The 54,547-nt window shown below is 72.1% G+C and carries 53 protein-coding genes (1 of these 53 cut by a window edge); 25 read left to right on the top strand and 28 right to left on the bottom strand.

Going from position 1 to position 54,547, the window contains the following annotated elements; all coding sequences use genetic code 11:
- Positions 1-495 carry the 5' portion of an AraC family transcriptional regulator gene (locus tag ACTIF1_RS11680; protein WP_439596590.1) on the bottom strand. It extends 294 nt beyond the left edge of the window, so 495 of the gene's 789 nt are visible here — the first part of the coding sequence; it begins with the start codon at positions 493-495; its stop codon lies beyond the left edge, outside the window.
- A gap of 60 nt (positions 496-555) precedes the next feature.
- Between ACTIF1_RS11680 and ACTIF1_RS11675 the strand changes: the two genes are divergently transcribed.
- Positions 556-1,791 carry an MFS transporter gene (locus tag ACTIF1_RS11675; protein WP_439596589.1) on the top strand — a complete coding sequence of 412 codons (1,236 nt, stop codon included), beginning with the start codon at positions 556-558 and terminating at the stop codon, positions 1,789-1,791.
- 1 nt (position 1,792) lies between these two features.
- On the opposite strand, the gene ACTIF1_RS11670 is transcribed toward ACTIF1_RS11675, so the two are convergent.
- From ACTIF1_RS11670 to ACTIF1_RS11650, 5 genes are all read right to left on the bottom strand, one after another.
- A complete protein-coding gene (locus tag ACTIF1_RS11670; protein WP_439596588.1) occupies positions 1,793-2,377 on the bottom strand; it encodes an NADPH-dependent FMN reductase in 585 nt (194 codons plus the stop codon).
- Complete coding sequence (locus ACTIF1_RS11665; protein WP_439596587.1) at positions 2,378-3,556, bottom strand: cupin domain-containing protein; 1,179 nt, start codon at positions 3,554-3,556, stop codon at positions 2,378-2,380.
- Between the two features lie 61 nt (positions 3,557-3,617).
- Positions 3,618-4,157 (bottom strand): hypothetical protein, encoded by a 540-nt coding sequence (locus tag ACTIF1_RS11660; RefSeq protein ID WP_439596586.1) that lies wholly within the window; start codon positions 4,155-4,157, stop codon positions 3,618-3,620.
- Positions 4,158-4,364: 207 nt separating this feature from the next.
- On the bottom strand, positions 4,365-4,799 hold the full coding sequence (locus ACTIF1_RS11655; RefSeq protein ID WP_439596585.1) for an OmpA family protein: 435 nt from the start codon (positions 4,797-4,799) through the stop codon (positions 4,365-4,367).
- A complete protein-coding gene (locus tag ACTIF1_RS11650; protein WP_439596584.1) occupies positions 4,796-6,019 on the bottom strand; it encodes a cupin domain-containing protein in 1,224 nt (407 codons plus the stop codon). The genes ACTIF1_RS11655 and ACTIF1_RS11650 overlap by 4 nt, the downstream gene beginning before the upstream one ends.
- Before the next feature lie 123 nt (positions 6,020-6,142).
- Here ACTIF1_RS11650 and ACTIF1_RS11645 point away from each other — a divergent pair, with 123 nt between their 5' ends.
- The 4 genes from ACTIF1_RS11645 to ACTIF1_RS11630 are packed head-to-tail and all read left to right on the top strand — an operon-like array spanning position 6,143 to position 13,596.
- Positions 6,143-10,852 carry an NAD-glutamate dehydrogenase gene (locus tag ACTIF1_RS11645; RefSeq protein WP_439596583.1) on the top strand — a complete coding sequence of 1,570 codons (4,710 nt, stop codon included), beginning with the start codon at positions 6,143-6,145 and terminating at the stop codon, positions 10,850-10,852.
- On the top strand, positions 10,849-11,376 hold the full coding sequence (locus tag ACTIF1_RS11640; protein WP_439596582.1) for a mismatch-specific DNA-glycosylase: 528 nt from the start codon (positions 10,849-10,851) through the stop codon (positions 11,374-11,376). The genes ACTIF1_RS11645 and ACTIF1_RS11640 overlap by 4 nt, the downstream gene beginning before the upstream one ends.
- Before the next feature lie 10 nt (positions 11,377-11,386).
- On the top strand, positions 11,387-12,631 hold the full coding sequence (locus ACTIF1_RS11635; protein WP_439596581.1) for an MFS transporter: 1,245 nt from the start codon (positions 11,387-11,389) through the stop codon (positions 12,629-12,631).
- Positions 12,628-13,596 carry an MBL fold metallo-hydrolase gene (locus ACTIF1_RS11630; RefSeq protein ID WP_439596580.1) on the top strand — a complete coding sequence of 323 codons (969 nt, stop codon included), beginning with the start codon at positions 12,628-12,630 and terminating at the stop codon, positions 13,594-13,596. The genes ACTIF1_RS11635 and ACTIF1_RS11630 overlap by 4 nt, the downstream gene beginning before the upstream one ends.
- Here ACTIF1_RS11630 and ACTIF1_RS11625 read toward each other — a convergent pair.
- Positions 13,575-14,273 (bottom strand): CBS domain-containing protein, encoded by a 699-nt coding sequence (locus tag ACTIF1_RS11625; RefSeq protein WP_439596579.1) that lies wholly within the window; start codon positions 14,271-14,273, stop codon positions 13,575-13,577. The two genes, ACTIF1_RS11630 and ACTIF1_RS11625, sit on opposite strands and share 22 nt — an antisense overlap.
- A 158-nt stretch (positions 14,274-14,431) precedes the next feature.
- Here ACTIF1_RS11625 and ACTIF1_RS11620 point away from each other — a divergent pair, with 158 nt between their 5' ends.
- From ACTIF1_RS11620 to ACTIF1_RS11600, 5 genes are all read left to right on the top strand, one after another.
- Positions 14,432-15,412, top strand: a complete 981-nt coding sequence (locus ACTIF1_RS11620) for a TAXI family TRAP transporter solute-binding subunit (protein WP_439596578.1) — start codon at positions 14,432-14,434, stop codon at positions 15,410-15,412.
- An 89-nt stretch (positions 15,413-15,501) separates the two neighbouring features.
- Positions 15,502-17,508 (top strand): TRAP transporter permease, encoded by a 2,007-nt coding sequence (locus ACTIF1_RS11615; protein WP_439596577.1) that lies wholly within the window; start codon positions 15,502-15,504, stop codon positions 17,506-17,508.
- The gene (locus ACTIF1_RS11610; RefSeq protein WP_439596576.1) at positions 17,487-17,837 is read left to right on the top strand and encodes a hypothetical protein; all 351 of its coding nucleotides are present in this window, start codon (positions 17,487-17,489) and stop codon (positions 17,835-17,837) included. The genes ACTIF1_RS11615 and ACTIF1_RS11610 overlap by 22 nt, the downstream gene beginning before the upstream one ends.
- Before the next feature lie 83 nt (positions 17,838-17,920).
- Positions 17,921-18,514, top strand: a complete 594-nt coding sequence (locus ACTIF1_RS11605) for a PadR family transcriptional regulator (RefSeq protein WP_439596575.1) — start codon at positions 17,921-17,923, stop codon at positions 18,512-18,514.
- 4 nt (positions 18,515-18,518) lie between these two features.
- A complete protein-coding gene (locus ACTIF1_RS11600; protein ID WP_439596574.1) occupies positions 18,519-19,127 on the top strand; it encodes a LysE family translocator in 609 nt (202 codons plus the stop codon).
- 6 nt (positions 19,128-19,133) lie between these two features.
- On the opposite strand, the gene ACTIF1_RS11595 is transcribed toward ACTIF1_RS11600, so the two are convergent.
- Genes ACTIF1_RS11595 through ACTIF1_RS11580 form a run of 4 tightly spaced genes read right to left on the bottom strand, consistent with a single transcriptional unit; the run spans position 19,134 to position 22,476 of the window.
- The gene (locus tag ACTIF1_RS11595; protein ID WP_439596573.1) at positions 19,134-20,186 is read right to left on the bottom strand and encodes an undecaprenyl/decaprenyl-phosphate alpha-N-acetylglucosaminyl 1-phosphate transferase; all 1,053 of its coding nucleotides are present in this window, start codon (positions 20,184-20,186) and stop codon (positions 19,134-19,136) included.
- A 3-nt stretch (positions 20,187-20,189) separates the two neighbouring features.
- Positions 20,190-20,939 carry an FkbM family methyltransferase gene (locus ACTIF1_RS11590; protein WP_439596572.1) on the bottom strand — a complete coding sequence of 250 codons (750 nt, stop codon included), beginning with the start codon at positions 20,937-20,939 and terminating at the stop codon, positions 20,190-20,192.
- A complete protein-coding gene (locus ACTIF1_RS11585) occupies positions 20,936-21,820 on the bottom strand; it encodes a VOC family protein (RefSeq protein ID WP_439596571.1) in 885 nt (294 codons plus the stop codon). Before ACTIF1_RS11585 ends, ACTIF1_RS11590 begins: the two co-directional genes overlap by 4 nt.
- The gene (locus tag ACTIF1_RS11580) at positions 21,817-22,476 is read right to left on the bottom strand and encodes a glutathione S-transferase family protein (RefSeq protein WP_439596570.1); all 660 of its coding nucleotides are present in this window, start codon (positions 22,474-22,476) and stop codon (positions 21,817-21,819) included. Before ACTIF1_RS11580 ends, ACTIF1_RS11585 begins: the two co-directional genes overlap by 4 nt.
- 122 nt (positions 22,477-22,598) lie before the next feature.
- Here ACTIF1_RS11580 and ACTIF1_RS11575 point away from each other — a divergent pair, with 122 nt between their 5' ends.
- Positions 22,599-24,536, top strand: coding sequence for a polysaccharide biosynthesis protein (locus ACTIF1_RS11575; protein ID WP_439596569.1), 1,938 nt, complete (start codon positions 22,599-22,601; stop codon positions 24,534-24,536).
- A gap of 12 nt (positions 24,537-24,548) precedes the next feature.
- Here the strand turns inward: ACTIF1_RS11575 and ACTIF1_RS11570 are convergent, their stop codons facing one another.
- Both ACTIF1_RS11570 and ACTIF1_RS11565 read right to left on the bottom strand, forming a co-directional pair.
- On the bottom strand, positions 24,549-24,749 hold the full coding sequence (locus tag ACTIF1_RS11570) for a hypothetical protein (protein WP_439596568.1): 201 nt from the start codon (positions 24,747-24,749) through the stop codon (positions 24,549-24,551).
- On the bottom strand, positions 24,709-25,311 hold the full coding sequence (locus tag ACTIF1_RS11565) for a hypothetical protein (protein WP_439596567.1): 603 nt from the start codon (positions 25,309-25,311) through the stop codon (positions 24,709-24,711). Before ACTIF1_RS11565 ends, ACTIF1_RS11570 begins: the two co-directional genes overlap by 41 nt.
- Positions 25,312-25,448: 137 nt before the next feature.
- Between ACTIF1_RS11565 and rph the strand changes: the two genes are divergently transcribed.
- Genes rph through ACTIF1_RS11550 form a run of 3 tightly spaced genes read left to right on the top strand, consistent with a single transcriptional unit; the run spans position 25,449 to position 26,997 of the window.
- Positions 25,449-26,201, top strand: coding sequence for a ribonuclease PH (gene rph, locus ACTIF1_RS11560; protein ID WP_439596566.1), 753 nt, complete (start codon positions 25,449-25,451; stop codon positions 26,199-26,201).
- Positions 26,198-26,812, top strand: coding sequence for a non-canonical purine NTP pyrophosphatase (locus ACTIF1_RS11555; protein ID WP_439596565.1), 615 nt, complete (start codon positions 26,198-26,200; stop codon positions 26,810-26,812). Before rph ends, ACTIF1_RS11555 begins: the two co-directional genes overlap by 4 nt.
- Positions 26,809-26,997: a hypothetical protein gene (locus ACTIF1_RS11550; protein ID WP_439596564.1), complete on the top strand. Its 189-nt coding sequence runs from the start codon at positions 26,809-26,811 to the stop codon at positions 26,995-26,997. The genes ACTIF1_RS11555 and ACTIF1_RS11550 overlap by 4 nt, the downstream gene beginning before the upstream one ends.
- A 216-nt stretch (positions 26,998-27,213) precedes the next feature.
- Here ACTIF1_RS11550 and ACTIF1_RS11545 read toward each other — a convergent pair whose 3' ends face one another.
- The 9 genes from ACTIF1_RS11545 to ACTIF1_RS11505 all read right to left on the bottom strand — a co-directional run bounded on the left by ACTIF1_RS11545 (position 27,214) and on the right by ACTIF1_RS11505 (position 36,566).
- A complete protein-coding gene (locus tag ACTIF1_RS11545; protein WP_439596563.1) occupies positions 27,214-27,960 on the bottom strand; it encodes a GNAT family N-acetyltransferase in 747 nt (248 codons plus the stop codon).
- A gap of 2 nt (positions 27,961-27,962) precedes the next feature.
- Positions 27,963-28,529: an HD domain-containing protein gene (locus ACTIF1_RS11540; protein WP_439596562.1), complete on the bottom strand. Its 567-nt coding sequence runs from the start codon at positions 28,527-28,529 to the stop codon at positions 27,963-27,965.
- 54 nt (positions 28,530-28,583) lie between these two features.
- Positions 28,584-29,858, bottom strand: coding sequence for a transcription termination factor Rho (gene rho, locus ACTIF1_RS11535; RefSeq protein ID WP_304813108.1), 1,275 nt, complete (start codon positions 29,856-29,858; stop codon positions 28,584-28,586).
- A 374-nt stretch (positions 29,859-30,232) separates the two neighbouring features.
- On the bottom strand, positions 30,233-30,685 hold the full coding sequence (hemJ, locus tag ACTIF1_RS11530; RefSeq protein ID WP_439596561.1) for a protoporphyrinogen oxidase HemJ: 453 nt from the start codon (positions 30,683-30,685) through the stop codon (positions 30,233-30,235).
- Positions 30,682-31,365: an HAD family hydrolase gene (locus ACTIF1_RS11525; protein WP_439596560.1), complete on the bottom strand. Its 684-nt coding sequence runs from the start codon at positions 31,363-31,365 to the stop codon at positions 30,682-30,684. Before ACTIF1_RS11525 ends, hemJ begins: the two co-directional genes overlap by 4 nt.
- Positions 31,362-32,528 (bottom strand): ferrochelatase, encoded by a 1,167-nt coding sequence (hemH, locus tag ACTIF1_RS11520; protein WP_439596732.1) that lies wholly within the window; start codon positions 32,526-32,528, stop codon positions 31,362-31,364. The genes ACTIF1_RS11525 and hemH overlap by 4 nt, the downstream gene beginning before the upstream one ends.
- A gap of 98 nt (positions 32,529-32,626) precedes the next feature.
- Positions 32,627-33,778, bottom strand: a complete 1,152-nt coding sequence (locus tag ACTIF1_RS11515) for a hypothetical protein (RefSeq protein WP_439596559.1) — start codon at positions 33,776-33,778, stop codon at positions 32,627-32,629.
- 133 nt (positions 33,779-33,911) lie between these two features.
- Positions 33,912-35,327 carry an ATP-binding protein gene (locus ACTIF1_RS11510; protein ID WP_439596558.1) on the bottom strand — a complete coding sequence of 472 codons (1,416 nt, stop codon included), beginning with the start codon at positions 35,325-35,327 and terminating at the stop codon, positions 33,912-33,914.
- A gap of 45 nt (positions 35,328-35,372) precedes the next feature.
- Complete coding sequence (locus ACTIF1_RS11505; protein WP_439596557.1) at positions 35,373-36,566, bottom strand: penicillin-binding protein activator; 1,194 nt, start codon at positions 36,564-36,566, stop codon at positions 35,373-35,375.
- 47 nt (positions 36,567-36,613) lie between these two features.
- On the opposite strand from ACTIF1_RS11505, the gene rsmI reads away from it, so the two are divergent.
- The gene (gene rsmI, locus ACTIF1_RS11500) at positions 36,614-37,501 is read left to right on the top strand and encodes a 16S rRNA (cytidine(1402)-2'-O)-methyltransferase (RefSeq protein ID WP_439596556.1); all 888 of its coding nucleotides are present in this window, start codon (positions 36,614-36,616) and stop codon (positions 37,499-37,501) included.
- Here rsmI and ACTIF1_RS11495 read toward each other — a convergent pair.
- The 3 genes from ACTIF1_RS11495 to hemW are packed head-to-tail and all read right to left on the bottom strand — an operon-like array spanning position 37,465 to position 40,660.
- On the bottom strand, positions 37,465-38,430 hold the full coding sequence (locus ACTIF1_RS11495) for a hypothetical protein (RefSeq protein ID WP_439596555.1): 966 nt from the start codon (positions 38,428-38,430) through the stop codon (positions 37,465-37,467). The two genes, rsmI and ACTIF1_RS11495, sit on opposite strands and share 37 nt — an antisense overlap.
- Positions 38,430-39,494, bottom strand: a complete 1,065-nt coding sequence (locus tag ACTIF1_RS11490) for a polysaccharide pyruvyl transferase family protein (RefSeq protein ID WP_439596554.1) — start codon at positions 39,492-39,494, stop codon at positions 38,430-38,432. The genes ACTIF1_RS11495 and ACTIF1_RS11490 overlap by 1 nt, the downstream gene beginning before the upstream one ends.
- On the bottom strand, positions 39,494-40,660 hold the full coding sequence (hemW, locus tag ACTIF1_RS11485) for a radical SAM family heme chaperone HemW (RefSeq protein ID WP_439596731.1): 1,167 nt from the start codon (positions 40,658-40,660) through the stop codon (positions 39,494-39,496). The genes ACTIF1_RS11490 and hemW overlap by 1 nt, the downstream gene beginning before the upstream one ends.
- A 14-nt stretch (positions 40,661-40,674) precedes the next feature.
- Here hemW and ACTIF1_RS11480 point away from each other — a divergent pair, with 14 nt between their 5' ends.
- Together ACTIF1_RS11480 and ACTIF1_RS11475 are read left to right on the top strand one after the other, a co-directional pair.
- A complete protein-coding gene (locus tag ACTIF1_RS11480) occupies positions 40,675-41,166 on the top strand; it encodes a YbaK/EbsC family protein (RefSeq protein WP_439596730.1) in 492 nt (163 codons plus the stop codon).
- The gene (locus tag ACTIF1_RS11475; protein ID WP_439596553.1) at positions 41,166-41,558 is read left to right on the top strand and encodes an MAPEG family protein; all 393 of its coding nucleotides are present in this window, start codon (positions 41,166-41,168) and stop codon (positions 41,556-41,558) included. Before ACTIF1_RS11480 ends, ACTIF1_RS11475 begins: the two co-directional genes overlap by 1 nt.
- 18 nt (positions 41,559-41,576) lie before the next feature.
- On the opposite strand, the gene ACTIF1_RS11470 is transcribed toward ACTIF1_RS11475, so the two are convergent.
- Positions 41,577-42,548, bottom strand: a complete 972-nt coding sequence (locus tag ACTIF1_RS11470) for a quinone oxidoreductase family protein (protein WP_439596552.1) — start codon at positions 42,546-42,548, stop codon at positions 41,577-41,579.
- Positions 42,545-43,063 carry a methylated-DNA--[protein]-cysteine S-methyltransferase gene (locus ACTIF1_RS11465; RefSeq protein WP_439596551.1) on the bottom strand — a complete coding sequence of 173 codons (519 nt, stop codon included), beginning with the start codon at positions 43,061-43,063 and terminating at the stop codon, positions 42,545-42,547. Before ACTIF1_RS11465 ends, ACTIF1_RS11470 begins: the two co-directional genes overlap by 4 nt.
- A 160-nt stretch (positions 43,064-43,223) precedes the next feature.
- Between ACTIF1_RS11465 and ACTIF1_RS11460 the strand changes: the two genes are divergently transcribed.
- Genes ACTIF1_RS11460 through ACTIF1_RS11435 form a run of 6 tightly spaced genes read left to right on the top strand, consistent with a single transcriptional unit; the run spans position 43,224 to position 49,164 of the window.
- The gene (locus ACTIF1_RS11460; protein ID WP_439596550.1) at positions 43,224-43,604 is read left to right on the top strand and encodes a (2Fe-2S) ferredoxin domain-containing protein; all 381 of its coding nucleotides are present in this window, start codon (positions 43,224-43,226) and stop codon (positions 43,602-43,604) included.
- A 48-nt stretch (positions 43,605-43,652) separates the two neighbouring features.
- Positions 43,653-44,969, top strand: coding sequence for a tRNA uridine-5-carboxymethylaminomethyl(34) synthesis GTPase MnmE (gene mnmE, locus ACTIF1_RS11455; RefSeq protein WP_439596549.1), 1,317 nt, complete (start codon positions 43,653-43,655; stop codon positions 44,967-44,969).
- Between the two features lie 19 nt (positions 44,970-44,988).
- Complete coding sequence (gene mnmG, locus ACTIF1_RS11450) at positions 44,989-46,863, top strand: tRNA uridine-5-carboxymethylaminomethyl(34) synthesis enzyme MnmG (protein ID WP_439596548.1); 1,875 nt, start codon at positions 44,989-44,991, stop codon at positions 46,861-46,863.
- 9 nt (positions 46,864-46,872) lie between these two features.
- Positions 46,873-47,511 carry a 16S rRNA (guanine(527)-N(7))-methyltransferase RsmG gene (rsmG, locus tag ACTIF1_RS11445; RefSeq protein ID WP_439596547.1) on the top strand — a complete coding sequence of 213 codons (639 nt, stop codon included), beginning with the start codon at positions 46,873-46,875 and terminating at the stop codon, positions 47,509-47,511.
- On the top strand, positions 47,492-48,307 hold the full coding sequence (locus ACTIF1_RS11440) for a ParA family protein (RefSeq protein ID WP_439596546.1): 816 nt from the start codon (positions 47,492-47,494) through the stop codon (positions 48,305-48,307). Before rsmG ends, ACTIF1_RS11440 begins: the two co-directional genes overlap by 20 nt.
- The gene (locus ACTIF1_RS11435; protein ID WP_439596545.1) at positions 48,304-49,164 is read left to right on the top strand and encodes a ParB/RepB/Spo0J family partition protein; all 861 of its coding nucleotides are present in this window, start codon (positions 48,304-48,306) and stop codon (positions 49,162-49,164) included. Before ACTIF1_RS11440 ends, ACTIF1_RS11435 begins: the two co-directional genes overlap by 4 nt.
- A 21-nt stretch (positions 49,165-49,185) precedes the next feature.
- Here ACTIF1_RS11435 and ACTIF1_RS11430 read toward each other — a convergent pair whose 3' ends face one another.
- Positions 49,186-50,334 carry a DegT/DnrJ/EryC1/StrS family aminotransferase gene (locus ACTIF1_RS11430; RefSeq protein ID WP_439596544.1) on the bottom strand — a complete coding sequence of 383 codons (1,149 nt, stop codon included), beginning with the start codon at positions 50,332-50,334 and terminating at the stop codon, positions 49,186-49,188.
- Between the two features lie 162 nt (positions 50,335-50,496).
- Between ACTIF1_RS11430 and ACTIF1_RS11425 the strand changes: the two genes are divergently transcribed.
- Both ACTIF1_RS11425 and ACTIF1_RS11420 read left to right on the top strand, forming a co-directional pair.
- Positions 50,497-52,560, top strand: coding sequence for a methyl-accepting chemotaxis protein (locus tag ACTIF1_RS11425; RefSeq protein WP_439596543.1), 2,064 nt, complete (start codon positions 50,497-50,499; stop codon positions 52,558-52,560).
- 302 nt (positions 52,561-52,862) lie between these two features.
- A partial coding sequence (locus ACTIF1_RS11420; protein ID WP_439596542.1) for a methyl-accepting chemotaxis protein occupies positions 52,863-54,547 on the top strand: 1,685 nt, incomplete at its 3' end.

Below are 54,547 nucleotides of genomic sequence, written 5' to 3'. Positions count from 1 at the left end.
CTTCAGGCGCGGGTCGCGCGGCTCCGGCACCCGGAAGGGCAGCGCGGGGGCGCGGGCGATCTCGTCCAGGATCAGCGCGGCCAGGTGGCCGCCGCGCCCGGCCTGGTCCCATTCCAGCGGCTCCGCGCAGGCGGCCAGGATCAATTCGCGCAGCAGGGCGGAAACGGCGAGCACGGTGGCCGCGCCCGGGCCGGCGCGGGCCGCATCGGCGCGCAGGAACAGGGCGCGCATGGCCACGCCCCCCTCCGTCACCACCTGGTGCGCCAGGCCCGCCGGCATCCACAGCGCATGCAGCGGCGGCACGACGAAGCCGGCCTCGTCGGTAGTGATGCGCATGATGCCCTGCGTCGCATAGAGAAGCTGGGCGCGGTCATGGCTGTGGCGCGGCACTTCCTCCCCCGCCGGATAGTCGCGGGCGAAGGCGGCGAGCGGCCGGTCCACCGCCTCCTGCGGCAGCCCCCTTCGCGGGGCGGGATCTTGGCGGATTGGCGACATGATCTGTCGAGCCGTCTGTGGACCGCCAGGCTAGCATGACCCCCGGCGAGGGGAATGCTCATGGACGCGGCACAGCGGCAAATCTGGTTCGTCAATGCGGCCCATATCTTCACCCATTACGGGCTGCTGATCCTGGCCACCGCCGTGCTGGCCATCGTGCTGCAGGAACCGGCGATGTTCGGCACCGACTACGGGCCGATCCTGGCGCTGGGGACCGGCATGTTCGTGCTCTATGGCCTGGGCAGCCTGCCGATGGGCTGGCTGGCCGAGCGTTTCGGGCGGCCGGCGCTGATGGCGGCCTTCTTCCTCGGCAGCGGCGGGGCGCTGGTGCTGTCGGCCTTTGCGCCCGGCCCCTATTGGCTGGCGGCGGGGCTGGCGGCGATGGGGGCCTTCAGCGCGATCTACCACCCGATCGGCACGGCGATGCTGGTGGATGCGGCCGGCAGCCGCGTCGGCGCGGCCATGGGCGTCAACGGCGTCTTCGGCAATCTCGGCGTGTCGCTGGCGCCGGTGGTCACCGCCTTCCTCGCCGCCTGGCTCGGCTGGCGCTGGGCGCTGGCGGTGCCGGGGGCTTTGTGCGTGCTGGTCGGCCTGCTGTATCTGCGGGAGGGGCCGGAGGACGTCGCCCGCAACAAGGCCGCGGGCAAACCCTTCCCCGAGATCCCCCGCCCGGTGGTCCGCCGCGCCGTGATCGTGCTGCTGAGCCTGGCCACCGTCTCCGGCTTCATCTTCAACGCCTTCACCCTGCTGCTGCCGAAACTGATGGCGGAGCGGCTGGCGGAGAGTCCGGATCTGCTGCCGGTGGTGGGGCTTCTGGCCTTCCTGGTGACGATCTGCGGCGGGCTGACTCAGTTCACCGTAGGCAGGCTGATCGACCGCAATACGCTGAAGCGCGTCTTCCTGCCGCTGGCCTGCATCCAGCTGCCCGGCTTTCTCCTGTTGTCGCAGTTGCAGGGTTTTGCGGTGCTGCCCGTGGCGGGGCTGCTCGCGGCGGCGATCTTCGGGCAGGTGACGGTGAACGAGACCATGACCGCGCGCTACGTGGCGCCGGCGTTGCGGGCGAAACTCTATTCCATCCGCTTCTTCGTGGGGTTTCTGGGCGCCGCGGCGGCCAGCCCGCTGATCGCCTGGCTGCATGCCACGGCGGGGGGCCTGGGCAGCGTGCTGACCGTGCTGGCGGTCTTCGCCGCGGTCACTTTCCTCTGCGCGCTGGCCTTCCCGGACCGCAAGGAGGAGCTGGCGCCGGAGCTGTGGGCCGCGGCCCCGCCGCGCGGGGCGGTGCAGGCGGCGGAGTAGATCAGGCCTTCAGCCGCGCCGCCCAGTCCACCAGCCCCGCCAGCACTTTTGTCACTGCCGCGCGGCTGGGCTCATCCACCAGCTCGCCGCCCTCGAACTTCTTCGGCGCGCCGGCGACAAAAGCCTCCGGCCCCGGCATCACCGGCGTGCCGGTGGATTGCAGCGACATGCGCAGATGCTGCTGCGCGCGGGCCGTGCCGAGCATGCCGGGGGAGGCGCCGAGGATGGCGGTCGGCAGCCCGGCCAGCGGCGTGCGCCGCGTCTCGCCCTCCGGTGCCGTCACGCCGCCGATGCCCTCCGCGCGGGACAGCCAGTCGATCGCATTCTTCAGCGGCGCGGGGATGCCGGCGTTGTATTCGGGGCAGGCGATCAGCAGCGCCTCCGCCGGCCAGACCGCGCGGCGCAGGCGCTGCACGGCCTCGGGCCATGCCGGCTTTTCCAGATCCTCGTTCATCAGCGGCAGGTCGCCGATCTCCACCACCTCCAGCGTCGCACCGGCCGGCAGCAGCCCGGCGCAGGCGCGCAGCAAGGCGCGGTTGAGGCTGGCGGCCCGCAGGCTGCCGCAGATGCCGACGATGCGTGTCACCTAATCCTCCGCGAGCAGTCCCAGGCGGCGGAGCTTGCGGCAGAAGCCCAGGCTTTCCAAGCCAAGCTCGGCCGGCGTCGCGCCCTCGGCCAGGCGCTCCACCCATTCCGCCTCCCGCGCCCCTAGCGCGATCGGCGCCCCGGCCCAGCGCAGGGATGCGCCCTCACCCGAAGGCTCCGGCACCAGCGCATGCAGCGCGCCCGGCGCCAGGCGCAGCTTGGTCTCCGCGGAGGGATCCTTCGGGAACAGGCCGCGCGCCAGAAGCGCCGGCTGGTCGGCGGCCAGCCGGTCCAGCAGCGCCAGCGCCGTGCGCTCCAGCGCCGCGGGTTCCGCCAGCTTCGCGGCCAGCGGCTGCGCCAGCGTGGCCAGGCTGCCGGGGCCCTCGGCCAGCCGCCAGGTGGGGAAGGCGGCGCGCAGCGCGGGGTCCGCCTCCTCCAGCAGGTCCACCGCCATGCGCAGCACCGCGGCGAAGGAGGGTTCCATGAAGCCCACGGTGATATGCAGCGAGGGTTCGCCATCCTGCGTCGCCGCGTCATGCAGCACGCCGCGCGGCACGTAGAGCGCATCGCCGGGGCGGAGCGTGATGTTCACGGCGTCTGCCACCGGCTCGATCCCGCCGGGCCAGGGGGTGCGGCGCGTGGGATTCGGGAAGGGCTGGCCAGGCCAGATGCGCCAGGCCTTCTCCCCCTGCACCTGCAGCACCAGCACATCATGCGTGTCGTAGTGCATGCGGAAGCCCTGGGCGCCCGGCGGGGTCAGGTAGATGTTCGCCTGCACCGCATGCAGGAAGACCTGCTCCAGCCCCCGGCAGAAGCGCGCCAGCGGCGCGTGCAGCTGGTTGAACTGGGAGATGACGAGCGTCGCCCCCGCATCGAAGCAGGCGAACAGGTTCGGCAGGTCCGCGCCGCCATCCTCAAACGCATAATCCTCCTCCGGCACCGCGGCGCCGCCCTGGCGGCTGCCATCGGCCATGGAGATGCGTGGCCGCGCCGCCGCATCGGTGGCCAGGAAGGCGTCGATATCGGCGATGGAAAGCAGATGCGCGTAGCGGGCGGGGTCGTGGCCCGGGAAGTGGCGCCACTCCGTCCCCTCCCGCAGGGCCAGCCCCTCCTCGATCGGCAGCGTGCCGAAGGCGAGGCGCCAGGCCTCCTCGGCCAGGGTGGGGGGCCGGAGTGTCATGCAGGCGGACCTTGGCTGTGGCCGACCGGGCACCGGCGGGGCGGGCGGACCGTGAGGGAAATCAGTAGCCGCGGCGGCCGCGGCCCGGCCCATCCGAGGGGTCGCTGTCGGTCAGGCCGCTGCTGCGGCGATAGCCGCCCCGGCCGCGGCCGGGGCCGTCGGAAGGATCGCTATCCGTGATGCCGGAGCTGCGATAGCCGCCGCGGCCACGGCCGGGGCCGTCCGAAGGGTCGCTATCCGTGATGCCGGTGCCACCGCCACGATAGCCGCCACGGCCGCGCCCCGGCGGATCGTTCGGGTCGCTGTCGGAAATGCCCGTGCTGCGGCGATAGCCGCCGCGCCCATAGCCCGGGGCGTCGTTCGGGTCGCTGTCGCTGACCCCGCTGCCGCGATGCCCGCCACGGCCATTGCCCGGCGGGTCGTTCGGGTCGCTGTCGCTGATGCCGGTGCCGCGGCGCACCTGCGGCGGCGGCGCGTAGTAGACGGGTCCCTGCTGCGGCACGCAGGCGGCTGCGGGCAGCACGCCCACCATGGCAGCCAGGCGCAGCACGAAAAGCCGGCGGCGTGTCGGCGGCGTCTTGTCCTCCGGCTGATCGGTCACCGGCTGCTCCCATCCCATTCGGCAGCTTCCCGGGGTCCGGGGCTGCGCCTTTGCCTCGCGCCACCGGGCGGGGCCGGCGGCTGCGGCATGATGACGCAGCCGCGCCGAATGTTACAGATCACCGGGTAAACATTTTCTAAAATTTCGCGCGATGCGGCCCACAGGGATTATTCTTGCGAATGCGTCGCAACTGCGTTGCAGCGGGCCTCAGCGGGCCGGCAGGATCACGATGGTCACCGCCCGCGCGCCCGGCTCGGCCACCCGTCCGCTGAAGGCGCCGACCCGTGCCTCCGCCCGCACCCGGTCCCGCTCCACCCCGCCCTGCGCCAGGGCGAGGGAGACAGCCCGCGCCCGGCGGGCCGCGATCTGCGTGCTCGTCTCCGCCCCCGCGGCGCGATTGGCATGGCCGAGCACGCAGATATTCCGCCCGGGCTCTGCGCGGGCCAGCGCCGCCGCAGCCTCGATGGCGCTGCGCCCGGCGGGGCCGAGATTCGTGCTGTTGCGCGCGAAGGGCACGGCGATGACGTCATCCTCCAGCTGCTCCGCGCCGACGCAGTTGAAGGGGCGCGGCTGGGCCGCGGCCGGATCGGCCAGGGCCAGCAGCCCGGCGGCCAGGACACCGGCCATATGGGGCGCCCTCATGCGCCTGGCGCCAGCAGGCCGGCGGCGGCAAGCCGGCCGAGCAGCGCCCCGGCATCCACGGCCGGCGCCTTGGCGGCCAGCTCGGGCTCCGTCACATCCGGCCGGGCCAGCAGCCAGGCCGCGGCCTCGGCCTCCGGCGGGGTCACCACCACCGCGCCCTGCGGGCCCTTCACCACCCATTCCGCGCCGCGCCGCACCGGCTTCGCGCCGGCGGCCATCACGCGGAAGCTCGGCGCCTCCCCGCCGCCGGCCGCCGCCGAGGGGGCGGCGATGCCGCGGGCGGCCAGCATGTCGTAGCCGCCGCGGCTGTAGCGGTAATTCGCCACGAACTGCGCCAGCACCTCCATCACCTTGGGGTCGCGGCTCAGCTCCGACAGGCGCTGGCCGAGCAGCCCGGCGCGCTGCGTCAGCGCGAATTTCGCCGGGTTCGACCCATCCTGCCGGGGCAGCGGCTTGCGGAATTCCGGGTCGTAGAGAATGCGTTCCGACAGGATATTCACGAAATCCATCCCGAGCGGCGCATGCACGCCATAGGCGACATGGACGCTGGCCGGCGCCTCCGCCAGCGCATCGTGGTACCAGCCGCGCGGCAGGTAGAGCAGGTCGCCCGGCTGCATGGTCACGGTGCCGCGCAGCTTGCCGCGCGCCTGGTCGTGATGCGCCTGCGGCTGGCCCCGGAAGGCGGGGTGGGCGATCGGGTAGTCGGCCCGGCCTTCCCAGATGTTCCAGACCTTCTCGCCCTCCACCTGCACGGCCCAGACATCATGCGTGTCGTAATGCGTGTGGAAGGCCTTATGGCTCTGCCAGCTGATATAGACATTGGCCTGGGCCTTGCCGAGGCCGGCGGCCTCCAGCGTGTTGGAGACGCTGGCCAGGCCCGGCGTCAGGCTGTCCACGTCGTTCATCACCACGCTGGCGCCCTTGGCGATCCAGCCCTGCACCAGCTTCGCATCCGGCTGCAGCACCGCGGCGCCGTCGCGGCTGGTGGCGCGGGTGCAGAACTGCTCCGCCGGCACCGCGCCGCCATCCATCACCAGCTTCAGGCTGGTGCTGGTCCAGATATGCGTCATGTCCAGCAGCCGGTTGATCTGCCGCCAGGACAGCACATCGGCGAACTTCGCCGCCGTGCCGCGGATATGCAGCGGCTGGCGGTCCAGATGCTCGGCGAGGAAGCGCTCGGGCGTGATGGGGGCGAGCAGGGCGGCGAGGCTGTCGATCATCGCAACAGAATAGCCTGGATGCGGCGCAGGTTGCACCCATGGCGAACCGCCGGCCACTTTCTTCGGGCTGCTTGCGCCGGCATGGCCAAGAACCCAGCTTCCGGGGCGCAGGAGGACCAGCCTATGAACGACGTGGCCGGCGAGACGGGCAGCGACCAGCGAAACGGGCCGGCGGAGGATGGCGTGCGGCCGCAGGTCCTGGCCGCCGCCCAGGCCGCCCTGGCGCGCCTGGCCCCCGCTTTGCCGCCGGCGGCGGGGGACCTGCTGGTCCGGCTGCATGCCGCCGTGCCGACCGCGGAGCTGGCCGCCACCGCGCCCGAGGCCCTGGCCGAGGCCGCCGCCAGCCTCTTCGCCTTCGCCGAGCAGCGGCGGCCGCGGGAGACGCGGCTGCGCCTGCTGCCGCCTGGCCCCGGCCGCGGCGCCGTGGCGGTGGCGGAGATCGTCACCGACGACATGCCCTTCCTGGTCGACAGCGCCATGGCCGCGCTGACCGTCAGCGGCCGCGTGGTGCGGCAGCTGCTGCATCCCGTGGTGCCGGTGCGGCGCGACGCCGAGGGCCGGCTGCTGGCGATCGAAGACGCGGCCACGACGCGCGAAAGCATGATGCGCATCTCCCTGGCCGCCGGCGCCACCCTGTCCCTCGCCGGCACCGGCGCGGCCGACTGGCCGGCGGTGGAGGCGGCCTTGCGCCGCGCCATGGCCGATGTGCGGATGGCGGTGGGCGACTTCGGCGCCATGCTCGCCCGGCTCGGCCAGGCGGAGGCCGAGGTGCAGGCGGAGGGCGGCGCGGCGGCCGACTTCCTGCGCTGGATGGGCGAGGACAATTTCGTCCTGCTCGGCCATCGCCGCCTGGCCTGGGACGCGGCCGGCGCCCTGTCCGTGGCGGAGGAGGAGAATCTGGGCATGCTGCGGGACGCCGCGCTGCCGGTCTTCGACGCGCTGCGCGACCTGGCCGCCGTGCCCGCCGCGGTGCGCGCCACCTTCGGGCGGATGGAGGCGGTGGTGGTCGCCAAGGCGAATATGCGCGCGACCGTGCATCGCCCGCAGCACGCCGATGTGGTGATGACGCGCATCCGCGACGCGGAAGGCCGCGTCACCGGGCTGCGCCTGTTCCTCGGACTCTTCGCGGCCGATGCCTACAATCGCAACCCGCGCGCCATCCCCCTGCTGCGCGACAAGGTTCTTCGGGTTCTGGCGATGGCGGGGCTGGATCCCGAGAGCCATGACGGGCGGGCGCTTCGCAACATCCTGGATACCTGGCCGCGCGACGAGCTGTTCCAGGCGCCGGAGGACGAAATCCTGGCGGGGGCGCGTCGCGCGCTGGATCTCGCCATCCGGCCGCGCGCGGCGCTGGTGCTGCGGCGCGATCCCTTCGAGCGCTTCGTCGCCGCCATCGCCTGGCTGCCCCGCGACACCTTCGATACCACGCTGCGCCAGCGCGTCGGGCATATGCTGGCGGAAGCCTTCGGCGGGCGGCTTTCGGCCTGGTACACGCTGATGGGCGATGCGCCGCTGGCGCGCGTACACTACGTCATCGGCACCAAGCCGGGCGCGCTGCCGGCGGTGGATGCGGCCACGCTGGAAGCGGCCATCGCGCAGGTGGCGCGCGGCTTCGCGGAGCGGCTGGAGGAATCCCTGGCCGAGGATTTCGGCGCCGCCGCCGCGCCGCGCCTGGCCCGCTGGCGCGAGGCCTTTCCCCCGGCCTATCGGGACCAGGAATCCATCGCCCAGGCGGTGGCCGATATCGACCTGGCCGAACTCGCCTTGGCCGAGGGGCGCCCGCAGGCGCGGCTGCACCGCGCCCCCGGCGCCGCGCCGCGCCGCCTGACGCTGCGCCTGGCCAGCCCCGGCCGATCGCTCGCGCTGGCCGAGGCGCTGCCGCTGTTCCAGAGCCTCGACCTGCGCGCCATCGAGGAACAGCCCTATCGCCTGACCCCGCAGGACGCGCCGGAGGTCGTGCTGCATGTCTTCCAGCTGGAGGCCGGCGCGGATGTGGCGGAGGCGCATTTCGAGGAGATTCTCGGCGCACTCTCGGCCCTGCTGGACGGAAGGGCGGAGGCCGATGGCTTCAACCGCCTGGTGCTGCGCGCGGGCCTCACCTGGCGGCAATCCTGGCTGCTGCGCGCGATGTATCGCTGGCTGAAGCAGGTCGGCTTCCCCTTCGCGCAGGAGAGCGTGGAGGATGCGCTGGCCGCCCATCCGGACGCCGCACGCCTGCTGATCGACCTCTTCTCCATCCGCTTCGACCCGTCGCGCGGCGATCGCGACGACAGCGCGCTGTGCGCGAACTGGTCCATGCTGCTGGATGGCATCGCCAATCCGGACGAGGACCGCATCTTCTCGCGCCTGCGTCTGCTGCTGGATGCGATGCTGCGCACCAACTTCTACCAGTCCAAGCCCTATCTCGCCTTCAAGGTGGAATCCGCGAAGGCCGGCGAGATGCCGCTGCCGCGCCCCTGGCGCGAGATTTTTGTTCACGCGCCGCGGATGGAGGGCTGCCATCTGCGGGCGGGGCCGGTGGCGCGCGGCGGGATCCGCTGGTCCGACCGGCGCGAGGATTTTCGCACCGAAGTGCTGGGCCTGATGAAGGCGCAGCGTCTGAAGAACGTCGTCATCGTGCCCACGGGCGCGAAGGGCGGCTTCGTGCTGAAGCATCCGCCGCCGGCCACGGACCGGGAGGCCTTCCAGGCGGAGGGCATCGCCGCCTACAGGACGCTGGTGCGCGGCATGCTCGATCTCACCGACAACTTTTCGGAATCGGGCGGCGTGGTCACGGCGGAAGGGATCGTGCGACGCGACGGGGACGATGCCTATATCGTCGCCGCGGCAGACAAGGGCACGGCCACCTTCAGCGACATCGCCAATGGCCTCTCGGCCGAATACGGCTTCTGGCTCGGCGACGCCTTTGCCAGTGGCGGTTCCGCCGGCTACGACCACAAGGGCATGGGCATCACGGCGCGCGGCGCCTGGGTGATGATCGACCGCCATTTTGCCGAGCTGCGCGGCCAGGGCGTGCAGGAAGCGGAGTTCACCTGCGCCGGCGTCGGCGACATGTCCGGCGACGTCTTTGGGAATGGCATGCTGATCTCGAAGCGCACGAAGCTGGTCGCGGCCTTCGATCACCGGCACATCTTCCTCGATCCCGATCCGGATCCCGAGACCTCCTACGCCGAACGGGCGCGGCTCTTCGCGCTGCCGCGGTCGAGCTGGGCGGATTACGACGTGCGGCTGCTCTCGCCCGGCGGCGCGGTGCTGCCGCGCAATGCCAAGACGCTGCCGCTGTCGCCGGAAGCGCAGGCGCTGCTCGGCATCGCGCAGGACCGCGCGGAGCCCGCCGCGATCCTGCGCGCCATCCTGACGCTCGACGTCGACCTGCTCTACTTCGGCGGCATCGGCACCTACGTGAAGGGCAGCGGCGAAAGCCAGGCGGAGGCCGGCGACCGCGCCAATGATGCGATCCGCGTCGATGGCGCACAGCTGCGCGCCAAGATCCTGGGCGAGGGCGCCAATCTCGGCATCACCCAGGCGGGGCGCATCGAGGCGGCGCAACATGGCGTGCGGCTGAACACGGATGCGCTGGACAATTCCGCCGGCGTCAGCACCTCGGACCACGAGGTGAACATCAAGATCCTGCTGGCCGAGGCGGAACGCGAGGGCGCGCTGACGCGCCGCCAGCGCGACGTGCTGCTGGGCGAGATGACGGAGGAGGTCGGCCGCCTGGTGCTGGCCGACAACCACGCGCAATCCATCGCCATCAGCCTCGAGACCCGCACCGCCAGCGAGGACCTTGCCGCCCATGCCGCGCTGATGGCGCGGCTGGAGGCGGAGGGGGTGCTGGACCGTGCCGTGGCCGGGCTGCCGGATGCGACGGTGCTGCGCGCCCGCGCCGCGGAGGGGCAGGGGCTGACGCGGCCGGAGCTCGCCTCCCTGTTGCCGCCCGCCAAACTCTGGCTGACCGAGGCGATCGAGGCGAGCGGCCTGCCGGACGAGCCCGCCCTCGCCCCGCTGCTGCGCGCCTATTTCCCGCAGGCGCTGCAGGACCGTTTTGCCGATCTCATTCCGCGCCACCGGCTGCGGCGCGAACTGGTGGCAACGGGGTTGGCGAACCTGGTGGCGAACCACCTGGGCACCGCGGCGCTGGGCCGGCTGGCCGGGGCCGAGGCCGGGGGCGCCGCCGTGGCCCGCGCCGCCTGGCTGGCCAGCGCCCTGTTCGGCTTGCAGGCGGCGGCCGCCGCGGCCGATGCCGCCCCGGTCGCGCCCTCCCTGCGGCTGGAGGTGCAGGGCGCGCTGCGCCGGCTGCTGGAGGCGGCGACGCGCAAGCTGATGCTGACGGAGGCGGCGCAACCGCTGGAGGCCGCGCTGGCCGCCCTGGCGCCCGGCGTGGCCGCGCTGGTGGCGGCGGAGCAGGCCGAGCCGGGGGAGGAGGCCGCGCGGCTGGTGGCGGCCGGCCTGCCCGCCCCCCTCGCCGCGCTGGCCGGCGGCGCCGCGCGCCTGGCCGCCGCCCCCTCCGTCGTGCAGCTGGCGCAGCAGACCGGCGCGGATGCGGCCAGCGCGGCGCGGGCCTGGCGCGAGGTGGGCGAGCAGGACGGGCTGGATGCGCTGCGCGAGGCGGCGGAGGCCGCGCGCGTGACCAATGCCTTCGCCGCCCGCGCGCAGGCCGAGATCCTGGGCGACCTTGCCGCCGTGCAGGCCCGCCTTTCCCGCGCCCGGCTGGCCGGGGAGGCCGCGCCGCCGCGGGCGGCGGAGGCGGTGCAGCTGGCGCGGGAGGCAGCGCGGGCCGGCGACCTGGTGGCGATCGGCGTGGCGACACGCGCGCTTTCCGTCCTCGCGTGACGCCGGACGTCCTGCCGGACCTGCTGCCGCCGGGCCTGCGCCTGGTGTTTTGCGGGATGGCGGCGGGGCCGGAATCGGCGCGGCGCGGCGCCTACTACGCCGCCTCGGGCAACCGCTTCTGGCGCGTGCTGCACGAGGCCGGCTTCACCCCGCGCCGGTTCAGGCCGGAGCAGTTCGCCGAACTGCCGAGCCTCGGCATCGGGCTGACGGATCTTGCCAAGACGCAATGGGGCGTGGACCGGGTGGTGCGGGTGACGCAGGCGGATCGGGACCGGCTCTTTGTGGCCATCCGCACCGCCGCGCCCGGCGCCCTGGCCTTCACCAGCGGTCGCACGGCGGCGCTGGCGCTGGGGCTGCAGCGGGTGCCATTCGGCCGGCTGGAGGCGGCGCTGTGCCCCCAAAAGTTTCCGCCGGTTTTCGTGCTGCCCAGCACCTCTGGTTCCAACAACGGGAACTGGGATAGGAACGGCTATCAGGCGCATTGGATGGATACGGCCATGGCCCTCGGCTTCCGCACCGCATGACCCGCCCCGCATGACCCGAAAGGCCTGGGCCTGGGCCCTGTATGACTGGGCGAACAGCAGTTTCCCCACCGTCGTCTCCACCTTCGTCATCGCCGCCTATTTTGCCAGCGGCATCGCGGCCGACCAGGTGACCGGGCAGGCGCAGTGGGGCTGGATGCAATCGGCGGCCGGGCTTGCGGTGGCCATCCTGTCGCCGGTGCTGGGCGCGGTGGCGGATGCGGGCGGGCGGCGACGGCTGATGCTGGGGCTCTTCACGCTGCTGACGGCCTTCTCCACCGGCCTGATCTGGTTCGCCCAGCCCAGCCCGGACTGGGCGCTCTATGCGCTGGTCTGCGTCGGCGTGGCGACCATCTGCTTCGAGATCGGCACGGTCTTCTACAATTCCATGCTGCCCGGCGTGGCGCCGCCTGGGCGGCTCGGGCGGGTCTCCGGCCTCGGCTGGGGGCTCGGCTATGCCGGCGGCCTGGCCTGCCTCGCCATCTCGCTGGTGCTGCTGATCCAGCCGGACCCGGCGCTCTTCGGGCTGGACCGGGGCGCGGCGGAGCATGTGCGCGCCACCGCCCTGCTGGTCGCCGCTTGGTTGCTGATCTTCGGCTGGCCGGTGCTGGTGGCGCTGCCCGATCCCGCCGGCCCGCGGCCGAGCTGGGCGGAGGCCGCGGCGCGCGGCCTGGCGGAAATCGGCGCGCTGATCCGCACCCTGCCGCGTAACCCCGATCTCGCGCGCTTCCTGCTGGCGCGGCTGTTCTACACCGATGGGCTGAACACGCTTTTCGCCTTCGGCGCCATCTATGCCGCCGGGGTCTTCGGCATGGGGCTCGACAAGATCCTGGTCTTCGGTATCGCCATGAACGTCACCGCGGGCCTCGGCGCGGCGGGCTTCGCCATGATCGAGGACCGCGTCGGCTCCCGCCGCATGGTGCTCGGCGCGCTGCTGGCGATGGTCGCGCTCGGCACCGGCCTGTTGTTGGCCGAGACAGAAATGTGGTTCTGGATCATGGCGCTGACGCTCGGCCTGTTCTTCGGCCCGGCCCAGGCGGCCAGCCGCAGCTTCATGGCGCGCCTGGCGCCGCCGGAGGAGATCGCGGCGCATTTCGGCCTTTTCGCGCTCTCCGGCCGCATCACCGGCTTCCTGGGGCCTGCGGCGCTGGCGGCGGTGACGACAGCCACCGGCAGCCAGCGGCTGGGCATGGCGACGGTGCTGGTCTTCCTCGGCATCGGCGCCGCCATCCTGCTGACGGTGCGGGAGCGCCGGTGAGCGATTTTGCGTCGCGCCGCGTGGATGGCCGCTTCGTCAATCTGCACAGCGATGTGGATCACGGGCCGCGCGATGTCCTGCGCTGGTATCGCGGGCGCCGGGTGGCACCCTGGCCGCGCTGGATCACGGACCCGCCGCAGCCGCCGCCCCCGCGGCTGCCGCCGGGCCAGATCGGCGCCACCTTCATCGGCCATGCCAGCTGGCTGGTGCAGATCGGCGGCGTGGCGGTGCTCATCGACCCCGTCTGGTCGCCGCGCGCCAGCCCGCTACCCTTCGCCGGCCCCCGGCGGGTTCGCGCGCCCGGCCAGGCGCTGGCGGCGCTGCGCGGCGTGGACCTGCTGCTGGTCAGCCACAACCACTACGACCATTGCGACCTGGCCACGCTGAAGCGCGTGCAGGCGCACTGGTCCCCGCCCTCCCTCACCTCGCTCGGCACCGGCCGCCTGCTGGCCAAGGCCGGGCTGCGGGCACCGCGGGAGATGGATTGGTGGGACAGCGCGGAGGTGGCGGGGCTGCGCATCACCTATGTGCCCGCGCAGCATTTCTCGGCGCGCACGCCCTTCGACCGCAACCGCGCGCTGTGGGGCGGCTTCGTCATCCAGGCGCCCGATGGCGCCACGGTCTATTTCGCCGGCGATTCCGGCTGGTGCCCGCACTTTGCCGAAATCGGGCGACGCTTCGGCAGGATCGATCTCGCGCTGATCCCCATCGGGGCCTATGCGCCGCGCTGGTTCATGCGCACCCAGCACATGGATCCGGAGGAGGCGGTGCTGGCGCATCTCGCCTGCGGCGCGCGCGCCAGCCTCGCCATGCACTTCGGCACCTTCTTCCGCCTGACGGACGAGCCGATCGAGGAGCCTGCGGTGATGCTGGAGGCGGCCAGGGCCCGGCACGGGGTGGCCCAGGAGGCTTTCGGCGTGCCGGGATTCGGGGCGACGCGGATCTACCCGGCCGCGAAGAGATAGACCGGCATGGGCTGGGTCTTGTCCTGCACGCCCTTCACGCCCGGCACATTCTCCGCCAGCACGCGCAGCGCGCGCTGCACCTCCGCGCTGCGGCTGAAGCCGCTGATCTCCACCACCCCGTCCTTCACGTCGATCAGCGTGTAGAAGGTGTCCGCCCAGGGCTGCTTGCGGATCGCGGCGATCACCGCGGTGCGGATCCGGTCGTCGGAAAGCTCCAGCGCCTCCTGCGTCGGCGCCACCAGCGCGCGCAGCAGGTCGGCGCGGGAGACGAGGCCGAGCAGCCTTCCGTCCTGCGTCACCAGTACGCGGCGGATCTTGCGATCCTCCAGCAGGTGGGCGACCTCGGCCGCCGGCGTGTCGGGGCCAACGCAGACCGGCTCGCTCGTCATCACATCCGCCGCCGTGGCGCCGTGGGTGCGCGCATAGCGTTCGGCATCGCGCTCGGCATTGCTGAACAGGCTGGCGAGCCAGGAGGTGGGGTGGTCGCTCTCCCCGGCCAGGCGGCGGATCAGGTCCGCCTCGGTGACGATGCCCAGCAGCTTGCCCGCGCCATCCAGCACCGGCACGGCGGAAATCCCCCGTTCGGCGAGCAGGCGGGCGATGGACATCACGGGGGTGGCCGGGGGCACGGTCAGCACCTCGGCAGTCATCAGGTCGCGGGCGGAAAGGCGGGTCATGGCCTGTTTCTCCATCATCATCACGACGATGGAGAAAAGGTTAAGCGCGCGCCGCCACGGCCACCTTGATGCAAGTCAAATCTCCACTCTTTCCCATCCGCCGGGGCGGCTGTATGGCTGTGGACAGTCCAAGAATACGAATGGGGAGAAATGGGAAGATGAGCTTCATCATGGGGCGCCGTGCCCTCGGCGCCGGCGCTGTTGCCGCCCTCGCCTTGCCGGGCCTGGCCCGGGCCCAGACCGCGACGCAGATGGCGATCGCCACCGGCACCACGGGCGGCGTCTACTATCCGCTCGGCGGCGCGCTGGCGAACTACCTCTCGCGCGATATCCCGGGCATGTCCGCGACGGTCGAGGTCACCGGCGGCTCCGTCGCCAATCTGCAGCTGCTGGGCGCCAATCGCGTCGGCATGGTGATCAGCCAGGTGGATGCGGCGGTGGATGCGGTGCGCGGCAATGACCGCTTCCGCGGCCGCCCGGTCCCGGTGCGGGCGCTGGCGGTGCTCTACACCAACCGCATGCAGGTGGTGACCGTGGCCTCCACCGGCATCACGAAAATGTCGGACCTGAAGGGCAAGCGCATCTCCACCGGCGCGCCGGGCTCCGCCACCGAGGTGATGGCGCTGCGGCTGATCGAGGCCGCCGGCCTGCACCGCGACAATGATTTTCGCGCCCGCGAGCGGCTGTCCCCGGCGGAGAGCACCAATGCCATCAAGGACGGCAAGCTCGACGCCTATTTCTTCGTCTCCGGCTATCCGACCAGCGCGATCACGGATCTCGGCGCCTCGCCCGGCGTGCAGCTGGTGCTGATCGACCACCACGAATTCATCCCGGCGATCGTGGAGAAATACGGCCCCGTCTATTTCCCCGAGGAGATCCCGGCCGGCGCCTATCCCGGCCAGACGCGGCCGAACAAGCAGATGTCGGTCGCCAATATCGTCGGCGTGCGGGAGGACATGTCCGCCGACATGGCGACCAGGATCCTGAACGTGATGTGGAGCCACCGCACCGACTGGGCGCAGGTGCATTCCGCGGCGCGCGACTTCACGCTCGAGGTGCAGAAGTCCGCGGCGGCCGGCGTGCCCTGGCACCCGGCGGCGGAGACCTTCTGGAAGGCCCAGGGCGCGACGCTGGCCTGAGGCCTGGCGCCTGCCGCATTCTCCGCCGGGGATGGCCGCGCCGCCATCCCCGGCTTTTCGTCGTCGCGACCTGCCGGAGCCGCGCATCCGTGAACACGCATCGCAACCTGCCGCCGGAGGTCGCCCCCGGCGCCCTCGATGAAGCCACCGCCGCGCGCGTCGAGGCGCTGATCGAGGAGGAGGAGGGCAGCCTCAACAACTTTACGGGCTGGCTCGGCTTCCTCGGCACCGGGCTGGCGCTGGCGATGAGCCTGTTCCATCTCTGGGCCGCCTGGGACATCGTGCCGACGACGACGCTGCGCTTCGTGCATGTCGGCTTCACGCTCGTGCTCGGCTTCCTCCTGTTCCCGGCGGCGCGGCGGTTTCGCCACCGGCTGATGGTGTGGGACGTCGCACTGGCGGCGGCAGGCTTCTACGTCATCTGGTACATGGTGACCGGCGGCGACGACCTGCAGGACCGCGCCATCTTCCCCGAGCCGATGGACCTCGTGGTCGGCTGGCTGATGGTGGGCCTGGTGCTGGAAGTGGCCCGGCGCGCCACGGGGCCGGTGATGCCCTGCGTCGCCATCCTGTTCCTGCTCTACGGCTTCTTCGGCAACCACCTGCCGCCGCCCTGGCAGCACCAGGGCTATGACAGCGAGCGGATGATCCCGCACCTGACCATCGGCCTCGACGGCATCTTCGGTTCCGCCATCGATGTGTCCGCGACCTTGATCATCCTCTTCACCATCTACGGCGCCATCCTGCAGGCGACGGGGGCGGGGAAGTTCTTCGTCGATTTCTCCTTCGCGGCCACGGGCGGCAAGACGGCCAGCGCGGGGCGCACGGTGGTGCTGTCCTCCTTCCTGCTGGGCGGTCCCTCGGGCTCGGGCGTGGCCACCACCGTCACGCTGGGCACGGTCGCCTGGCCGATGATGAAGCGCGTGGGCTACCGGCCGGATGATGCGGGCGGGCTGCTGGCGGCGGGCGGGCTGGGCGCCATCATCTCGCCGCCCGTGCTGGGCGCGGCCGCCTTCCTGATCGCCGAGTACCTGAACATCGGCTACCTCGACGTCATCAAGATGGCGATCATCCCGACCTGCCTCTACTACGCCTCGCTGCTCTTCATGGTGGAGCTGGACCAGCGGCGGCTGGCGGCGGCCGGCCATGCGGTGCCGGACGATGCGATCCAGGTGGAGCCGATTCCCGCCATGCTGCGGAAATACGGGTTCCACTTCTCCTCGCTCGTCGCGATCATCGTCTTCATGGTGATGGGCTATTCGGCGACGCTCGCCGTGCTCTATGCCATGATCGTCGCGGTCATGCTGTCCTTCATCCGCCCGAGCGAGGCGCTGTGGCCCCGAAAACTGCTGGCGACGCTGGCCTCGGGCGCGATCCAGGCGGTGGGGATCGCGGCGACCTGCGCGGCGGCGGGCATCATCGTGGGCGTCATCACGCTGACCGGGCTCGGGCTGAAATTCTCCGATATCGCGATCCAGGCGGCGGGCGGATCGGTGGTGGTGACGGCGCTCTATACGGCGCTGATCGTCTGGATCATCGGCCTCGCGGTGCCGGTGACGGCCAGCTACATCATCTGCGCGGTGGTCGCGGCGCCGGCGCTGATCAAGCTGGGCGTGCCGGATTATGCCGCGCATATGTTCGTCTTCTACTACGCGGTGCTGAGCGAGGTCTCGCCGCCGACCGCGCTCTCGCCCTTCGCCGCCGCGGCCATCACCGGCGCCGGGCCCTACCGCACCACGCTGCAGGCCTGGAAATACACCCTGCCCGCCTTCGTGCTGCCCTTCGTCTTCGTGACGGACCCGGAGGGCGTCGGCCTGCTGATGAATTTCCGGGAGGGCATGACCTGGCTGGACGTGGTCTGGCAGACACTGCTGGCCACCGTGGGCCTGGCCGCGCTGGCCGCCGCCTGCCAGGGGTTTCTGGTGCGCGCGCTGACGGGGCTGGAGCGGGCGGGGCTGGTGGTGGCCGGGCTGCTGATGGTGTTTCCGGCGGTGCTGGATGCGGTGGCGCCGGGCATCCTGCCCTATCCGCATCTGATCGGGATGGTGCTGGGGCTGGCGCTGATCGGCCTGCAATGGCGCGGCCGCGTCGCGTGATGCGGCGGGGCCTGCTGGTCGCCGCCGCCCTGCTGCTTCTGGCGGCGCCGGCCCAGGCCCAGGCGCTGGCCTCGCGCGACTGGAACGCCGAGAAATGCGCCCGCTACGCCGAGATCTGGCCGCAGGCGCTGGCACGCTTCGGCCAGGCCGGGCTCAGCGCGGAGTTCCTTGACCGGCACGCGGCCTTCCTGGCGTCGCATTGCCGGTCCCGCGTGGAGGTCTGTCCCCGCTCGCCGGAGGAACTGGCGCTGGCGGATGCCATGACCATCGCGGCGATGAATGCGGGTACGGCGAGCAGCTTCGTGCCCTTCCGCTGCGGCGGCGGCTGAAAAATCCCTGGCGGCGGCTTGAACCCGAGGCAGTCTCGATATATCTGTCTTTCCGATACATCGAAACTGCTACGGAGAAGACCATGCATCATCGACATCACGGCGCCGGCCACCCCCACCAGGGCCACGGCCGGCGCTTCGCCCGGGGGGACGACGCCACCCATGGGCACCATTTCGGCCGCGGCCATGGCCGCATGCGCGGCGGCCCGGGCGGCGGACGCTCCGGCCGGCTTTTCGACCATGGCGAGCTGCGCCTGGTCGTCGCCGCCCTGGTCGCGGAGCAGCCGCGCCATGGCTATGAGCTGATCAAGGAGATCGAGGATCGCGCCGCCGGCACCTACAGCCCCAGCCCCGGCGTGATCTACCCGACGCTGACCATGCTGGAGGAGCTGGGCCATGCCACGGTGGCGGAGGGCGCGGGCAAGAAGCTCTATGCCATCACCGAGGAGGGGCGCGCCTGGCTCGCCGCCAACCAGCCGGCGGTGGATGCCGCGCTGGCGCGGATGCAGGCGGTGCGCGCGGCGCATGGCGGGCCGCGGCCGGAGCTGATGCGCGCGACCGAGAACCTCAAGCTCGCCCTGCGCCTGCGCCTGGCGCGCGGCCCGCTGGATGCGGCGCAGCTGCGCAGCATCACGGAGGCGCTGGACGCCGCCGCCCTCGCGATCGAGCGGAGCTGAGGCGATGGCCCTCTCCTCCCTGCTGGTCTTCGCGGCCGCCTATCTCGCGGTGCTGGTGCTGCCGGGCCCCAGCGTCACGGCGCTGATCGCCCGCGTCCTGGCGCAGGGTTTTGACGGGGCACCGGCCTTCGTCGCGGGCGTGGTGGTGGCGGCGCTCACCTGGTTCACCCTGGCGGCGACCGGGCTGGCGCTGCTCGCCGCCTCGCTCGGCGGGTTGTTCGAGGCGATCCGCTATGCCGGCGCCGCCTATCTCCTGTTCCTCGCCTGGAAGCTGTGGCGGGCGCCGATCCGGCCGCTCTCGGCGCCGCCGGTCGCGGCGGATGCGGGGCGGATGTTTTTGGCGGGGCTGATGGTCAACCTCGGCAATCCGAAGGCGATGATGTTCTTCTTCGCCCTGCTGCCGACGGTGGTGGATCTCGGCGGACTCACGCTTCTGGGCTTTGGCGAGCTGGCGCTGGTGATCGTGCTGGTCTGCTCGGGCGTCCTGCTGGGCTATGCCCTGGTGGCAGCGCGGGCGCGGCGGCTGTTCACCTCGCCTGGCGCGATGCGGTGGATGAATCGCGGCGGCGCCACGGTGATGGCGGGCGCGGCGGTGACCATCGCGGCGCGCTGAAGCGCCTCAGCGCCAGCCGAGGCCGGCGACACGCATCCGGCGCATCACATAGGCGAGCCAGGCGCCCTGCACGGCCAGCGCCGGCAGCACCACCAGCGGCTTCGCGCCCGGCGACATGTCCAGGAACAGCAGCGCCAGCCCGGCGTGGAAGATCGCGAAACCCCAATGCACGGCGGCCACCGCACGGGTCGGCACGCCGGCGCGCTGCGCCAGCTGATACAGATGGGTGCGGTGGCCCTCGGCCAGCTTCTCGCGCATCAGCGCGCGGCGGGCGAGGGTGAAGCCGGCATCGAAGAGCAGGCCGAAGATCAGCAGCGGCACGATGAGGAAGGAAACCTGCTGCCCATCGAAGCGGGCGGCGGCGACCGCCAGCGTGGCAAACATGAAGCCGGAAAACTGGCTGCCGACATCGCCCATGAAGATGCGCGCCGGGTGCAGGTTGAAGGGCAGGAAGCCGGCGAAGCCGGCGGCCAGGAACAGGGCGGCGGCATAGACGAACCAGCCGCCCTGCAAGGCCGCGATCAACGCGAGCGCCGCGGCCGCAATCAGCAGCGTGCCGCCCACCAGCCCGTCCAGCCCATCCATGAAATTCACCGCATTGGTGCAGCCGACGATCCAGACCAGGGTCAGCAGGATGCCGAGCAGACCGAGATCGGTCACGCCGATCCAGGGCAGGGCGAGGCGCGAGATCACCAGCCCGCTGCCCACCGCCACCAGCGCCGCGCCAAGCTGCGCCGCCAGCCGCAGTTTTGCAGAGAGATTGCGGACATCATCGACCAGCGCGACCGCGGCGATCGCCACGGCGGCCAGGATGACGCCCAGAAACTGCGTCTCGGCGATGCGGGCGAAGCGGGCGGTCAGGTACAGCGCCAGCATGCCGGTGACGAAGGCCAGCACCACGCCGAGGCCCCCGCCGCGCGGCGTCGGCGTCTTGTGCGCGCTGCGGCCGTTCGGCGTGTCGAGGATCGGGAAGGCGATCATCAGCCGCACCACGGCGGCCGAGAGAAGGGCGAGACCGGCGGCATAGGCCAGGTGCTCGATCAGGGCATGGAATTGCATCGGTCAGGGTATCAGCCGCGCGGGCTCCAGGCTGGCATAGACATCGCCGGAATTGGCGGCGTGGGGCAGGGCGGCGACCCAGGCGGCCATGGCCTCGGCCGGGATCGGGGCAGGGTGGGCGAAGGCCATGCCTTCGCCCAGACAGGCGTTGAAGTGCCGGTATCCGAGGGATGCGAGTTTCGCCAGGCATTGCGCGGCCACTTCGCGCTGGATGGTGGTGAATTCGAAGGAGAGGCTGCGCGGGGCGCGAGAGAGGCCGGAAAGGGCCACGGCCTCATAGCCCTCCACGTCGATCTTCAGGAAATCGGGCGCGCCGTGGGCGGCGGCCAGGGCATCCAGGGTGGTGACGGGCAGGGTCAGCTCCGTGTCCCAGACCTGGCCCTCCCAGCCCTCCGCGCCGGCGGCGGCGGCGATGAAATCGGGCGAGGCGCTGGCGACCGTGGGATTGCGCGAATTCACGCGCAGGGTGGCGGTGCCGGGTTCGGCGCCGACCAGGGTGGAGACCAGGGTGAAGCCGGGGCTGCGGCCGTGCAGCAGGCGGATCAGGCGGGCCAGGCGCGGCTGCGGCTCCACCGCCAAGGCGCGGGCGCCAAGCCGCAGGAAGCTCGCGCTGCGATCGCCGACATGGCTGCCGATATCGAAGCCGCGTTCTCCTGCGCCCAGGAAGCGCGCGTGAAACGCGTCCAGCGCGGCGGCGCGGCCGGGGCCGTAGTAGGTCCGCAGCGAGTGGCGGATGGCGGCCAGCGTGGTCACGCGAAGACCACAGCGGCGCCGCCGGCCTGGGCGGGCGGCACCATCACGCCATCCGGCGCCTCCACCACCGGCAGGCCCGACAGCACGGCGCGCGCGGCCCGGCCCTGGTCGCTGGTGCGGATCACCAGGCCGGCGATGAAGGGCAGCGTGGGCGCGGCCACGCCCGGCAGCACCTTCTTCAATGCGGCCTCCGGCAGGATGCGGAGATGCGTGGGCAGGGCCGGCGAAAAGGGTCCGGCGCCGCCGGCCGCGCCCGGCAGGGTCAGCACGAAGCCGGCCAACGGGTCCGGCCGCGCCGGCTGGCCCGTCAGCTGGGACAGGCGGGCGGTGGTGGCCGCCGGGTCGGCGACGGCCAGGATGGTCGTCTCCAGCGCCACGGCGCCGTTGCGATGGCCCATCCAGCGGCGGTCCCAGACCAGCTCCGGCGTCAGGTGCTGGATCAGCTGCATGCGACCCTCCGGCGCATCCGGGAAGGGCAGGCGGGCGAAGCGGGCGATCGGGCCGCCTTCCTCCACCGGGCGCTGCAGCCAGGAGACACCGGGGATGGCCAGGCCGCCACGGCGCAGGCGCTCCAGATTGCCCTCGGCATCCTGGATGCCGAAGGCGATGATATGGGCGCCGGTGTAGCGGGCCAGGAAGCCGTCCAGCCCGTTGGCGAACAGCTTCGGGTCCACCAGCCCCAGCAGCTCGATATAGCCGTGCTCCAGGAAGGCGCAGCGATTGCCGGTGCCATAGGGCTCCACCGGCCCTTCGGGGGTGCGCTTGCCCGACTGCGGGGCGAAGGGCGACAGGGCAAAGCCCATGCGTTCCCAGGCAGCGGTCAGGGCCGGCAGGTCGGCGGTGCAGAGGCCGACATGGTCGAGGGTTGTGGCGAAGCTCACAGCGCCGGGCTTTCGTACTTCGGCAGCAGCCACTCCGCGGGCTCGGCGGCGGCCTCGGCATACCAGCGATCGACCAGGGGATGGGCGCGGACGGCGGCGACATAGCCTTGGGCGGTGGCCGAAAGCTCCGGCTTCCAGGTCAGGAAGCGGGCGACGACGGGGGCGAACATGGCATCCGCCAGGCCGAACTCCGCACCCATCAGGAAGGGGCCGCCGTATTCGCGCAAGGCCTCGGCCCAGATCGCCTCGATGCGGGCGATATCGGCGAGGCTTTCGGGATTGCGGCCATGGCCGGGGAATTCCCGGCCGAGGTTCATCGGCATGGCCATGCGCAGCGCCCGGAAGCCGGCATGCATTTCCGCGGCGATGGAACGGGCATGGGCGCGCGCCGTGCGCTTGCGCGGCCAGAGGTCCGCCTTGAACTCGGAACAGTATTCGGCGATGGCCAGGCTCTCCCACACCCTGGCGCCGCGGTGTTCCAGATAGGGGACCAGGGCATTGGGGGAGACGGCCTTGATGGCCTGGGTGCCGCCGCCACCGGCCAGCGGGATCACCACCTCCTCCACATCCAGCTGTGCCAGATGGACCATCAGCCAGCCGCGCATGCTCCAGGAGGAGTAGCGCTTGGTTCCGATCACCAGCCTGCCTTCGGGCATCCTTCTTCCCCTTCTGCCGCGACGGCAAATTGGCACGAAGCCGGCACGGCGTCGAACCACGCGGCGTCGAAGGGCGGCGGCGGCGCCTTCCGGGCGGGCCCGCGCAGGTCTATGGAGGCGGCATGGCGGCATCGGCGCGGGATCGGATTTTTCTCAATTTGGGGCTCGACGCGCTGGTGGCAGTGCTCGCCCTGCCGATCGCCGTCTGGCTGGCCGCGCCTGGCGTCTGGCCCCCCGGGGTCTGGTGGCTCGGTGCGGTGCCAGGGGCGGCGGCGGCGCTGCTGCTGGCCGGGCTGCCGCTGCGGCTGCCGCAGCAGTATTGGCGCTTTGCGTCGCTGCCCGAGCTGCTGGCGAGTTCCGGCGCGGCGCTGGGCGGGGCGGTGCTGTTCTCCGGCGGGCTGTATTTCTCCGGGTCCTGGAGCTCGGGCAATATCGGGTTTCCGGTGATCCATGCGCTGGTGCTGGCGGCGCTGCTGGCGGCGCCGCGCATCGCGGCACGGCTGCAGCATGCCGGGCGCGCCGGGCCGCTGAGCGAGACGCCGGCGCAGCCCGCGCTGCTGGTGGGCGCCGGGGACCAGGCGGACCTGTTCATCCGCGCGCTCGCCCAGGAACGCAGCCCGGCCTACCGGGTGGTGGGCATCCTGTCGCAGCGGGCGCGGCAGCTCGGCCGGCGCATCCATGGGCTGCCGATCCTCGGCACGGTGGAGGATGCCGCGACCGTGCTGGACGGGCTGCGCGAGGAAGGGCGGCTGCCGGCGCAGATCATCCTGGCGACGCCCGACCTGCAGGGCGGCGACCTGCAGCGCCTGCTGGATGCGGCGGACCGGCACGGCGTGCCGGTGAAGCGGGCGCCGCGGGTGACGGCGCTGGGTCCGGCCAGCCGCCGCCCGGGCGAACGCGCGGAGCCGGATCGCCGCGTGACGCTGCGGCCGGTGGAGATCGAGGATCTGCTGGACCGCCCGCAGGTGCCGCTGGACCGTGAAGGCATGGCCCGCCTGGTGCAGGGCAAGCGCGTGCTGGTGACGGGCGCGGGCGGGACCATCGGCGGGGAGCTGGCGCGGCAGGTGGCGGCGCTCGGCCCGGCCAGCCTGACGCTGCTCGATCACGGCGAATACGTGCTGTACGAGATCGACCTGGAGCTGCGGGAGCGGCACCCGGCGGTGCCTCGGCGCGCCGTGCTGGCGGATGTGCGCGATGCGGAGCGGATCGGGCGGCTCTTCGCCGAGATCAGGCCCGAGCTGGTGTTCCATGCGGCGGCGCTGAAGCATGTGCCGATGGTCGAGAACGACCCGATGGAGGGCCTTCTGACCAATGCGGCCGGCACCCGCGTGGTGGCGGATGCGGCGCGGGCGGCGGGATGCTCGCTGATGGTCTTCATCAGCACCGACAAGGCGGTGAATCCGACCAGCGTCATGGGCGCCTCAAAGCGGCTGGCCGAAATGTACTGCCAGGCGCGGGATCGGGAGGCGCGGCTGGCCGGCGCGGGGATGCGGCTGGTGACGGTGCGCTTCGGCAATGTGCTGGGCTCCACCGGATCCGTGGTGCCGCTGTTCCGCCGGCAGCTGGAGCGCGGCGGACCGCTGACCGTGACCCACCCCGACATGCGCCGCTACTTCATGACTGTCCGCGAAGCCGTGGGGCTGGTGCTGCAGGCGAGCGTGGTGGGCGCCACCGACCGCGCCGACCAGCCCAAGGAGCTGCGCGAGGGCGGCATCTTCGTGCTCGACATGGGCGAACCCGTGAAGATCGTGGACCTGGCGCGGCGCATGATCCGCCTGGCGGGGCTGCGGCCCGAGGAGGATGTGGAAATCCGCTTCACCGGGCTGCGGCCGGGCGAGAAGCTGTTCGAAGAACTGTTCCACGGGCAGGAGCCGCCGCAGCCGACGAATTTTGCCGGGCTGCTGGTGGCGGTGCCGCGGACGACGGATGCGGCGGAGATGGGGCGGGCGATCGACGAGATCGCGGGGCTGGCGGAGCGCGGAGAGGGGGCGGCGGCGCTGGCGCGGCTTTCGGCGCTGGTGCCGGAGTTTGCGCATGAGGATGGGACGGGCGGGGGTTAGTCGCCGCGCGGTTCAGAAGTGGGCGCGGGGTGGCGTGCGGCCGGCGGCCTTGGCGCGCTGCTCGATCCGGCGCAGGAGTTCGCGCTTCTCGGCGGTGCGGTTGCCGCCCTTGTTGCGCAGCGCCTCCGTGTATTCAGGCGTATCGATCAGGCCAAGTTCGGCCTTGCGCGCCTCAATCTTCGTCTGCAGTTCGGCCAGCGTGAGCTTGACCATGGGGTGGCTCCTCGTTCGGCATCAGAAGCGCGAAATCACCGCCTTCCTCTGCAACGCGCCTTTTGAGATAGGCTAGGTCTAGGCTCGGTGCGAGTCGAAAGAGCGCACGGGCCTGGAGCAGTCGCGAGAAGTCGGTCGGTGACGCCAAAGCGGCTTGGGCCAAACGATCCGCGATCATGTCTTCAAAGGCGGGAAGTGCGACGGCAGCGCCGTCCGAAGTGACTTCCGGCGTGACGATGCGACGCGGATCGCTTGCGCCGTCGAAAAGCCGCCCAGACACATGCTGGAACCCGTATTCGGGATGGTCAGGATGATAGTAGCCAACCAGCAGGCGCCCCGGCCGGTCTTCCCGTCGGAAACCGCTGCTGCGCAGCGCAGCATCGAATGCTGCGTCGTCAGCGGCCACCAGATCGAAGTCACCCGACATGAAATCGCCTGCAGTGTAGATCGCCGTGGCCGCGCCGCCCACCAGGATTGCGGCATGCCCCGTAGCGCGTCGGTAGGCCTCACAGGCCGTGGCGAGGGTTGCCAAGGCCTCTATGAAGGATGTCGGCAGCGGCACTGATCGCCTCCCCTATCTGCACGAGATTACCTCTGAATGCGTCAAGGATCCTCCCCATCTGGCGGACTCCCGAAAAAAGGAGGGGGCGCGGGGGAGTTCACTCCCCCGTCTTCCTGCCGCGTGATACGCAGCCCCCCATGATCGATTTCCCTGCCGGCTTCAAAGCCCCCTTCGTCCGCCCCTCCGGCCGCGTCGCCGATACGATGCGGGAGGTCACGCTCACCCCTGGTGCCTCGCGCCATGCGGAGGGATCCTGCCTCATCCGCTTCGGGGTGACGGAGGTGCTCTGCACCGCCAGCATCGAGAGCCGGGTGCCGCCTTTCCTGCGCAATACCGGCCAGGGCTGGGTCACGGCCGAATACGGCATGCTGCCGCGCGCCACGCATACGCGCGGGGACCGGGAGGCGGCGAAGGGCAAGCAGTCCGGCCGGACGCAGGAGATTCAGCGGCTGATCGGGCGGTCCTTGCGCGCCGTGACGGATCTGAAGGCGATGGGGGAGATGTCCATCACCCTCGATTGCGATGTGCTGACGGCGGATGGCGGCACGCGCTGTGCGGCGATCACCGGCGCCTGGGTGGCGCTGCATCTCGCCTTCCAGCATTGCATCAAGTCCAACATCCTGAAGGTGAATCCGCTGCGGGATCATGTGGCGGCGATTTCCTGCGGCATCTGGCAGGGCACGCCGGTGCTGGATCTCGACTATGCCGAGGATAGCAAGGCGGAGACGGACGGCAATTTCGTCATGACCGGCTCGGGCGGCGTGGTGGAGGTGCAGGCGACGGCCGAGGGCGCTCCGTTCAGCGAGGAAGAGCTGCTCAAGCTGATGGCGCTGGCCCGTGCGGGCACGACGAAACTGTTCGAGCTGCAGAAGGCGGCGATCCGCGGATGACGCATCGGCGCCTGACGGAAAGCCGGATCGTGCTGGCCTCGCACAATGCGGGGAAGGTGCGGGAGAATGCGGCCCTCTTGGCCCCGCACGGCGTTTCGATCGTCAGCGCCAAGGAGCTGGGCCTGCCGGAACCGGCGGAGACCGAGGAGACCTTCCTGGGCAATGCCACGATCAAGGCGCTGGCGGCCGCCAGGGCTTCGGGGATGGTGGCGCTGGCGGACGATAGCGGGTTTTCCGTGGCCGCGCTGGATGGCGCGCCCGGGGTGCGCACGGCGGATTGGGCGGAGACGCCGGCCGGGCGCGACTACCAGATGGCCATGGCCAAGGTGGAAAAGCTGGCGCGGCATGCGCCGGATCGGCGGGCCTGGTTCTCCTGCGCCCTGGTGCTCGCCTGGCCGGATGGACATACCGAGGGCTTCCTGGGAGAGGCGCCGGGCACCTGGGTCTGGCCGCCGCGCGGGGCGAATGGCTTTGGCTACGACCCGATGTTCGTCCCCGATGGCGGCACCGAGACTTTTGGGGAGATGACCCCCGAGGCGAAGCACGCCATCAGCCATCGCGCCGCGGCGTTTCGGCTGCTCGCTGCGGCCTGCCTGCCGCCGCCGGCATGAACCGCGCGGCCCTGCTGCTTCTGCTGCTGCTGGCCTGGCCGGCGGGGGCGGAGGAGGCGGGGCAGCTGCGCACGGAATCCGGCGTGGTGCCGCGGGATGCGGCCGCCGCCGGCGCGCTGGTCTGGCTGCATCCGCATCATACCGAGGGGCCGCCCCCTCCGCGCCGGCCTGGACGGCGCGGCTGACGGCGTCCGGCTGGGATCTGTGGCGCTACGACCGCGCCGGCGGGCGTGACCCGCTGGAGGCCGGCGCGGCGGGGCTGCTGCTGGACAGGCCGGAGGCGCCGACCGGCCATGGCGGGGTGCAGGATGAGGATTTCGACCGGCTGTTCGGCGCCTGCCTCGCCGGCTTCCTGGATTTCGCGCGCCCGCCGCCGGCCGCCTGCCGCTGAGGCGGGCGGCTCAGCCCAACCGGCGCCAATAGGCGTAGCGGTAGTGCTCGGTCATGCCGAGGCCCGCATTCATGGCAAGTGACGCAAGATTGCTGCAGGAGACCTGGGCATAGGCCCAGTCCGCGCCCTGGTCCGCGCCCCAGGCGCCGGCCGCGGCCATCACCCGCTGGCCGAGGCCACGGCGGCGGAATTCGGGGCGAACGGCCAGGTCGAAGAGCCCGGCACAGCGGCCCTGGGCGGTGACGAAGGCGCTGGCGGCGGCGATGCCGTCGATTTCCAACAGCGCCCAGGCGGCGGGGACGCCCAGCAGGTCCGCCATGCGCGCCTTCTCGGCGCGGCGGGCGGGCGCCTGGTGCTCGGCGGTGGCGACCACCGCCATCCATTCGGGATCGGGGCCGGTCAGGAAGCGCACGGCGGCATCGTGGCGGGCGAAGCCGGAGAGCGGGCCGCCGATCACCTGGCTATGGTCGTGGGCGGTATAGCCGCGCGCGGCCAGCAACTCGGTGAGGCCCTCCGGATCCAACGGGGTGGAGCGGAAGCGGCAGGTCTGGCCGGCGGTGGCGTAGAAGGCCTCGGCGCGGGCGATACGGGCGGGCAGGGCGGGGTCGGGTGCCGGGTCCAGGCCGCAGACGGCATTGGCGCGGCCGGTGCCGCCCAGGAAGCGGCGCAGCACGAAGGGACCGTCGAAGGCGAGGATGGGGGCGGGCACGGCGGTCAGCGTCGCCTGCTCGATCTCCAGGATGTCGGGGGCAGTCATGGTCAGGCCTCGGCAGCGAGCGCGGCGATGGCCGCGCGGTAGGTGGTTTCGAACAGGGCATCGAGCGCCGGATTGGCGCCCTTCAGGCCGCCGGCGACGCGCCCGGCCCAGCCGACATATTCCACCCGCCGCGCATGGTCCCAGCCCGCCGGCGGGCTGGCGGCGATGGCGCGGAGATTCGCGATCTTGTCGGCCAGCTTCAGCATCTTGGCGGCCGGCGAGCGGCCCGCCGCATGGCGCACCTGCAGCGCCTTGCGGGCTTCCTTGGGGAGCGACTTGTCGTCCGTCGCCTCCGCCACCAGGCCTGCCACCTCGGCGCCGAATTCGGCGACCAGGCGGTCATGGGTGATGGGGTCGGGGTCCCTGTCGCTATCCTCGACCGTGTCGTGCAGCAGGCCGGCGAGGATGGCGTCCTCGGGCGCGCCGTGCTCGGCCAGGATCTGCGCCACTTCCAGCACGTGGTTCACATAGGGCTCGGCGGCGTCGCCCTTGCGGCGATGGCCGGCATGGACGCGGGCGGCGAAGACGGCGGCGCGCAGCAGGCGGGCGGTGGGCGTAGGCTGGTCCATGGCGGGGTGGTCCGGCAAGCGGTGGCGGGACGGGAGTGCCGTCCCGCCGCCGGGTCAGGTGTTCATCGCGTCGAAGAAGTCCTGGTTGGTCTTGCTGTACTTCAGCTTGTCCAGCAGGAACTCCATGGAGTCCTGGGTGCCCATCGGGTTCAGGATGCGGCGCAGGACCCACATCTTCGACAGGGTCGCGCGGTCCACCAGCAGCTCCTCCTTGCGGGTGCCGGACTTCGTGATGTCGATCGCCGGGAAGGTGCGCTTGTCGGAGAGCTTGCGGTCGAGGATGAGCTCGGAGTTACCCGTGCCCTTGAACTCCTCGAAGATCACCTCGTCCATGCGGCTGCCGGTGTCGATCAGCGCGGTGGCGATGATGGTGAGGCTGCCGCCTTCCTCGATGTTGCGCGCCGCGCCGAAGAAGCGCTTCGGGCGCTGCAGGGCGTTGGCGTCCACGCCGCCGGTCAGCACCTTGCCCGAGGACGGCACGACCGAGTTGTAGGCGCGGCCGAGGCGGGTGATGGAGTCCAGCAGGATCACCACGTCCCGCTTGTGCTCGACCAGGCGCTTGGCCTTCTCCAGCACCATTTCCGTCACCTGGACGTGGCGGGTGGCCGGCTCGTCGAAGGTGGAGGCGACGACCTCACCGCGCACGGTGCGGGCCATGTCGGTGACTTCCTCGGGCCGCTCGTCGATCAGCAGGACGATGAGGAAGACGTCGGGGTGGTTCGCCGTGATGGACTTGGCGATGTTCTGCAGCATCACCGTCTTGCCGGTGCGCGGCGGCGCCACGACCAGGGCGCGCTGGCCCATGCCGATGGGGGCGACCAGGTCGATGATGCGGTGGGTATAGTCCTTGGTCGGACCCTTCGCCTGGGCCTCGGCCTCCGCATTCTCCATCTTCAGGCGTCGCGTGGGATAGAGCGGCGTGAGGTTGTCGAAGTTGATGCGGTGCTTGAGCGCCTCAGGCGGCTCGAAATTGATGGTGTCGACCTTCAGCAGGGCGAAGTAGCGCTCGCCATCCTTCGGCGCACGGATCTGGCCCTCCACCGTATCGCCGGTGCGCAGCCCGAATCGGCGCACCTGGGCGGGGGAGACGTAGATATCGTCGGGGCCGGGCAGGAAGTTGGCCTGCGGGCTGCGCAGGAAGCCGAAGCCGTCCGGCAGGATTTCCAGCGTGCCGTCGCCGTAGATGGCCTGCTCGTTCTCCGCCAGGGTCTTCAGGATCGCGAACATGATGTCCTGCTTGCGCAGGGACGACGCGTTCTCGACCTGCAGGGACTCTGCGAAGGCGAGGAGATCGGCCGGGGACTTGGCCTTGAGTTCGGAGAGATGCATGTGCGGACGCGTCCGTCGTGCGCGAGGAAGGGGATCGGGCGGACCTGGAGTCTCGGCGGGGCCGCGGTCCCTTTCGCCAGAATGGCAGGGTCCGGAAGGCCATCCCCGCGCCGCGATCCCGTTGCAGGGGCTGGGTTGCGGCGACCAGGAAAAGTCTGAGGAGATGAGGGACCGGCTACGCCGCAGGACGCGACGCTGCGCCGATTTGTCGGAACGACATGGCGAACCTATGGGCCGCCGGCCGGACCGTCAATCCAGAGATGGCGAGTTTCTCGGGAGTTTGCAAGGCCTCCCTGCGGCCGCCCAGCCGGCGCCAATGGCCAAGAATAGATGAGGGGTCCGGGGAGAATACCTTCTCCCCGGCCTTTCCCGCGTCAGAAGGGCTTCACGATCACCATGATGACGATGACGATCATCAGCAGCGTCGGCACCTCGTTCCAGTAGCGCCAGGCGCGCTCCGTCCGCGGCCGCCCATCGGCCTCGAACCGCTTGCGCGCCGCGCCCAGCATGCCGTGGAAGCCGGACATCAGCAGCACGGCGGTGAACTTCAGGTGCCACCAGCCGGCCGTCCAGTCCACCACGCCGGGGGTCAGGATCAGCGCCAGGCCGAGCACCCAGGTGGCGATCATCGCCGGGTTCATGATGGCCTTCAGCAGCCGCCGTTCCATCACCTTGAACAGCTCCGACCGCGCGTCGCCGACCGGCACCTGGAAGTGGTAGATGTACAGCCGCGGCAGGTAGAACAGCCCGGCCATCCAGGCGATCACCGCGATCAGGTGCAGCGCCTTGGTCCAGGGATAGAGCGGCGCGAGGAAGTCCAGCGTCATGCCGCATGCGCCTCCGGCAGACCGAGCAGGGCTGGCAGGGCCGCCATCTCATGAAAAACCTCGGCGCCGACGGCGGTCAGCTCCGCGGGGTCGGTCGCATGGGCGAAGCCCAGCACGCGGCAGCCGGCAGCGCGGCCGGCGCGGCTGCCGGTGACGCTGTCTTCCACCACCACGCAGGCGCGGGGATCGGCGCCGCAGGCCTCGGCCGCCGCGCGGTACATGTCCGGCGCCGGCTTCGGCATCGCCACGTCGTCATAAGAGAAGATGCGGCCGCGAAAGGTCTCGGTCAGGCCCAAGCCATGCAGCTTGGTCAGCAGTTCGGGGCGGGAGGAATTGCTGGCCACGGCCACGGGAATGCCGGCCGCGACGATGCTGCGCAGCGCGGCCAGAACGCCGGGGATCGGCACCACCTCCTCCCGCAATGCGCGCAGCACGCGGGTGACGACGCCCTCCACGAAATCCGCCGGCACGCTGTCCGGCCCCAGGCGGGCCTGCACCAGGGGGACGATATTGCGCCAGGACAGGCCGATGAAGCGACGCTCCGCCTCCGCCGCGTCCATCTCCCAGCCGAGGGCCGAGATCTCCTCCGCGATGATGCGGTTGTGCAGCGCCTCGCTATCGGCCAGCACGCCGTCGCAGTCGAACAGGACGGCGGCGGGTCGAAGAAGCGGGCGGGTCATGCCGCGGTCCGGGCGCGGGCGGTGCGGTCAGGCGGCGTGCCGGGCATCGCCTCCAGCTTCGCGATCAGCGCCGCATGCGGGCAGTCCTTGTGGTTCTTCGGGCATTGCCGCGGCCCGGCGAAGGAACACAGGGTGCGGTTGCTCGCCCTTCCATGCCGCACCAGGTCGGCCAGGGCCTGGATGAAGCCGGGGTGGGAGTTCTGGGCCGGGGCGCGGAAATAGCCGGGGACGTGCAGCTTCTCCGCCTCCTCCCGGTATTCCACGTCCAGCTCCACCAGCGTCTCCGAATGTTCGGAGGTGAAGGCGATGGGCACCACCAGCACCGCCACCTTGTCGTGGCCGGCGCGCTCCAGCTCATCCTCGGTGGAGGGGCCGATCCATTTCTGCGGCGTGACGCGGGACTGGAAGCAGACGACGTGGTCCAGATCGGGCAGGTCGAGCCGCGCCACCACGCCGGCCACCGTCTGCTCCACCTGCCACTGATAGGGATCGCCCGCAGTGACGATGCTCTCGGGCAGGCCATGCGCGCTGAACAGGACGCGCAGCGGAATCGCCGGGTCCAGCTCCGCCCGCGCCTTGTCCCAGGCCTCCCGCACGATCTCGGCGGTGGAGCTGGCGAAGCCGGGGTGGGAGTGGAAGCAGCAGATGGTGGTGGTCGGCACCTCCAGCCTTGCCCGGGATGCGGCCTTCACCCATTCCAGCGCGCTGCTGCCGGTGGTGGTGGTGGAGTACTGCGGATAGAGCGGCAGCAGGAGGACCTCGTCGGGGCCCCAGGCCTTCACCGCGGCCGCCGTCTCGTTGCTCATCGGGTGCCAGTAGCGCATGGCGGTGAAGCATTTGACTTCATCGCCACCCTCGGCGTTCAGCAGCGCCTCCAGCGCCTGCCCCTGCGCGATGGTCAGCTCCAGCAGCGGGGACTTGCCGCCGAGGATGGCGTAGTTCTCGGTCGCGGGCTTCGTGCGGCGCCAGGCGATCAGCCGGCCGAGCCAGGGGCGGATGAAGCCCGGCACGCGCAGGATGGCCGGGTCGGTGAAGAGGTTCACCAGGAAGGGCCGGATGCTCTCCGGCGCGTCCGGACCGCCGAGGTTGAGCAACACCACCGCCAGCCGCTTCCGGCTGGTCGCAGGGGCGGGGGCAGGCACGGTGGGGGCTGGGGCGTCCATCACCGCCCGGACATGCCACGTCGCGGCCCCGGGTCAAGGGGAAGGGTGCGATCACGCGGCCGCGTCGCTGCGATTTCCATCAGGATGATCGAGCGCTTCTATCCCAGCGCGGCCCGGCGCGCCCCGGTGACGGCCTGCGCCACCTGCGCCTGCAGCCGGGCCAGCTCCTCCGCCAGCGGGCGGTGGACCTGCCGGCGGCCGTGCAGCGGGGTCAGCTCGAAGAGGCCGTTGGGGCAGTAGCGGTCGTCATCCCAGCCATGGTGGGAGAGCACGGGATAGAGGCAGACGCCCTGCACCGGTACGCCGGCGGCGGCGGCGGCCAGCGTCTCCTCCGTCACGTAGCGCAGCCAGGTCGGGCGCGGCGCGCCCTCGATGCTCGTCTCGGCCACGAAGATCGGGCGCGGCGCATAGCGGGCGGCGACCTCGGCCAGGATGTCGCGGAAGGGCCGGTAGCGGGCGGCGTCGAAGACGCTCAGCGGTTCGGCATGGTGCAGCCACTGGTTGTTCCAGTAGTAGTTCACCCCCACCACATCCAGCAGATCCTCCGCCCCGCCCAGCTCCGGCGCCTCGCGGCCCGCCAGCATGTCCCAGGCCTGCCACTGGCTGGCATTATGGGCGCGGACCTCCTCGGCCTCCCCGGCATGGCGGGGGACGATGTGGATCACCGGGTCGATGCAGGCGAAGCGGGCGCCCGGCGCCTCGGCGCGGATGGCCCGGGTGGCGGCGATGGCGGCACGCACTAGGTTGCGCTTCAGCTCCAGCCCCCGCCCGGTGGCATGCGGGGAGGAGCGGGCCATGTCGCCGCCGGAGAAGGCGATGAAGGACATCTCGTTCACCGGGCAGACGAAGGGCGGGCGGCCGGTTTCCTCGACATGCAGCCGCGCGAAGGCGGCGGCGAAGGCGGCGAAGCGGTCGACGAAGGCGGGGCTGAACACGTCCAGGTCGTCCGGCCAGCCATAGTGGCACAGGTCCCAGATCACCTGGGCCCGCACCGCCTCCGCCGCGCGCAGCATCGGCAGCAGGGACGACCAGTCGTAGGCCCCTGGCGTCGTCTCGATCAGATGCCAGCGCAGCCCGTCCCGCACCGTGCGGATGCCATGCTCGGCCAGCTGGCGATAATCCTCGAGCGCCAGCAGGTCGTGCCGGGTGGCGGCGATCATGTCGAGGCGCCGCCGGCGCATGTTCCGGTGCGAGGAGCATTCGAAGCCGCCGAGGAAGAAGGACTGGAACAGGGGGGCGGGAAAGGTCACGCGGGACTCCAGGGCCAGGGCCGGGGAAGTCCTGCCAACGCGCGGTAAGGGCAAACGTGCCACGCAGGGGGAAAATTCGCGCCCGCGGAGCCCGTGGCGCGGCCTCGCAACGGAATTCCTTCCTCCCGTCCGGTCAGTCGGCGGCGCCGCCTCCGGCATCGGCCGGCAGCCAGACCCGGAAGGTGGAGCCGACGCCCTCCTCGCTTTCGATCAGCAGCTGGCCGCGGTGGCGGTTGACGATGTGCTTGACGATGGCGAGCCCGAGCCCGGTGCCCCCGGCATTGCGACCGCGGCCGCGATCGACCCGGTAGAAGCGCTCGGTCAGCCGCGGCAGGTGCTGGCGCGGGATGCCGGGGCCGTCATCGGCCACCGTCAGCACCAGGCCGGGGCGGGCGGGCCAGCGGGGCGGCACCGTCTCCTCCGCCGGGGCGACGGACAGGCGGATGGTCCCGCCCTCCCGCCCGTAGCGCACCGCATTCTCCAGCAGGTTGCGCAGCACCTGGGCCAGCTGGCCGGCATCCGCCGGCGTCGCCACCAAGCCGGCCGGCGCCTCCAGCGCCACCCTGGCAGAGCGGGTGGCCAGCACCGGGGCCATGGCCTCCACCTCCGCCGCCGCCAGCGCGCCGAGATCGACGCGGCCGGTCGGCGGCTGGTGCTCCGTGATCTCGATGCGCGACAGGCCGAGCAGGTCGTCGATCAGCCGGCGCATGCGGTCCGCCTGCTCCGCCATGATGCCGAGGAAACGGGCGCTGGCCTCCCGGTCGTCCACGGCGGGGCCGCGCAGGGTCTCGATGAAGCCGATCAGGCTGGCGAGCGGCGTGCGCAGCTCGTGGCTGGCATTGGCGACGAAATCGGCCCGCATCCGCTCTACCGCCCGGTCCCGTGTGCGGTCCGAGAGCACCAGCAGCAGCCGGCCGCCATCGCCCAGCGGCGGGTCCATGGGCACCGCATGCACCCTGAGGTCGCGCGGCACCGGCACGGGCAGGGCGAGATCGGCGCGCTGCGGCTGGCCGCCGGACAGCGCGGCGGAAACCGCCTCGGCCAGGGCCGGGTGGCGCAGCAGGGCGGCGAGGTCGCCGGCACTGCCCGGGGCGGCGCCGAACAGGGCGCGGGCTTCCGCATTGGCGCGCAGCGGCGCGCCATCGGCATCCAGCACCACCAGCGGGTCGGGCAGACGCTCGATGATCGCCTCATCCGCCTGGCGGAGGCGGGAGACCTGCTCGGTGCGTGATTGCAGGGCGCGGGCGACGCGGCGGGCCACCTCCGCGACATCGGCGACGGAGGGCAGCAGCAGCGGCCCCGCCAGTTCCGGCACCATGCCGCCGCCTTCCGCCGCCTGGCGCAGGGCAGCGGCGAGGCTGCCGAGATTGCCGAGCCAGATGCGTGCGACGGTCAGCGCCGCCAGAACGGTCGCGCCCAGCGCCAACAGGCCGGGCGCCGGGTCCACCGCCTCGCCCAGCAGCAGCAGAAGCAGGGCGATGGCGGGCACGCCGCCGATCAGCGCCGCGCCGGCCAGCCAGCGTCCGGTCGGGGGGGCCGCGACGGGCATGGCGAGGTCAGGCCCGGCGGGCCGGCCGTGACGGCAGGCGCGGCGTCACGAGCCGGCGCCAGTCGGCACCGGGGCCTGCTCGACCAGCTGCGGCTCGCTGCCCGGGCTGACGGCATAGATCGCGAGGCCGCGCTGGGTGCGGCCATCGGGCAGCAGCAGGACCGGGCCATCCGCCCCGGCGAAACTGCCGCCGCCCGTGATGGCGCCCACCGTCTCCCCGCTGCGCAGCGCGCGGGTCGCGATGGCGGCGGCGTCATAGGCGGTGGCGGCGACGCGGGGCGGGGTTTCGCGGAAGGCGTCGCGGTAGCGGGCCTCGAAGCGCGCCCTGGCGCGGCCATCGGGGCCGGCGAACCAGGCATCGACCAGCGCGGGTTCGCGGCCCAGCGTCGGGTCGCTCAGCCAGAGCGCGGTGCCCATCAGCCGCGGCGTGCTGCCGGCGGCCTGCGCCTCGGAGAGCCAGGTGGCGGCGAAGCGGCGGGCGCGCTCCCCGGATTCGCCGATCAGCACCGCATCGGCGCGGCCACCGCTGACCCGGGCGCCGGAGGCCGCCATGGCCGGCTCGGCATTGGCGGGGTGCAGCGCGATGCTGGGCGGCGGCAGGCCGAGATCGGCCGTGGCGCCGCGCAGCCCATTGGCCAGGGCGCGGCCGAAATCATTGTCCGGCGCGCCGAGCGCGAAGGTCCGCGCGCCGCGCGCGGCGGCGGCGGCGACCACGCGGCGCACCTGCTGGTCCGGCGTGATGCCGAGCACCCAGACGCCATTGCCGGCGCGCTGCTGGTCATTGGTGAAGGCCAGCACCGGCACGCCGGCGGCCTGCGCCGGGCCGGCGACGGCGGCAACCTCGGCGCTGGTCAGCGGGCCGACCAGGATGCGCGCGCCATCCGCGATGGCCGCGCGGGCGGCCGCGGCGGCGCCGTTCGGCGTGCCCCCGGTGTCGCGCGGGGCGAGCTCGATGCCCGATTGCGATTCATCGAAGAGCGCCATGGTGCCGGCATTCAGCATCGCCTGGCCGAGCGGCGCCTGCGGCCCGGAAAGCGGCAGCAGCATGCCCATGCGCTGGGGGCCCACCGGACCGGGCAGGACCGGCTGACCGCCGATCGGCGGGGCGACGCCGATGAAGGCGGGCCGGGGGGCTTGCGGCGCACAGGCGGCGAGGCCCAGAAGGGTGCCCAGCAGCGCCCCCAGCGTCACCCCGCCGAAGCGGCGGCGCCCGGCGGGCGCGGCGGACGCGGCGGGCAAGGACGCCCGGTCAGCGCGTGCATCAGACGGGTAGCAGGACGACGGACGTGGCAAACGGCGACCCTCCTGAACGGGCGGCGCCTGGGGAGGCCCCGCTCGGGCTTTCCCTGGTGGCGACACCGATCGGCAATCTCGGCGACCTTTCGCCCCGGGCTCTCGCGGTGCTCGGCGCGGCGGATGCCGTGCTCTGCGAGGACACCAGGGTAACAGGCCTCATGTTGCAGCGTTATGGCGTCTCCGCGACGCTGGTGCCACTGCATGACCACAACGAAGCGGAAATGATTCCCCGGGTTCTGGCCCGGATCGAAGGCGGGCAGCGGCTGGCCCTGGCGTCCGATGCCGGCACGCCGCTGGTCTCCGATCCCGGATACCGGCTGGTGCGCGCCGCGATCGAGGCCGGGGTGCCGGTGACCGCCATTCCAGGACCCAACGCGGCGGTGGTCGCGCTGACGCTGTCCGGGCTGCCGCCTCACCCTTTCGTGTTTCTGGGATTCCTGCCGCCGAAGGATGGGCCGCGCGCCGCGGCCATCGCCCGGCATCGGGCAGCCGAACGTGCGGGGCTGACGGCGACGCTGGTGCTGCATGAGGCGCCGCATCGGCTGGCGGAGACGCTGGCCGCCCTGGCGGAGGGTTTGGGCGGCGAGCGGCCGGCGGCCGTGGCGCGGGAGCTGACCAAGCGGTTCGAGGAGGTGCGGCGCGGGTCCCTGGCGGCGCTGGCGGCGCATTACGCGGCGGAGGCGGCGCGCGGCGAGATCTGCATCTGCGTCGGGCCGGCGCCGGAGGAGGGCACGGCGGAGGCCGACCTGGACGCGCAGCTCCGCGCGGCCATGGAAGGGCAGAGCCTGCGCGACGCCGCGGCCATGGTCGCCGCCGCCACCGGCCTGCCGCGCAAGCAGGTTTACGCCCGGGCGCTGGAACTGGCGGGGCGCGGGTAGAGAAGGCCGGAGCCGGGCGCCATGCGATTGGCGAGCTGGCCGAAGGCGGTGACGACGCGGCGATCCCCGCCCAGGGCCAGGCCCAGCACCGGCACGCGGCAGGCGGCGGCGAAGACCGCGGGCACATCCTGGTTCGTGATGACCAGGCTGCAGCGCGCCACCGCCGCCTTCAGCCGCGCCGGTGTCCATTCCCGCCGGCGCCGGACAGGGTCGGCGAGTTCCGGCAGGAGCAGGGGGCTTTCGGGCAGCAGGGCCTCGGCGAAGGCCCGGGTGCCGTGGAAATCGTCCTCCGGCAGGCCGGGATGCTCGATCGGCAGGGGCAGGATCGGCAGGCCGGGCGGCAGCGCCCGGAGGCGGTCGTGCAGGGCGGGCTGCAGCGCGGGCCAGGCGGCACGCATCCGGGGACCGTCCTGAATGGCCAGGCCGAGCAGCGGACCCTCGGGCAGGGTCGCGCCGAAGTCGGGGTCGGCGGGCAGCCCGGCTTCGGGATAGGGCAGCAGAAGCGGCTCCGGCACCACGACCTGCCAGAGGAGCAGGCGGTCCATGGTGAACCAGTCGCGCAGCTCCAGCCGCGTCGCGCGGTCCAGCAGCTCGATGCCCGGGGGCGGGTCGCGCGGGGCGGCGGCGCGGGCGAGGGAGAAGGCGCGGGTTTCCAGGCTGGCCCCGGCGGCCAGGGCGGCGGCGGCGGTCGCCAGGGCCTGGGCCAGCTTGGCCGGTTCCTCGAAGAGGCCGGCGAGGACGACCCGCTGGATGCCGAGCTGCGCCGGATCAGGCTGCGCGGCGACCGGCGCAAAGCCTTCCGGCGCGCTGGGCGCCGGGGTGGCCAGCAGCAGCGGGCCGCCTTCGGGGAACAGGGCCGGCAGCAGCGAGAGCAGCAGCCGCGACCGCAGGCCGCGGCCGGGACGCTCGGCAAGAACCAGCGTGCGCATCAGGCGGCGCGCCAGGAGGTGGGCAGCAGGCCGATGCAGCGCGAGCCGGGCTGCAGCCGGTGCTGCAGGGCGATGAAGGTGCGGCGCAGGCTGTTATCCTCCAGCGGATGCAGCCCGATGACGCGGATGCCGCTGCCGATGGCATGCACCGCATTGTGCTTGCGCTGGGTGATCAGCGTGTCGAGCCGGCCGATGATCCCCTTGAGGCGCCGCGGCGTCAGCTCCCGGTGCCAGAAGGCGCGGTCGAGCAGCGCGGGGGCGGCGATGCGCGCCTCGGGCAGGAAGTCGCGCAGGAACTGGGTGACGCCGGCGAGGTCATCCTCCTCGCTGCTGTAGCGGTGCACGGTGCTGACGATGGGCACCACGCTGTGGTCGGCGAATTCCGCGAGCAGCGCGCGGATGCGCGGCCCCTCCAGCGCCAGGCAGGCCTTCATCATCGGCGTCGGGATGATGGAAAGGCCGAGCAGGGGGCGGCCCTGCGGCAGAAGGGAATCCGCCAGCGACCGGTCGGGGGCGATGTCGCATTCCGGAAAATGGGTGATGGCGGGCAGGCGGGCGATGCCGGCCTCGGCGAAATACTCGACGGCCAGGTGGTCGCGCACGGTGAAGCTGGCCGAGCGATCGATGACACCGTGCGCCTCTGCATCCAGCCAGTCCTCCACCTCCTTCAGCCGGCCGACGCCGAGGTTGTGGAAATGGATCACGGCGCCCTGACGTTCCGCCCGGGCCATCCAGGGCAGCCAGGCGCGCAGCGCGCTGGTGACGCCGACCATGCCGCCGCCGAAGACGATGCGGGCGGGGTCGAGCGCCAGCATCGCCTCGCCCGTGGTGAAGCAGCCGGCGAGTCCGGGGACGCAGCGGCGGGTCCAGTCCGCATCGACCGAGAGGGCGTGGGCCTCCTCCTCCGGGAAGGCCTGCATCGCCTCGATCAGGCAGAGCTCGTCGCCGAGATTGCCGTAGCCATAGGCGCCGAGGAAGGCGGCACGGCGCGGCACGGCGGCGGGCGGTGGCCGGGTCAAGGCCGCCTCGGGCCTGGGCGAGGAGAACCAGCGTCGCCAGGACATCACCGCACCAGCAGGGGCAGCAGGGAATCGAGGCGGAGCAGGCCATCGGGCGTGGCGGCGAGGCGGGTGGGCGTGCGCCATGCGAGCAGGCCCTCCGCGAGCAGGTCCTGGAGGGCCTCGGCCTCGACACATTCGGCGAAAGGCAGGCTGCTTCGCTGTTCGATCCGCTGCACGTCCACCCCCTCCGTCAGGCGCAGTCCCATCAGCAAAGCTTCCCGCGCCCGGTCGCGTGGCGAAAGGGCTTCTTCCTCGACCACCGCATGTCCGTCGCGGAGGACGCGGGCCAGCCATTCCTCCGGCCCGCGGTGGCGGCGGCTGGCGAGCAGGCGGCCGTCCGGCAGGGTCAGCCGCTGATGCGCGCCGGCACCGATGCCAAGGTAGTCGCCGTAGCGCCAATAGGCGAGGTTGTGGCGGCTTTCCGCACCCGGCCTGGCGTAGTTCGAGATCTCGTAGGACAGCAGGCCGAAGCGGGCGGCTTCCTCCGCGGTGGCGGTGTAGAGGCGGGCGGCTTCCTCGCCCTCGGGCAGGGTGAAGGCGCCGCGGCCGAAAAGGGTGGCGAATTGCGTGCCGGGCTCGATGGTGAGCTGGTAGAGCGAGAGATGGTCCGCGGCCAGGGCGAGCGCCTGGCGCAGTTCCGCCCGCCAGGCGGAATCGGCCTGGCCTGGGCGGGCATAGATCAGGTCGAAGGAGAGGCGCGGGAAGGTGGCGCGGGCCTGCTCCAGCGCCGCGATTGCCTCGGCCGCATCATGGCGACGGCCGAGGAAGGCGAGTGCCGCGGGCTCCAGCGACTGCACGCCAAGCGAGGCGCGGTTGACGCCGGCGGCGCGGAAGGCCCGCAGCTTCGCCAGTTCGACACTGGTGGGGTTGGCCTCCAGCGTGATCTCCAAGTCGGGCTCGGCTTCGAAGAGGCGGCGGGCGTCCTCGATGAGCAGGGCCGCTGTGGCGGGGTCCATCAGGCTGGGCGTGCCGCCGCCGAAGAAGATGCTGGCCAGGCGCCGGCGGCCGCCCTGATTGGCGCGGGCGGCCTCATGCGCCAGTTCGCGGCGCAGTGCGGTGGCGAAGCCGGCCTGGTCGATGCGGTCCCGGACATGGCTGTTGAAGTCGCAATAGGGGCACTTGGCGGCGCAGAAGGGCCAGTGGATGTAGAGGGCCAGAGGTTCCATCAGCGAGGGATATGGCGATGTCGGGCGGATCTGTCGAACGGGTGCGGGCGGCGCTGCGGGCGGCGGGGCATGCGGATACGGTGGCGGCCTTCCCGGACGGCACCCGCAGCGCGGCGGAGGCGGCGGCCGCGGTGGGTTGCGAGGTGGCGCAGATCGCCAAGTCCATCGTCTTTCGCGCAGGCGACAGGCCGGTGCTGGTGATCGCCTCGGGCGCCAATCGCGCGGACATGGCCAAGGTCGCCGTCGCCCTGCAGGGCGATGCAGGCCCGGTGTTTCACGTGAAACGCGCAGATGGCGGCTGGGTGCGGGAGGTGACGGGCTTCGCCATCGGGGGCGTGGCGCCGGTAGGCCACCTGACGCCGCCCCTGGTGCTGCTGGACGAGGATCTGTTCGGCCATGCGCAGGTCTGGGCGGCGGCGGGGTCGCCCATGCATGTCTTCGCGACGACGCCGGCCGAGCTGCTGCGCCTGTCGGGCGGGACCCGGGCCGATGTGCGGGAGGCCGGGTGATGCTGCCGGTCACGGCGCTTTACGCGGCGCCGCTGGCACTGGGCTTCGTGCTGCTTTCTGGCCGCGTGATCCGGGCCCGGCGGATCCATCACCAGCCGCTTGGCACCGGGCACCGGCTGGTCGAGCGGGCGGTGCGGGCGCATGGGAATTTCGCCGAGCATGTGCCGCTGGCGCTGCTGCTGATGATGCTGTGTGAGGCCAATGGCCTGCCCGCCTGGGCCCTGCATGTGCTCGGCGTGACCCTGCTGGCCGGCCGCGCGCTGCACGCTATCGGGATAGGACAGGAGCCGGAGGTCTTCCGCTGGCGCGTGCTAGGAACCAGCCTGACGCTGACCGTGATCGGGGTGGCCGGTGCGGCCAGTGCCGGGCTGGCACTGGCCGGGTTGCTGTAACAACCCGGCCGCGTCCGCTCAGGGAAGAAGAACCGTGCTTCCGGTGGTCTTGCGGGCCTCCAGCGCCCGATGCGCCTCCGCCGCCTCCTTCAATCCAAAGGTCTGGTTCACGCGGATCTTCACGGCGCCCTTGGCGACCACCTCGAACAAGGCAGCCGCCTGCGCCTCCAGGTCTTCGCGCTTGGCGGTATAGGTCGCGAGGGTCGGGCGGGTCAGATACAGGGAACCCTTGGCTGCCAGGATGCCGATATCCGTCGTGACGGGGCCGGAGGCATTGCCGTAGGAAACCATCATCCCGTAGGGCGCCAGACAGTCCAGTGAGGCGGTGAAGCTGTCCCGGCCCACGCTGTCATAGACCACGGGCAGCATGGCGCCGCCGGTCATTTCCTTCACCTGGGCAGGCAGGGTTTCCAGACCGATGACGATATGGTCCGCGCCATGCGCGCGGGCCAGTGCGGCCTTCTCCTCGGTGCTGACGCAGCCGATGACGGTGCAGCCGAGATGCTTGGCCCATTGCGTCATGATCAGCCCGACGCCGCCCGCCGCGGCATGGATCAGGATGGTCTGGCCGGGCTGCACCTTGTAGGTGCGGGTCAGCAGGAAGCCGGCCGTCATGCCCTGCAGCATCATGGCCGCGGCCTGTTCGAAGCCGATCGCCTCCGGCACCTTCACCAGGCGATCCGCCTTGATGGTGCGCGCCTCGGCATAGGCGCCGATCGGCGCCGTGGCATAGGCGACGCGGTCGCCGGGGGCCACATGGGTGACGCCTTCGCCTACCGCCTCGACCACGCCAGAGGCCTCCATGCCGATGGTCGCCGGCAGGGAAGGGGCCTTGTAGAGGCCGGTGCGGAAATAGACGTCGATGTAGTTCAGGCCGACGGCCTTGTGGCGGACCAGCGCCTCGCCGGGTTTCGGTGCAGGAACCGGCACCTCCTCCCACACCATCTTCTCGGGACCGCCATATTCGTGGACGCGGATGGCATGGTTCATCGGGGGGAAGTCCCTGGAGCTTGGGGGAGGGTGAGTTCGGCCTGGGGGGAGCCGGAGGGGTTTGGAACACGCGCCTGGCGCTCGAGTTCGAGCAGCACGCGCTTGGTGGCGGGACCCTCGCCGCCGGAATAGCCGCCGAGCCTGCCGCCGGAGGCCACGACGCGGTGGCAGGGGATCAGGATCGGGATGGGATTGGCGCCGTTGGCCTGGCCGATGGCGCGGGCGGAGGAGCCCAGGAGCTTTGCCAGATCTCCGTAGGAGCGGGTTTCGCCCGGCGGAATCGCGCGCAGCGCCGCCCAGACGCGCTGCTGGAAGGCGGAGCCGAAGGGCGCCAGCGGCAGGTCGAATCCGGTGCGCAGGCCGTCGAAATAATCCTGCAGCTGCGTCACCGCCTCTCGCAGCAGGGGAGTTGCCTCCTGGTCGCGGCCGCGGCCCCAATCCAGGGCGACGATCGCATCCTCCTCGGCGGAGATGGTGACCTCGCCGATCGGCGTGAGGCAGGTGACTTGGGGCATGAAGATCCGTCCAGGGGCCCGCCATGCGCCACATTCGGCGGGGGCTCGTCAAGCCGGGGCAGTCTAGGACCATCCGCGGTGGATGTCGCGGACCTTGCCCTGGCGGCAGGCCCGGCCGCTCGCTACATGCGCAGGCAGATGCCCTTCTGCGGAGGCTCCCGTGACCGATGCACTCAGCACCCCTGCCGGTCCGCTGCCGGACCCGCCCCCCTATTTCCGCGCGCATGTCTTCGTCTGCTGCAATCGCCGTCCGGATGACCATCGCCGCGGCTCCTGCGCCGCGCGCGGCAGCGAGGCGCTGCGCGACTACATGAAGGTGCGCGCCAAGGAGCTGGGGCTGAAGGCGGTGCGGGTGAACCAGGCCGGCTGCCTGGACCGCTGCGAATTCGGCCCGGCCCTGGTCATCTACCCCGAGGGGATCTGGTACAGCCCGAAGACGCGCGAGGATGTGGACGAGATCCTTCAGGCGCATCTCGTGGAAGGCGGGCGCGCCCGGCACCTGATGCTGACCGAGCATGACCAGCCGCCGCCGAAGGGCTGAGGTGGCGCGCGGCGTTTCACGTGAAACAACGGCGGCCGCATGAGCGGGATGACCGATACCATCCTGGCGCGCGCCTCCGGTGCCGGCCAGGCCGCGGTGGCGGTGCTGCGCCTGTCGGGGCCGCAGGCAGGCGCCATGCTGCAGGGGCTGGCGGGGCGCCTGCCTGAGCCGCGACGCGCCAGCCTGCGCCGGCTGCGCGACGCGTCCGGCGAAGTGCTCGACCAGGCGCTGGTCCTGTGGTTCCCGGGCCCCGGCAGCTACACCGGCGAGGATGCGGCGGAGCTTCATCTGCACGGCGGCAGCGCCGTGGTGGCGGCGGTGGAGGCGGCGCTGCTGCGCCAGGGCTGCCGCCCCGCCGAGCCCGGCGAATTCACCCGCCGCGCCTTCCTGCATGGCCGCATGGACCTGACCCAGGCGGAGGCCGTGGCGGATCTGATCGCCGCCGAGACCGAGCAGCAGCGCCGCCAGGCCCTGCGCCAGGCAGAGGGTGCGCTGGCCCGGCTCTATGGCGGCTGGAGCGCGCGGCTGACGCGGATCCTCGCGCAGCAGGAAGCCGCCATCGAATTCGAGATGGACGACCTGCCAAGCGATCTTTCGGACCTGGCACGGCAGGGCGCTGCGGCGCTGCGGGGCGAGATCGCCGCCCATCTCGCGGATGGCGGCCGCGGCGAAAAGCTGCGGGAGGGGCTGTCCATCGCCATCCTGGGCGCGCCGAATGCGGGCAAGTCCTCGCTTCTGAATGCCCTGGCGGAGCGTGATGCGGCGATCGTCTCGGCCCAGCCCGGCACGACGCGGGACATCGTGGAATGCCGCCTGATCCTGGGCGGCGTGCCGGTGATGCTGGCGGATACGGCAGGGCTGCGCCGCACGACGGATGCGGTGGAGCAGGAAGGGGTCCGACGCGCCACGCGCCGGGCCGGGGAGGCGGATCTGCTCCTGCTCGCCTTCGCCTGCGACGCGGCGCCGGATGCGGAAAGCCTCGCCCTGCTGGAGTTGGCCCCAGGCGCGCTGGTCCTGGCGACGAAATGCGACCTGGCGCCTCCGCCGGATCGGATCGCCGGGCGCGAGGTGCTGGCCACCAGCACCCGGACAGGGCAGGGGATGGAGGCGCTGAAGGCGGCGCTGGCTGACCATGCGCAGCGCCATGCCGGCCTCGGCGATGCCCCCGCACTGACCCGCACTCGCCACCGCGCGAGCCTGACGGAGGCCGTCGCGCGCCTGGCCGAGGCCGAGGCCGCCCGCCTGCCCGAAGTCGCCGCCGAGAATTTTCGGGCCGCGCTGAACGCCCTCGGCCGGCTGACAGGGCGCGTCGACGTCGAACAGATCCTCGATGCCATCTTCCGAGACTTCTGCATCGGCAAGTGATCGGCCTATACCCCGCCCCATGGCGACGATCCAAAGTTTCGACGTGGTGGTGGTGGGCGGCGGGCATGCGGGCTGCGAGGCCGCGGCCGCCGCGGCCCGCTGTGGCGCCCGCACCCTGCTGCTGACCCATCGCCTGGACACCATCGGGGAAATGTCCTGCAACCCCGCGATCGGCGGCATCGGCAAGGGCCATCTGGTGCGGGAGGTGGATGCGCTGGACGGGCTGATCGCCCGCGCCGCGGATGCGGCCGCCATCCACGCCAAGTTGCTGAACCGCAGCAAGGGCCCCGCCGTGCGCGGCCCCCGCATCCAGGCCGACCGCCGCCTCTACCGCGCCGCCATGCAACGCCTGCTGGCCGAGACGCCGGGCCTCACCCTGCTGGGCGAGGCCGCCGAGGATCTGGAGATCGACGCGGCGGGCCGCGTCCGCGCCGTGCTGACCGCCGGCGGCACCCGTATTCCTTGCGGCGCCGTCATCCTCACCACCGGCACCTTTTTGCGCGGCGAGATCCACCTGGGCGACATGCGCACCCCCGCCGGCCGCAGCGGGGAGGCGCCTTCCATCGGCCTGGCGCGCACGCTGGATCGCCTCGGCCTGCCGCTCGCCCGGCTGAAGACCGGCACGCCGCCGCGCCTCGATGGCCGCACGATCGACTGGGACGCGCTGGAGCCCCAGCCCGGCGACGACCCGCCCGAGCCGATGTCCTGGCTGACGGACCGCATCACCAACCCCCAGGTGGAGTGCCGCATCACCTGGACCACGCCCGAAACCCATGCGCTGATCCAGGCGAACCTGCATCGCTCGGCGGTCTATAGCGGCCAGATCCAGGGCGTCGGCCCGCGCTACTGCCCCTCGATCGAGGACAAGATCGTCCGCTTCGCCGACCGCCTGCGCCACCAGATCTTTCTGGAGCCGGAGGGGCTGGATGACGACACGGTCTACCCGAACGGCATTTCGACCAGCCTGCCGGAGGATGTGCAGGCCGCGCTGATCGCGACAATTCCCGGCCTGGCCCACGCCCGCATCCTGCGGCCCGGCTATGCCATCGAATACGACCATGTGGACCCGCGCGCCCTGCACCGCACGCTGGAGGTCCGCAGCCTGCCCGGCCTGTTCCTGGCCGGCCAGATCAATGGCACCACGGGCTATGAGGAAGCCGCCGCCCAGGGCCTCATGGCCGGGCTCAACGCGGCGCAGCGCGCCGCCGGCCAGTTGCCGGACCGCATCCTCGGCCGGGCCGAGGCCTATATCGGCGTGATGCTGGACGATCTGGTCAGCCAGGGCGTCAGCGAGCCCTACCGCATGCTGACCGCGCGCTCCGAGCACCGCCTCAGCCTGCGCGCGGACAATGCCGGGCTGCGGCTGACGGATCGCGGCCTCGCCTGGGGCTGCATCGGCCCGCTCCGCGCTGCCCGCCACGCCGCATTCGCGGGCCAGGTCTCGGCGGCCCTCGACCGCGCGGCAGCCGATCTCGCCACGCCCTACGACCTCGCCGCCGCCGGCATCCCGATTCGCCAGGATGGACGCCGCCGCACCGTGCTGGAGGTGCTGGCCCTGCCGGATGTCACCGCCGCCATGGCCGCCGCCGCCTTCCCCTGGCTCGCCGAGCTCCCGCCCGCCGTCGCCGTCCAGATCGAGGCCGAGGCCTTCTACGCCCCGCATCTGCGCCGCCAGGATTCGGAACGCCGCCTGCTGGCGCGGGAGGAGGCGCTCGCCGTCCCAGCCGATTGCGACTTCCGCGGCATTCCGGGCCTCTCGGCCGAGATGCAGCAGCGCCTGGCCCGCGCCCGGCCGGACAGCCTCGGCAGCGCCAGCCGCGTCCCCGGCGTCACCCCCGCCGCCGTGGCGGCGCTCGCCATCCACCTTCGACGTGGCGTGGTCGAGCCGGTATAGGGGTTTCACGTGAAACACCCGGCCACCCTTCCCCCCCAAAACCTGCCCGAACCGACACCGCTGGACGATGCGGCCCAGGCGCGGCTGGAGCTCTATGTCGATCTGCTGCTGCGCTGGAACAGCCGCATCAACCTCATCGGCCGCGCCACGCTCGACCAGCTCCGGCAGCGCCATATCGAGGACTGCCTGCAACTCGCCCCGCTGCTGCCAGCGGGAGAGGGGCCGATGGGCGATCTCGGCTCCGGCGCCGGCCTGCCCGGCCTGGTGCTGGCCATTGCCACCGCCCGGCCGATGCATCTGGTCGAATCGGATCGCCGCAAGGCGGCCTTCCTGACCGAGGCCACCGCCCAGCTCGGCCTTGCCGGCGTCACCATCCACCCGACCCGGATCGAGACTGCCCGCCTGCCGCCGCTCGCCATCCTGACAGCCCGTGCCTTGGCGCCGCTGGACACGCTGCTCGCCCATGCCGCGCGCCTGCTGGCCCCGGGCGGCACCGCCGTCTTCCCCAAGGGCCGCACGGCCGAGGCCGAGCTCGCCGAGGCCCAGGCCCGCTGGTCCTTCACCCTGAACCGCTTCCCCAGCCGCACCGACCCGGAGGCCACCATCTTCCGCCTCAGCGATATCCGCCATGTCCAGCCGCAAGACTGACCGCGCGCCCCCGCGCCGGCTCGCCTTCGCCAACCAGAAGGGCGGCGTCGGCAAGACGACCACGGCCATCAACCTGGCCACCGCGCTCGCCGCCAACCACAAGGTGCTGCTGCTGGACCTCGACCCGCAGGGCAATGCCTCCACCGGCCTCGGCATCGCGCGGGAGGATCGCGCCGCGGGCAGCTATGCCCTGCTGGTGGAAGGGCGCCCCCTGGCGGAACTCCTGCGCCCCACCCAGGTGGACAACCTCTCCATCCTGCCCGCCGACCCGGATCTCGCCGGTGCCGAGATCGAGCTGGTCGGAATCGACGACCGCGAGCACCGCCTCGCCAAGGCCTTCGAGGACGGAAAGGAAGCCCTGGCCGAATTCGACTACGTCTTCTTCGACTGCCCGCCTTCGCTCGGCCTCATCACCCTGAACGCCCTGGTCGCCGCGGATGGCGTGCTGGTGCCGCTGCAGACGGAATTCTTTGCCTTGGAAGGGATCAGCCAGATCACCCGCACCATCGACCGGGTCCGCCGCGCCCTCAACCCGCGCCTGCGGCTGGACGGCATCATCCTGACCATGATGGACCGCCGCAACAACCTCTCGGAGCTGGTGGCCAGCGATGTGCGCGGCTTCTTCAAGGACAAGGTCTTCGAGACCGCGATCCCCCGCAACGTCCGCGTCAGCGAGGCCCCCTCGCACGGCCTGCCGGTCCTGCTCTATGATTTCCGCTCACCCGGCGCCCAGGCCTATGTCAAGCTCGCCGCCGAATTCCTCAAACGGGAGCGTGCGCGGATCCGCGCCACATGAGCAGCACAACCCGCAAACCCACCTCCCGCCTCGGCCGCGGCCTTTCGGCGTTGATCCCGGACGGGCCCGCCCCCCAGCCCGGCGAGGCGCTGCGCTCCGTTCCGGTCGAATCGCTGGAGCCCGGTCCCTTCCAGCCGCGCGGCGGCATGGATCGCGCCAGCCTGGATGAACTCGCCAGTTCCATCCGTGAGCACGGCATCCTGCAGCCCATCCTGGTGCGCCCGAAGCCGGGCAGCACGGACAGCTACGAGATCATCGGCGGCGAACGCCGCTGGCGCGCCGCCCAGGCGGCGCAGCTGCACGAGGTTCCCGTCGTCATCCGCGACCTCGGCGACCGCGAGGCCATGGCCGCCGGCCTGGTGGAGAACCTGCAGCGCCAGGATCTGAACGCGGTCGAGGAAGCCGAGGGCTACAAGCGCCTGCTCGAGGAATTCGGCGTGACGCAGGAGCATCTCGGCCAGTCCGTCGGCAAGAGCCGCAGCCATGTGGCCAATACGCTGCGCCTGCTGAACCTGCCCGGCCCGGTGCGCGACCTGGTGCGCAACGGCGTGCTGACCGCCGGCCATGCCCGCGCCCTGATCGGCACGCCCGACCCCGCCCGCCTCGCCGCCCAGGTGGTCTCGCGCGGGCTGAACGTCCGCCAGACGGAGGCGCTGGCCACCGCCAAGCCGAAGCCCGAGGGCACGCCGCCGCGGCCGCAGGACCCCGAGACGCGCGCCCTGGAGCGGGACCTGACGGAGCGCCTCGGCCTGCAGGTGCAGGTCCGCCACGCCGGCAAGGGTGGCGAGGTGGTGATCCGCTACCGCGACCTCGACCAGCTCGACGGGCTGATCCGGCTGCTCAACGGCGGCGGCTGAGCCGCCGCCGGCCGCGGGCCTTCAGACGGCGCCTGCCACCGCCGCGACCACCCGCGCCACCTCGGCCTCGGTCAGGTAGGGGTGCATCGGCAGCGAGAGGATCCGCTCGCAGAGCATCTCCGCCACCGGAAGCTCCGGCGCGCCGGCCGCGATGCCGCCGGCATGGGCCGCGGCATAGGCCGGCTGCCGATGCAGCGATTTCGGGTAGTAGATCGAGGTCGGCACGCCCGCCGCCTTGCAGGCCTCCTGCACCCGCCCGCGCTCCGCCGCATCGGCCAGCAGGATCGAATAGAGGCCCCAGGCATGGCCCGGCACCAGCTCGGGCACCTGCACCTTGCCGGCCAGCCCGGCATGATAGGCCGCCGCCACCTTGGTCCGCGCCACCAGCTCGCCCTCCAGCAGCGGCAGCTTCGCCAGCAGGATCGCGGCCTGCATGGTATCCAGCCGCCCGTTCATGCCGGTGCGCTCCACCTCGTAGCGGGTCTTGCCCTCGCCATGGGTGCGCAGGCTGCGCCACAGCTCGGCGCGGTCGGCGTCATCCGTCAGCAGCGCGCCGCCATCGCCGTAGCAGCCCAGGGTCTTGGTCGGGTAGAAGCTCAGCGCCGTCGCATGCCCCCAGCGCCCCAGCCGCTTGTTGCCGAGCGAGCCCCCAAAAGCCTGCGCCGCATCATCCAGCGCGAACATGCCCTTCTCGGCGCAGATCGCCTCGATCGCCGGCCAGTCCGCCGGCAGGCCGAACAGGTCCACGCCCACCACCGCCGCCGGCCGCAGCCGGCCCTCGGCCTCGACCAGCGCGATGCGGCGCTTCAGGTCGGCGATGTCGATGTTGAAGGTGCGGGGGTCCACATCGACGAAGATGGGGGTGGCGCCCAGCACCAGCGGCACCTCGGCCGTCGCGGTATAGGTGAAGGCCGGCAGGAACACCGCGTCGCCGCGGCCGATACCCTCGCCCATCATGGCGATCTGCAGCGCATCGGTGCCGGAGGAGACGCCCACGCCATGGGCGCAGCCGGCGAAGGCGGCGAGCTTCTGCTCCAGCTCGCCCACCTCGGGCCCGTTGATGAAGCGGCCGCCGTCGAGCACGGAGGCCAGGCGCTGGTCCAGCTCGGCGCGGATCAGCGCCTGCTGCGCCTTCATGTCGAACAGGGCGATGGGAGGGAGGCTGGTCATGGGTATCCGTCGGCAGGTTTCGCGGTCTTCTAGACCCCCCGCGCCGCGCCGGCCAAATCACCCGGCATTTCGCCGCTTTGCGCGGCCGGGCGCCGGCGCGTTAGCGGCTTTGCAACCCGAAGGCGGCAAGCTAGCGGACGACCAGACCGGATCCTGCCCCCGATGCGTATTCGCAATGTCTTCCTGCTGGCCTTCGGGCTGCTCGCCCTGCCCGGCCTCGCCCTTTCGATCTGGATTGCCGCAGGGGCCTGGCAGGAAGCCCGGCGTGCGGATCGCGCCATCCTCGCCACCCGCACCATCAGCGACGTGCTGCGCGCCCAGTCCACCTATGCCGTCCAGATCGGCCGGTTGAACAACGCCGCCCTGGCCCAGCAGTCCGATCTTGCGGAGCTGCGGCAGGGCCATGCCGAGATCGCCGGCCTGCTGGCCGCCGCCACCGCCAGCGCCCAGGCGGCAGGCTTCGATCCCACCGCCCTTACCGCGACCCAGGCGCGGCTCGACGACCTGCTGCGCCGTGTCACCGCCGCCGCGGCGCAGCCGCCCGCGGCGCGCGACCCCGCCATCCCCCGCGACCTGACCCAGGCCCGGGCCGAACTCGGGCAGGGCATGACCAACCTGGCCCTGGCGGTCGGCCAGCGCCTGGCGCTGACCGCGCCCGAACTCGCGGTGCGGCTGGAGATCGCCATCCAGGTCGCCGCCCTGCGCGAACTCGCCGGCCGGCGCGCCCTGTTCATCAGCGGCTGGGTCGGTGGCCAGAGCGTGCGGCCTGAGCAGATTCCCCAGGCCCATGAATGGAGCGGCGCGATCCGCGAGACCTTCGCCAATATCGAGCGCCTGACCCAGGCGATCGGCACCCCGCGCCTGATGCAGGCGCTGGCCGCCCAGCGGCGCAACTTCCTGGAAACCGCGGATCCGACCTGGCGTCGCATCGTGCAGGAAGCCGTGGCCAACCTCGCCTCCGGCGGCACCACCTGGTCGATGACCCTGCCGCAGATCCGCGCCTTCTCCCCGACGGAACTGACCCGGATCGTGGAAATGCGCGACGCGGCGCTGGAGGAGGCGCTGGAGGTCGGCATGGACAACAGCACGGAAAGCTGGCGCAGCCTGGAACTGGCGCTGGCCGCCATGGCGGCGATCCTGGTCCTGGTCATCGCCAGCCTCGTCATGCTGCTGCGCCGGATCGTGGCACCCATCGGCGTGCTGACCACCGTGGTCGGCCGCATCGGCGGCGGCGAGCTGACGCTGGATGTCCCCGGCCAGGCCCGCACCGACGAGCTCGGCGAAATGGCGGTCGCCATCGAGCAACTCCGCAAGGCCTCCCTCGAACGCCTTGAGCTCGAGGCTGCCCAGGCCGCCGAGCAGCAGGCCCGCCTCGCCCGCGCCGCCGCCGTCGAGACCCTGCTGCGCGGCTTCGAGGAGGAGACCGCCGACGTGCTCCGCTCCGTCGCCTCCGCCGCCACCGAGCTCGACGCCACCGCCGGCTCCATGGCCGCCACCGCCGAGAGCAGTGCCTCCCGCGCCAATGCCGTGGCCGATGCCGCCGGCCTGGCCAGCACCAATGTCGGCTCCGTCGCCGCCGCCACCGAGGAGCTCTCCGCCTCCATCGCCGAGGTCGTCCGCCAGATCGAGGCCTCCGCCACCGCGGCCCGCGAGGCCACCGCCGCGGCGGAAGCCACCGATGCCACCGTCCGCGGCCTCTCGGATGCCGCATCCCGCATCGGCGACGTGGTGCGCCTGATCGGCGATATCGCCGGCCAGACCAACCTGCTGGCGCTGAACGCCACCATCGAGGCCGCCCGCGCCGGCGAGGCCGGCAAGGGCTTTGCCGTCGTCGCCTCCGAGGTGAAGCAGCTCGCCGCCCAGACCGCCAAGGCCACCGAGGAGATCGGCTCCCAGATCGGCGCCATGCAGTCCGAGACCAACCGCACCGTCGAGGTGGTCCGCGCCATCGCGCGCACCATCGAGACGCTGAACACCACCACCGCCCAGGTGGCCGAGACCGCCTCCCAGCAGGCCCAGGCCACCGCCGAGATCGGCCAGGCCGTCGCCGAGGCCGCCAGCGGCACCCAGCAGGCCGCCCATCACGCCACCGGCGTCAGCGAGGATGCCGCTCGCACCGGAACCGCCGCCAGCGATGTCCGCAGCGCCTCCGCCGAACTCGCCCGCCAGGCCGAGGGCCTGCGCGGCAAGGTCGATACCTTCCTCGGCGCCATCCGCGCCGCGTAAGGCCCCGAAGCCCGGCCCGCGGAAGAATTGCGCCCCGGCACCGGCTCGGCCGGTTGGCCAGAAGGACTCTCCGAGACGACTCAGGCCGGCTGCCCGAAGCGCAAGGGCGGCCGGCCTCATTCGCCTGCAGGGGCGCAGGCTCGCCGGCACGGCGCGCGCCTGGCGCATCGGCTGCGAGGTTCGGCTCCACGCCCTCCCCAAGGGAGCAAATATTGGCGCCTTTGTCTCATGCGTCGCGAAATTCACGGAACCGAAAGGCTCCTGCTTGCATACAGGGCCATCCAAGCAAGGTCGCGCCGTCAATGCGTATCCGCTCCATCCTCCTCCTCGGCTTCGCCGCCATCGCCCTGCCCGGCTTCCTGCTATCCGTCTGGCTGGCCAGCAATGCCTGGCAGGATGCCCGGGCCTCGGACCGCAGCATCCTGGCCACCCGCACCATCAGCGACGTGCTGCGCGCACAGGCCGGCTATGCCGTGCAGTCCGGCCGGCTGAGCGCCGCCCTGGTGGTGGCCCAGCCCAATCTGGCGGAGCTGCGGGCCGGGCATGAGGAGGCGCTGCGCACGGTCGCGGCCGCCGAGGCCAGCGCCAGCGCCGCGGGCTTCGAACTGGCGGCCCTGCAACGCACCCGCGCCGTGGCGACGGAGCTGCTGCGCCGCGTCACCGAAGCCGCCGCCCTCCCCCCGCAGGACCGCGACCCGGCGATCCTGCGGGACCTGACGGCGGCGCGGAACGAGCTGGGCAACGGGCTTTCGGCCCTGGCGCTGGAGGTCGGCCGCCGCCTGGCCGTCACCGCGCCGGACCTCGCCATCCGCGCCGAGATCGCCATCCACGCCGCCAATCTGCGCGACCTGGCCGGCCGCCGCGCCCTGTTCATCACGGGCTGGCTGGGCGGCCAGCCGGTGCAGCCGGAGGCTGTCGCCACCGCGCGCATCCTCACCGGCCGCATGCTGGAAAGCTTCAGCCATATCGAGCGGCTGGTGGATGCGCTCGCCACCCCCCGCCTCGCCCAGGCGCTGGAAGCGCAGCGGCAGGGCTATGTGGCGCAGTCCGAACCGGGCTGGAGCCGGCTGATCGACGAGGCCTCGACCCGTGTCGGCGCTCCGCCGGCGCTCTGGAGCATCGAGCTGGCCCGCTTCCGCCCCTTCTCCGTCGCCGCCCTGGCCGCCCTGCTGCCGATGCGCGATGCCGCGCTGGACGAGGCGCTGGCGGCCGGCGAGGCCACCAGCGCCGAGCATTGGCAGATGCTGCAGATCACGGGGGCGGGCATGTTCGTGACCCTCTGCCTGGTCATGGGCGTCATGCTCACCATCCTCCGCCGCGTCGTGGCGCCGCTCGGCGCGCTCACCACGGTGGTGGGCCGCATCGGCAATGGCGAACTGACGCTCGACGTGCCGGGCCGTGACCGTGCCGATGAGCTGGGCGAAATGGCCGTGGCGGTCGAGAACCTGCGACAGGCCTCGCTCCAGCGGGTGGCGCTGGAGGCTGCCCAGGCCGCCGAGCAGCAGGCCCGCCTCGACCGCGCCGCCGCCGTCGAGACCCTGCTGCGCGGCTTCGAGGAGGAGACCGCCGACGTGCTCCGCTCCGTCGCCTCCGCCGCCACCGAGCTCGATGCCACCGCCGGCTCCATGGCCGCCACCGCCGAGAGCAGTGCCTCCCGCGCCAATGCCGTGGCCGATGCCGCCGGCCTGGCCAGCACCAATGTCGGCTCCGTCGCCGCCGCCACCGAGGAGCTCTCCGCCTCCATCGCCGAGGTCGTCCGCCAGATCGAGGCGGCCGCCAATGCCGCCCGCGAGGCCACCGCCGCGGCGGAAGCCACCGACGCCACCGTCCGCGGCCTCTCGGATGCCGCATCCCGCATCGGCGATGTGGTGCGCCTGATCGGCGATATCGCCGGCCAGACCAACCTTCTCGCGCTGAACGCCACCATCGAGGCCGCCCGCGCCGGCGAGGCCGGCAAGGGCTTTGCCGTCGTCGCCTCCGAGGTGAA

It is taken from the genome of Falsiroseomonas sp. (assembly GCF_051860665.1).
GTDB lineage: Bacteria > Pseudomonadota > Alphaproteobacteria > Acetobacterales > Acetobacteraceae > Falsiroseomonas.
The sequence above is the reverse complement of the archived record's forward strand: the minus strand, read 5'-3'. Positions and strand labels throughout refer to the sequence as shown.

Excerpts from the sequence above, each read along its gene's own strand:
- ACTIF1_RS11675 (WP_439596589.1), top strand. The coding sequence starts at position 556 with ATGGACGCGGCACAGCGGCAAATCTGGTTCGTCAATGCGGCCCATATC.
- ACTIF1_RS11665 (WP_439596587.1), bottom strand. The coding sequence starts at position 3,556 with ATGACACTCCGGCCCCCCACCCTGGCCGAGGAGGCCTGGCGCCTCGCC.
- ACTIF1_RS11655 (WP_439596585.1), bottom strand. The coding sequence starts at position 4,799 with ATGAGGGCGCCCCATATGGCCGGTGTCCTGGCCGCCGGGCTGCTGGCC.
- ACTIF1_RS11650 (WP_439596584.1), bottom strand. The coding sequence starts at position 6,019 with ATGATCGACAGCCTCGCCGCCCTGCTCGCCCCCATCACGCCCGAGCGC.
- ACTIF1_RS11645 (WP_439596583.1), top strand. The coding sequence starts at position 6,143 with ATGAACGACGTGGCCGGCGAGACGGGCAGCGACCAGCGAAACGGGCCG.
- ACTIF1_RS11635 (WP_439596581.1), top strand. The coding sequence starts at position 11,387 with ATGACCCGAAAGGCCTGGGCCTGGGCCCTGTATGACTGGGCGAACAGC.
- ACTIF1_RS11625 (WP_439596579.1), bottom strand. The coding sequence starts at position 14,273 with ATGACCCGCCTTTCCGCCCGCGACCTGATGACTGCCGAGGTGCTGACC.
- ACTIF1_RS11620 (WP_439596578.1), top strand. The coding sequence starts at position 14,432 with ATGAGCTTCATCATGGGGCGCCGTGCCCTCGGCGCCGGCGCTGTTGCC.
- ACTIF1_RS11610 (WP_439596576.1), top strand. The coding sequence starts at position 17,487 with ATGGCGCGGCCGCGTCGCGTGATGCGGCGGGGCCTGCTGGTCGCCGCC.
- ACTIF1_RS11605 (WP_439596575.1), top strand. The coding sequence starts at position 17,921 with ATGCATCATCGACATCACGGCGCCGGCCACCCCCACCAGGGCCACGGC.
- ACTIF1_RS11600 (WP_439596574.1), top strand. The coding sequence starts at position 18,519 with ATGGCCCTCTCCTCCCTGCTGGTCTTCGCGGCCGCCTATCTCGCGGTG.
- ACTIF1_RS11595 (WP_439596573.1), bottom strand. The coding sequence starts at position 20,186 with ATGCAATTCCATGCCCTGATCGAGCACCTGGCCTATGCCGCCGGTCTC.
- ACTIF1_RS11580 (WP_439596570.1), bottom strand. The coding sequence starts at position 22,476 with ATGCCCGAAGGCAGGCTGGTGATCGGAACCAAGCGCTACTCCTCCTGG.
- ACTIF1_RS11575 (WP_439596569.1), top strand. The coding sequence starts at position 22,599 with ATGGCGGCATCGGCGCGGGATCGGATTTTTCTCAATTTGGGGCTCGAC.
- ACTIF1_RS11570 (WP_439596568.1), bottom strand. The coding sequence starts at position 24,749 with ATGGTCAAGCTCACGCTGGCCGAACTGCAGACGAAGATTGAGGCGCGC.
- rph (WP_439596566.1), top strand. The coding sequence starts at position 25,449 with ATGATCGATTTCCCTGCCGGCTTCAAAGCCCCCTTCGTCCGCCCCTCC.
- ACTIF1_RS11555 (WP_439596565.1), top strand. The coding sequence starts at position 26,198 with ATGACGCATCGGCGCCTGACGGAAAGCCGGATCGTGCTGGCCTCGCAC.
- ACTIF1_RS11550 (WP_439596564.1), top strand. The coding sequence starts at position 26,809 with ATGAACCGCGCGGCCCTGCTGCTTCTGCTGCTGCTGGCCTGGCCGGCG.
- ACTIF1_RS11545 (WP_439596563.1), bottom strand. The coding sequence starts at position 27,960 with ATGACTGCCCCCGACATCCTGGAGATCGAGCAGGCGACGCTGACCGCC.
- ACTIF1_RS11540 (WP_439596562.1), bottom strand. The coding sequence starts at position 28,529 with ATGGACCAGCCTACGCCCACCGCCCGCCTGCTGCGCGCCGCCGTCTTC.
- rho (WP_304813108.1), bottom strand. The coding sequence starts at position 29,858 with ATGCATCTCTCCGAACTCAAGGCCAAGTCCCCGGCCGATCTCCTCGCC.
- hemJ (WP_439596561.1), bottom strand. The coding sequence starts at position 30,685 with ATGACGCTGGACTTCCTCGCGCCGCTCTATCCCTGGACCAAGGCGCTG.
- ACTIF1_RS11525 (WP_439596560.1), bottom strand. The coding sequence starts at position 31,365 with ATGACCCGCCCGCTTCTTCGACCCGCCGCCGTCCTGTTCGACTGCGAC.
- hemH (WP_439596732.1), bottom strand. The coding sequence starts at position 32,528 with ATGGACGCCCCAGCCCCCACCGTGCCTGCCCCCGCCCCTGCGACCAGC.
- ACTIF1_RS11510 (WP_439596558.1), bottom strand. The coding sequence starts at position 35,327 with ATGCCCGTCGCGGCCCCCCCGACCGGACGCTGGCTGGCCGGCGCGGCG.
- ACTIF1_RS11495 (WP_439596555.1), bottom strand. The coding sequence starts at position 38,430 with ATGCGCACGCTGGTTCTTGCCGAGCGTCCCGGCCGCGGCCTGCGGTCG.
- ACTIF1_RS11490 (WP_439596554.1), bottom strand. The coding sequence starts at position 39,494 with ATGTCCTGGCGACGCTGGTTCTCCTCGCCCAGGCCCGAGGCGGCCTTG.
- ACTIF1_RS11480 (WP_439596730.1), top strand. The coding sequence starts at position 40,675 with ATGTCGGGCGGATCTGTCGAACGGGTGCGGGCGGCGCTGCGGGCGGCG.
- ACTIF1_RS11475 (WP_439596553.1), top strand. The coding sequence starts at position 41,166 with ATGCTGCCGGTCACGGCGCTTTACGCGGCGCCGCTGGCACTGGGCTTC.
- ACTIF1_RS11470 (WP_439596552.1), bottom strand. The coding sequence starts at position 42,548 with ATGAACCATGCCATCCGCGTCCACGAATATGGCGGTCCCGAGAAGATG.
- ACTIF1_RS11465 (WP_439596551.1), bottom strand. The coding sequence starts at position 43,063 with ATGCCCCAAGTCACCTGCCTCACGCCGATCGGCGAGGTCACCATCTCC.
- mnmE (WP_439596549.1), top strand. The coding sequence starts at position 43,653 with ATGACCGATACCATCCTGGCGCGCGCCTCCGGTGCCGGCCAGGCCGCG.
- mnmG (WP_439596548.1), top strand. The coding sequence starts at position 44,989 with ATGGCGACGATCCAAAGTTTCGACGTGGTGGTGGTGGGCGGCGGGCAT.
- ACTIF1_RS11440 (WP_439596546.1), top strand. The coding sequence starts at position 47,492 with ATGTCCAGCCGCAAGACTGACCGCGCGCCCCCGCGCCGGCTCGCCTTC.
- ACTIF1_RS11435 (WP_439596545.1), top strand. The coding sequence starts at position 48,304 with ATGAGCAGCACAACCCGCAAACCCACCTCCCGCCTCGGCCGCGGCCTT.
- ACTIF1_RS11430 (WP_439596544.1), bottom strand. The coding sequence starts at position 50,334 with ATGACCAGCCTCCCTCCCATCGCCCTGTTCGACATGAAGGCGCAGCAG.
- ACTIF1_RS11425 (WP_439596543.1), top strand. The coding sequence starts at position 50,497 with ATGCGTATTCGCAATGTCTTCCTGCTGGCCTTCGGGCTGCTCGCCCTG.